Annotated in this window: 48 protein-coding genes and 1 pseudogene (1 of these 49 running past the window's edge); 14 read left to right on the forward strand and 35 right to left on the reverse strand. The window is 48.7% G+C overall.

What is annotated here, in order from left to right; genetic code table 11:
• Window positions 1-309: 309 nt before the first annotated feature.
• The 14 genes from FJM74_RS19165 to murI form a co-directional block, all read right to left on the reverse strand.
• Window positions 310-1,737: a CCA tRNA nucleotidyltransferase gene (locus FJM74_RS19165; protein WP_187264251.1), complete on the reverse strand. Its 1,428-nt coding sequence runs from the start codon at window positions 1,735-1,737 to the stop codon at window positions 310-312.
• Window positions 1,738-1,829: 92 nt separating this feature from the next.
• Entirely contained in the window at window positions 1,830-2,405 is a 576-nt protein-coding gene (locus FJM74_RS19170; protein ID WP_241739255.1) for an L-threonylcarbamoyladenylate synthase, read from the reverse strand.
• 345 nt (window positions 2,406-2,750) lie between these two features.
• Entirely contained in the window at window positions 2,751-3,902 is a 1,152-nt protein-coding gene (locus tag FJM74_RS19175) for a glycosyltransferase (RefSeq protein ID WP_187264252.1), read from the reverse strand.
• Window positions 3,899-4,804, reverse strand: coding sequence for a glycosyltransferase family 2 protein (locus FJM74_RS19180; protein ID WP_187264312.1), 906 nt, complete (start codon window positions 4,802-4,804; stop codon window positions 3,899-3,901). The genes FJM74_RS19175 and FJM74_RS19180 overlap by 4 nt, the downstream gene beginning before the upstream one ends.
• A gap of 373 nt (window positions 4,805-5,177) precedes the next feature.
• A complete protein-coding gene (locus FJM74_RS19185; protein WP_187264253.1) occupies window positions 5,178-6,188 on the reverse strand; it encodes a glycosyltransferase family 2 protein in 1,011 nt (336 codons plus the stop codon).
• A gap of 7 nt (window positions 6,189-6,195) precedes the next feature.
• Window positions 6,196-7,161, reverse strand: coding sequence for a glycosyltransferase family 2 protein (locus FJM74_RS19190; RefSeq protein ID WP_187264254.1), 966 nt, complete (start codon window positions 7,159-7,161; stop codon window positions 6,196-6,198).
• 9 nt (window positions 7,162-7,170) lie between these two features.
• Entirely contained in the window at window positions 7,171-8,184 is a 1,014-nt protein-coding gene (locus tag FJM74_RS19195; protein ID WP_187264255.1) for a polysaccharide deacetylase family protein, read from the reverse strand.
• Between the two features lie 4 nt (window positions 8,185-8,188).
• Entirely contained in the window at window positions 8,189-9,832 is a 1,644-nt protein-coding gene (locus tag FJM74_RS19200) for a glycosyltransferase (protein WP_187264256.1), read from the reverse strand.
• A gap of 14 nt (window positions 9,833-9,846) precedes the next feature.
• Complete coding sequence (locus FJM74_RS19205; protein WP_187264257.1) at window positions 9,847-11,151, reverse strand: glycosyltransferase family 2 protein; 1,305 nt, start codon at window positions 11,149-11,151, stop codon at window positions 9,847-9,849.
• A gap of 20 nt (window positions 11,152-11,171) precedes the next feature.
• Window positions 11,172-12,449, reverse strand: a complete 1,278-nt coding sequence (locus tag FJM74_RS19210) for an ABC transporter ATP-binding protein (RefSeq protein WP_187264258.1) — start codon at window positions 12,447-12,449, stop codon at window positions 11,172-11,174.
• An 11-nt stretch (window positions 12,450-12,460) separates the two neighbouring features.
• Window positions 12,461-13,369 carry an ABC transporter permease gene (locus tag FJM74_RS19215; RefSeq protein ID WP_187264259.1) on the reverse strand — a complete coding sequence of 303 codons (909 nt, stop codon included), beginning with the start codon at window positions 13,367-13,369 and terminating at the stop codon, window positions 12,461-12,463.
• A 597-nt stretch (window positions 13,370-13,966) separates the two neighbouring features.
• Entirely contained in the window at window positions 13,967-15,154 is a 1,188-nt protein-coding gene (locus FJM74_RS19220; RefSeq protein WP_187264260.1) for a glutathionylspermidine synthase family protein, read from the reverse strand.
• 289 nt (window positions 15,155-15,443) lie between these two features.
• Window positions 15,444-15,998 (reverse strand): hypothetical protein, encoded by a 555-nt coding sequence (locus tag FJM74_RS19225; RefSeq protein WP_187264261.1) that lies wholly within the window; start codon window positions 15,996-15,998, stop codon window positions 15,444-15,446.
• A gap of 377 nt (window positions 15,999-16,375) precedes the next feature.
• On the reverse strand, window positions 16,376-17,179 hold the full coding sequence (gene murI, locus FJM74_RS19230) for a glutamate racemase (RefSeq protein ID WP_187264262.1): 804 nt from the start codon (window positions 17,177-17,179) through the stop codon (window positions 16,376-16,378).
• 338 nt (window positions 17,180-17,517) lie between these two features.
• Between murI and FJM74_RS19235 the strand changes: the two genes are divergently transcribed.
• From FJM74_RS19235 to FJM74_RS19245, 3 genes are all read left to right on the forward strand, one after another.
• Window positions 17,518-18,081 carry an RDD family protein gene (locus FJM74_RS19235; protein ID WP_187264263.1) on the forward strand — a complete coding sequence of 188 codons (564 nt, stop codon included), beginning with the start codon at window positions 17,518-17,520 and terminating at the stop codon, window positions 18,079-18,081.
• A gap of 43 nt (window positions 18,082-18,124) precedes the next feature.
• The gene (locus FJM74_RS19240) at window positions 18,125-18,514 is read left to right on the forward strand and encodes an SPW repeat protein (protein ID WP_187264264.1); all 390 of its coding nucleotides are present in this window, start codon (window positions 18,125-18,127) and stop codon (window positions 18,512-18,514) included.
• Window positions 18,515-18,620: 106 nt separating this feature from the next.
• Window positions 18,621-20,498, forward strand: a complete 1,878-nt coding sequence (locus FJM74_RS19245) for an ABC-F family ATP-binding cassette domain-containing protein (protein WP_187264265.1) — start codon at window positions 18,621-18,623, stop codon at window positions 20,496-20,498.
• Between the two features lie 243 nt (window positions 20,499-20,741).
• Here FJM74_RS19245 and FJM74_RS19250 read toward each other — a convergent pair whose 3' ends face one another.
• The 4 genes from FJM74_RS19250 to FJM74_RS19265 form a co-directional block, all read right to left on the reverse strand.
• Complete coding sequence (locus FJM74_RS19250; protein WP_194350030.1) at window positions 20,742-21,866, reverse strand: CotH family protein; 1,125 nt, start codon at window positions 21,864-21,866, stop codon at window positions 20,742-20,744.
• A 194-nt stretch (window positions 21,867-22,060) separates the two neighbouring features.
• Window positions 22,061-23,188 (reverse strand): sulfatase-like hydrolase/transferase, encoded by a 1,128-nt coding sequence (locus tag FJM74_RS19255; protein ID WP_187264266.1) that lies wholly within the window; start codon window positions 23,186-23,188, stop codon window positions 22,061-22,063.
• A 338-nt stretch (window positions 23,189-23,526) separates the two neighbouring features.
• Complete coding sequence (locus FJM74_RS19260) at window positions 23,527-24,201, reverse strand: hypothetical protein (protein ID WP_187264267.1); 675 nt, start codon at window positions 24,199-24,201, stop codon at window positions 23,527-23,529.
• 263 nt (window positions 24,202-24,464) lie between these two features.
• Window positions 24,465-25,214, reverse strand: a complete 750-nt coding sequence (locus FJM74_RS19265) for a YebC/PmpR family DNA-binding transcriptional regulator (protein WP_187264268.1) — start codon at window positions 25,212-25,214, stop codon at window positions 24,465-24,467.
• A gap of 620 nt (window positions 25,215-25,834) precedes the next feature.
• On the opposite strand from FJM74_RS19265, the gene FJM74_RS19270 reads away from it, so the two are divergent.
• From FJM74_RS19270 to pncA, 3 genes and pseudogenes are all read left to right on the forward strand, one after another.
• Entirely contained in the window at window positions 25,835-27,304 is a 1,470-nt protein-coding gene (locus FJM74_RS19270; protein ID WP_394353901.1) for a DEAD/DEAH box helicase, read from the forward strand.
• 941 nt (window positions 27,305-28,245) lie between these two features.
• Window positions 28,246-30,653, forward strand: a pseudogene (locus FJM74_RS22765) (TonB-dependent receptor domain-containing protein).
• Window positions 30,654-30,756: 103 nt separating this feature from the next.
• Window positions 30,757-31,365 carry a bifunctional nicotinamidase/pyrazinamidase gene (gene pncA, locus FJM74_RS19280; protein ID WP_187264270.1) on the forward strand — a complete coding sequence of 203 codons (609 nt, stop codon included), beginning with the start codon at window positions 30,757-30,759 and terminating at the stop codon, window positions 31,363-31,365.
• Between the two features lie 218 nt (window positions 31,366-31,583).
• On the opposite strand, the gene mce is transcribed toward pncA, so the two are convergent.
• Entirely contained in the window at window positions 31,584-31,997 is a 414-nt protein-coding gene (gene mce, locus FJM74_RS19285; RefSeq protein ID WP_187264271.1) for a methylmalonyl-CoA epimerase, read from the reverse strand.
• 119 nt (window positions 31,998-32,116) lie between these two features.
• On the opposite strand from mce, the gene FJM74_RS19290 reads away from it, so the two are divergent.
• From FJM74_RS19290 to FJM74_RS19305, 4 genes are all read left to right on the forward strand, one after another.
• Window positions 32,117-33,331 carry an IscS subfamily cysteine desulfurase gene (locus tag FJM74_RS19290; protein WP_187264272.1) on the forward strand — a complete coding sequence of 405 codons (1,215 nt, stop codon included), beginning with the start codon at window positions 32,117-32,119 and terminating at the stop codon, window positions 33,329-33,331.
• A 164-nt stretch (window positions 33,332-33,495) separates the two neighbouring features.
• Window positions 33,496-33,909, forward strand: coding sequence for a Fe-S cluster assembly scaffold IscU (iscU, locus tag FJM74_RS19295; RefSeq protein WP_187264273.1), 414 nt, complete (start codon window positions 33,496-33,498; stop codon window positions 33,907-33,909).
• A gap of 87 nt (window positions 33,910-33,996) precedes the next feature.
• A complete protein-coding gene (locus FJM74_RS19300; RefSeq protein WP_241739256.1) occupies window positions 33,997-34,335 on the forward strand; it encodes a hypothetical protein in 339 nt (112 codons plus the stop codon).
• 14 nt (window positions 34,336-34,349) lie between these two features.
• On the forward strand, window positions 34,350-34,676 hold the full coding sequence (locus FJM74_RS19305; RefSeq protein ID WP_187264275.1) for a HesB/IscA family protein: 327 nt from the start codon (window positions 34,350-34,352) through the stop codon (window positions 34,674-34,676).
• A gap of 727 nt (window positions 34,677-35,403) precedes the next feature.
• On the opposite strand, the gene FJM74_RS19310 is transcribed toward FJM74_RS19305, so the two are convergent.
• The 15 genes from FJM74_RS19310 to FJM74_RS19380 form a co-directional block, all read right to left on the reverse strand.
• Window positions 35,404-37,296 (reverse strand): amidophosphoribosyltransferase, encoded by a 1,893-nt coding sequence (locus tag FJM74_RS19310; RefSeq protein WP_187264276.1) that lies wholly within the window; start codon window positions 37,294-37,296, stop codon window positions 35,404-35,406.
• Window positions 37,297-37,303: 7 nt separating this feature from the next.
• Window positions 37,304-38,824 (reverse strand): NADH-quinone oxidoreductase subunit N, encoded by a 1,521-nt coding sequence (locus FJM74_RS19315; protein WP_317175589.1) that lies wholly within the window; start codon window positions 38,822-38,824, stop codon window positions 37,304-37,306.
• A gap of 1 nt (window position 38,825) precedes the next feature.
• Window positions 38,826-40,568, reverse strand: a complete 1,743-nt coding sequence (locus FJM74_RS19320) for a complex I subunit 4 family protein (RefSeq protein ID WP_187264277.1) — start codon at window positions 40,566-40,568, stop codon at window positions 38,826-38,828.
• A gap of 189 nt (window positions 40,569-40,757) precedes the next feature.
• On the reverse strand, window positions 40,758-42,944 hold the full coding sequence (gene nuoL, locus FJM74_RS19325) for an NADH-quinone oxidoreductase subunit L (protein WP_241739257.1): 2,187 nt from the start codon (window positions 42,942-42,944) through the stop codon (window positions 40,758-40,760).
• 561 nt (window positions 42,945-43,505) lie between these two features.
• A complete protein-coding gene (nuoK, locus tag FJM74_RS19330) occupies window positions 43,506-43,814 on the reverse strand; it encodes an NADH-quinone oxidoreductase subunit NuoK (protein WP_187264278.1) in 309 nt (102 codons plus the stop codon).
• Between the two features lies 1 nt (window position 43,815).
• Window positions 43,816-44,331, reverse strand: coding sequence for an NADH-quinone oxidoreductase subunit J family protein (locus FJM74_RS19335; protein ID WP_187264279.1), 516 nt, complete (start codon window positions 44,329-44,331; stop codon window positions 43,816-43,818).
• A gap of 174 nt (window positions 44,332-44,505) precedes the next feature.
• Window positions 44,506-45,114 (reverse strand): 4Fe-4S binding protein, encoded by a 609-nt coding sequence (locus tag FJM74_RS19340; protein WP_187264280.1) that lies wholly within the window; start codon window positions 45,112-45,114, stop codon window positions 44,506-44,508.
• Window positions 45,115-45,199: 85 nt separating this feature from the next.
• Window positions 45,200-46,309 carry a complex I subunit 1/NuoH family protein gene (locus FJM74_RS19345; protein ID WP_187264281.1) on the reverse strand — a complete coding sequence of 370 codons (1,110 nt, stop codon included), beginning with the start codon at window positions 46,307-46,309 and terminating at the stop codon, window positions 45,200-45,202.
• 295 nt (window positions 46,310-46,604) lie between these two features.
• A complete protein-coding gene (locus tag FJM74_RS19350) occupies window positions 46,605-46,985 on the reverse strand; it encodes a hypothetical protein (RefSeq protein ID WP_187264282.1) in 381 nt (126 codons plus the stop codon).
• 74 nt (window positions 46,986-47,059) lie between these two features.
• Window positions 47,060-47,605: an REP-associated tyrosine transposase gene (locus tag FJM74_RS19355; RefSeq protein ID WP_187264283.1), complete on the reverse strand. Its 546-nt coding sequence runs from the start codon at window positions 47,603-47,605 to the stop codon at window positions 47,060-47,062.
• A gap of 278 nt (window positions 47,606-47,883) precedes the next feature.
• On the reverse strand, window positions 47,884-48,816 hold the full coding sequence (locus tag FJM74_RS19360; protein WP_241739258.1) for a 1,4-dihydroxy-2-naphthoate polyprenyltransferase: 933 nt from the start codon (window positions 48,814-48,816) through the stop codon (window positions 47,884-47,886).
• Between the two features lie 145 nt (window positions 48,817-48,961).
• Entirely contained in the window at window positions 48,962-49,768 is an 807-nt protein-coding gene (locus FJM74_RS19365; protein ID WP_187264284.1) for a class I SAM-dependent methyltransferase, read from the reverse strand.
• Between the two features lie 149 nt (window positions 49,769-49,917).
• Window positions 49,918-50,514 carry a glutathione peroxidase gene (locus FJM74_RS19370; protein ID WP_187264285.1) on the reverse strand — a complete coding sequence of 199 codons (597 nt, stop codon included), beginning with the start codon at window positions 50,512-50,514 and terminating at the stop codon, window positions 49,918-49,920.
• Between the two features lie 129 nt (window positions 50,515-50,643).
• Entirely contained in the window at window positions 50,644-52,434 is a 1,791-nt protein-coding gene (gene argS, locus FJM74_RS19375; protein WP_187264286.1) for an arginine--tRNA ligase, read from the reverse strand.
• Window positions 52,435-52,570: 136 nt separating this feature from the next.
• Window positions 52,571-53,539 carry an arginase gene (locus FJM74_RS19380; protein ID WP_187264287.1) on the reverse strand — a complete coding sequence of 323 codons (969 nt, stop codon included), beginning with the start codon at window positions 53,537-53,539 and terminating at the stop codon, window positions 52,571-52,573.
• Window positions 53,540-53,617: 78 nt separating this feature from the next.
• Between FJM74_RS19380 and FJM74_RS19385 the strand changes: the two genes are divergently transcribed.
• Window positions 53,618-55,012 (forward strand): type III PLP-dependent enzyme domain-containing protein, encoded by a 1,395-nt coding sequence (locus tag FJM74_RS19385; RefSeq protein WP_187264288.1) that lies wholly within the window; start codon window positions 53,618-53,620, stop codon window positions 55,010-55,012.
• A gap of 89 nt (window positions 55,013-55,101) precedes the next feature.
• On the forward strand, window positions 55,102-55,272 hold the full coding sequence (locus tag FJM74_RS19390) for a hypothetical protein (RefSeq protein WP_187264289.1): 171 nt from the start codon (window positions 55,102-55,104) through the stop codon (window positions 55,270-55,272).
• Between the two features lie 45 nt (window positions 55,273-55,317).
• Here FJM74_RS19390 and FJM74_RS19395 read toward each other — a convergent pair whose 3' ends face one another.
• Window positions 55,318-55,851 carry a D-glycero-alpha-D-manno-heptose-1,7-bisphosphate 7-phosphatase gene (locus FJM74_RS19395; protein ID WP_187264290.1) on the reverse strand — a complete coding sequence of 178 codons (534 nt, stop codon included), beginning with the start codon at window positions 55,849-55,851 and terminating at the stop codon, window positions 55,318-55,320.
• Between the two features lie 442 nt (window positions 55,852-56,293).
• Here FJM74_RS19395 and FJM74_RS19400 point away from each other — a divergent pair, with 442 nt between their 5' ends.
• Window positions 56,294-57,028 carry a polyprenol monophosphomannose synthase gene (locus FJM74_RS19400; RefSeq protein ID WP_187264291.1) on the forward strand — a complete coding sequence of 245 codons (735 nt, stop codon included), beginning with the start codon at window positions 56,294-56,296 and terminating at the stop codon, window positions 57,026-57,028.
• Window positions 57,029-57,161: 133 nt separating this feature from the next.
• On the forward strand, window positions 57,162-57,671 hold the 5' portion of the coding sequence (locus FJM74_RS19405; RefSeq protein ID WP_187264292.1) for a TerC family protein. The gene runs 438 nt beyond the window's last position; 510 of the gene's 948 nt are visible here — the first part of the coding sequence; the start codon lies at window positions 57,162-57,164; the stop codon falls past the right edge of the window.

Consider the following 57,671-nt stretch of genomic DNA (forward strand, 5'->3'; position numbering starts at 1 on the left):
CTTTAAAGAAAGTCTTGTGTCTTTTTAAGCAGCACCAGAAGCAGAAGAGCCTCCGGAGGGCTCATTTCATTAGAATAATTTGGTTGCAAGGGTAAAAATTGCCTCTTGTAAGTGCTGCCTACGCTTGTAGTTAAAAGATTGTTTGCAAAGTAATTGTCGTTTAAAACCTGTAGAAGATCATTTATATCCGATAGCTGTTCGATTCTCTATCCCCCTACCATTGGTACAAAATAAAACTTAACGGTAGTATATAGTCTAAGTATATATTACCGTTATAAAGACAGAGTAAGTTTAAAAGTGTAGTATAGTTTAGTTGTTTGATGAGTGAACCTGGTGAAGCCCCATTTCCTTTCCTTTCTCCAGAAGGAAGGCGAAAGCTTCCTCAGGTTCATTTTTCACAGTTCCTTCCAGAATCGCTTCCGTCAAAATCTCTTTCAACTCCCCAACTGTTTTAGAGGGCTTCAGTCCAAAGGTCTCCATTATTATTTCGCCCGTGATCACCGGCTGGAAGTTCCGTAGCTTGTCGCTCTCCTCCACCTCAATCAACCGCCTTTCTACCTTATCGAAGTTCTGCAGGTAGCGTTTTACCTTGGTGTCGTTCTTAGAGGTGATGTCGGCGCGGCAAAGCTTCATGAGGGCATCTATATCGTCGCCACTCTCGAACAGGAGCCGCCGGAGCGCCGAATCGGTCACAGTGTCTTTTACAAGCGCGATCGGCCTGAGATGTAGCCGCACCAGCTTCTGCACAAAACGCATGTGCTCGTTCAGGGGCAGCTTCAGGTCCTTAAACAGTTTAGGTACCATGCGCGCGCCCCGCTCCTCGTGGCCATGGAAGGTCCAGCCAACTTTAGGAGAATACCGCTTGGTGTCGGGCTTGGCGATGTCGTGCAGAATGGCGGCCCAGCGCAGCCATAAGTCATCCGACACCTCGGCCACATTGTCGAGCACCTGCAGGGTGTGGTAAAAATTGTCTTTGTGCGAGTTGCCCTTTATGGTCTCTACCCCCTGCAGCTCGGCCATTTTAGGGAAAATGAGCGGCAGCAGCCCGGAGGCTAACAACAGTTTAAAGCCATAAGAAGGCACCGGCGAGAGCACTATTTTGTTCAGCTCATCCGTTATCCGCTCCTGCGACACAATCCGGATGCGCTCTTTGTTGTCGATAATGGCATCGAAGGTTTCGGGAGAGATGTCGAAATTGAGCTGGCTGGCGAACCGGATGGCACGCATCATCCGGAGCGGATCGTCGGAGAAGGTGATGTTCGGCTCCAGCGGGGTCCGGATCAGTTTTTTGCGCATATCTACTTGCCCATCGAACCGGTCTATCAACTCGCCGTAATTTTTCTTATTCAGGCTGATGCCAAGCGCATTTATCGTAAAATCGCGCCTTTTCAGGTCATCTTCCAGGGTTCCGGTTTCTACTTCCGGCTTGCGCGAATGCTCCCGGTACGACTCCTTGCGAGCCCCTACAAACTCTATTTCCCACTCCCCGTCGCGGAGCATGGCCGTACCAAAATGTTTGAACACGGCCACTTTTGGCCGGTGCGGCAACATTTTCGATACCTTCTCAGCCAGTGCTATGCCATTGCCTACACACACTACATCTATATCCTTCGATGGCCGCTTCAGGACGAGGTCGCGTACAAACCCTCCTATCACGTAAGCTTCTACGTTGAGTTCGGCGGCTGCGGCAGCCACAACTTCAAAAATGGGATGTGGTGGTAATTGTATCAAGTTCATTGCAAAAATTAAAGCCTCAAGCCGCTGTCATGCTGCCTGAGGCACAAAATTAATCGAATAAACCGAAACCGCTACTCTCTGGCCGTGAGCCGCTACTCCCGAAGCACCTTTGTGTCGCCATTAGGCTCGATTTTAATTATTCGCGAAGGTTTTTCGGGCGCGGTCTCGTCCTGCTTTATCCGGACAATAAAATCGACCTGTTTTTTTATATCGTCATGGATGTCGGCAAAGGTACGGGGAGTAGGCTCACCGCTCCTATTTGCCGATGTGGAGACAACTGGGCGCCTGAACTGCATGAGCAACCGATGGCAAAAATCATCCTTCGGTATCCTTACAGCGATACTACCGTCTGTGGAGATAAGTTCTGGCGGAAAGTTTTTGGCTCCTGAAAACACAAACGTGGTGGGGCGCTCCTGGCTCTGGAGCAGTTCCTCAAAGTTTTCCGGCACCTCCTGCACATACCGCTCCAGCATGTCGATGTTTGCCATGAGCACAATCATGGCCTTCGACTCGTCACGCCCTTTTATTTTGTAAATCTTTTGCACAGCCTCGGCATTCATGGCATCGCAGCCTATACCCCACACGGTATCTGTAGGGTAAAGCACTGCGTTGCCTAGCAAAAGCTCATCTTCTGTTAACTGTACTTCCTTCAGGAGTTGATTCATCATATTTTCTGCTTTGGGTTATGCTATTCTTTTACGTAAGATTTAGCAAAAGCAAAGGTATATATGCCAGGTTAAGGTAGTGTTAATACCAGCATGTTAAAAAGTCTTTTCTGCAGGCTCGAATGCTACAATATACTGTTACCTCTATATCACACAGCAAAGCGGCTACAACCTAGTAGCTGAGCAGCAGCAGCAAAGAACGACAAAAGTTGAAACTGATCAGACTTCTTTTATTCCGCAGGTGCACGTAAGTTTTACTGAGTGGAGGAGCAATTATTCTAATGAAAAATGCCCTCCCGGCATCTCTGCTGCTTTAGGTGCATCAAACGGGAAGACCTGCCGTATTACCTAAACTGCCTCTGCTTTCCGGTAATGTTTTCTCAGAAAGGTCGAAACAGTCATTTTTTCAATTTTATGATAATTCCCCGAGTTCTCCGGCTTTTGATCTTCAGGGTGCTGCGAAAGTTTTTTTCCGTACACTGCTGCAGACAGGTTTGACCGTTCGCTGGCGAATTGCTTTAAGTGCAGAAAGTTTTTCCTGATAGTCAGATATTTCCTGTATCCCATCAGGCGGGTCCGAACGGCGACCTGGTTTAAAAAGTTGACTTTACCTTCATCTGATGCCGGGTCTAAACTGATCCTCTTCAAAGATAAGAGAAGATACTGCTTGGTATAGTATAAGATACTCCTGAGACTCCTGAAATTAAAAGACAGCTCAGATCGGCTACCTTGGGTGACAAAAATATTATAGGCATCCAGCACCTCAAAACAAGCGGTGCTCTCTCTCAGGTAACGAAGATAATAATCCCATGACTGCCGCTCCTTTACCATAAAATGCTTAAAAGTAAGGCGCTCGTCATACCAAATATCATACCCGATCATGGCCAGGGCATAGCACATCTCGTAATCGCCTCCGGAACTAAGGGCGGAAGCCACTCTGTCTGTGAGCAAGGGCTTAAAGCCTATCTCATACAATTGGTCGTAGGCCGATTTCCGCAGCACACACCCTGCCCCATATACAGTGTTCTGGGCAACTTTGCCAGAAGCGGGTGCCTGATGCCCGTTGGCAAACAATCGCAGCTGGGTTGCGAAATAAGGGGGCTCTTCCTCGTACACCAACTCACCCTGCCCTCCTAAGGCTCCAATGGATGGATGCTGCTCCATCAGGTCGAAAGCCAGGTTCACATAACCCGGATTGAGCCAGTTGTCATCGTCGCAAAGAAGAATATAGTTGAACTGGGCATGCGCATACCCTAGCTCCCGGGCATATGTGAGGCCTGATTTAGGCTGGTGCAGGAGCGAGAACTTAACCTTGCAATTATATTGTTGCCATTCTTCCTCCACTACCTTAGCTGTATGATCGGTGGAGGCGTTATCGACAATTATAATTTCCCAGAGCACATCCGGCCTAACACACATCTGAGCCAGGTGCCTTAATGTTTCCGGAAGGAGTTTTGCACCATTATAGGTGCAGATAATAATGGATACACCCGGTGTCATAAGATGTTGAATTTCATTTTGAGCCGTACTTTCGCAATTTTCCAGAGTAGCTTAAAGTCCAGGTGCATCTGCAGCGCATGCCGGATTTGTGCCTTCGCCCCCTCTTTATTCTGAACAGAATGCCACACCAGGTCTGCCACCCCAACCCCATAATGGGCATAAAACTTTTTAGATTTGTTTAGTACAGACTTCCTGTAAGCTATAGGCAAATATCCCTGAATGACCTCCATCACCTGCAGCATATCTTTGGTGTTCTGGCCAGTCAGGAATTTCGTGCTGGAGATGGAGCTGGCATGCTTCCGATACTCGGCCAGAAATTCAGGAGTATAGGCAACGGGGTAATGTTTTGCAATCCGGACCCACATCTCCCAGTCTTCGCCATAGGTTACACCATAAAACCCGCCTAATTTCTCATATACTTCGCGCCGCACCACAGTAGCCACATATTGCGAGAGGTTCCGAACAGCGACCCGGAGCAGCCAGTTCTCCAGGATGCCTTCTTCCTGCATCTGCATTGTCTGCTCATAAAGTCTTCGACCGGCTTCATTCACGTACCTGAAGCGGCAAAGGGCAGCGCCAGCCTCCGGAAACCGGCTAAAAAGATGGCCCATTTTTTCATAAAATTCAGGATAAACCCGGTCATCTCCATGCAGTAAATGCACCAGCTCGCCTTTTGAGCGGTTAATGCAGGTTTCAAAATTACGGAGGCTACCCACGTTTTCTGGCTGGCGGAAGTATTTTATTCTGCCTTTGCCGATTCGCATTACCATTGCTTCTACATCTGCATCGGTACTGGTATCATCAACCACCTCTATTTGCATATCCTGCTCCGGCAGTTGCTGTTCAAGTACACTTTGTAAAGTTTCGGGCAGAAAATCAGCACAGTTATAAACAGGAATCATCACGGACCATAAGGGCCGAGATCTGTCTTTTGCTAAAGGCGCTATTGCCGGAGGAGTTAATGGTACTCTATTCACAAAATTTTATGCTTTACACGCAGATAGTAGTTAAGTTCTTCTACATTATACACCAAGAATGATAATCGGAGTTCAGTGTTTAATAAATGGTGGTGCACACCTTCTTAATTTGTAATGCCCACCATGTTTGCGGGACCAGGGAGGGCCTCAAATCTCCCCATATCATCAACACGACATCTGCTCTGGAGGGCCCTTTTCATTCAAATAATTACACTATCACTCTGGAATATGCTTTAGGTTCCTTTCCGTACTACATTAAGCCATTACAAGCGCTACCCTTTATACCAGCTTGGCTCATTTAAGTCTTAGCCAGGCTCCTCCATTTGGTTTTGATGAGGTACGAAAGATACTGAATATTAAAATCGCGAAGAAGTAAATATACCACCTTTGGCTTAGAAAAATGCTGCAAAAAATACTCCAGGATGTATTTCCTCTTATAAAACGCAGCTTTTTTTATAGCCTTATCGCTCTTATTTATGTTGTTCTTTGCCAGGATCCCTTTGGTTAACAAATCCAACTGATGCAAACATTTTAGTACACTTGTCGCACTCGATTCCTCTAGAAGAGGTTTAAAATTGTGTTGTAAACATTCCAAGTGACTATCTGGCATGGTAAAATCACTGCCTGCGTAGTAGCGGAAGTTTCTGAGCAGCTGCTCATGCTGCGCCTTTTCGTACTCTTGCTTTTTCAGCACCTGGTGTAAACTCTGCCCTGATATGCGGTAGTGCAGTAAAATTTCCGGCAGGTTATAAATCTTGTGACTCCTCGATAGCTGCCAGAATAGCTCAAAATCTTCCGCGTAGGGTACCGAATACATGCCAACTTCTTTTACAGCATCTTTCCTATACATTACGGTAGGATGGTATATCCAGCAAATAAAGGTAAGATTATAGTAAAAATACTCGCTCTTAAAACTATCTACCCTGACTAATTTCCCTTCTTCTGTTATTACCTTAACCAACGACGAAACCATGGCACAATCGGGGTGCGCCTGCATGTAATCATATTGTTTCTGCAGACGCTGCGGAAGGCTTATGTCATCCGCATCCATGCGGGCAATAAGCGGGGCTATTGCAAGCTCAATACCGTTGTTCAATGTTGCAGAAATCCCTAGATTTCTTTCATTTTGAACAAACTTTATCCGGCAGTCGTCAAATCCGGTAACGATCGCTGCGGTTTGGTCTGTGGAGCCATCATCAATAATCAGAAATTCGAAATCCTGAAATGTCTGTTGCAGGATGCTTTCAATCGCTTCTGCCACAAATCGCTCAGCATTGTACACAGGCATCAAAACAGTTAACGCGGCCATACTTTACCTATTTAATCTGATGCAGTCGTTTTTTAATAAATTGCTTGGCAAAGACAGGCACCGCTTTTTTGGTTAGCTGCACAACCTGGTGTGGCAATGTATGAGTAAAGAAAAAAAGTTTCGGATGATGGTAAGGGAATAAGGCTTTTTGAAGCAGTTCATCTAATGCTTTTTCCCTGAACCCTTTCTCCTCAATATAGACTGATAACCACTCCAAGAAATAATGCCTTACTACATGGTACTGCCCTTTTTGCTTTACCTGGTACATGGTGGAGTCGGGGCGCTGCCGGTAAAGATTATGGCAGGAAAAACTGATATAGACATGGCAATTGAGGTATATCTTGCTCAAGAATGCCTGGTCTTCGTACAACTGATATTGTTTAACGAAAGACTCTTCGAAACCTCCCACCTTAACGACAGCAGACTTCTTTAACATTAGCGCACTAGGGCCTGGGGTGTTGCCTTGGCATAATGGATAGAGCTGTAGCATTAGTTGTCCGGGCGCATAAACTTTCCGCGCCTCTGCCCCAATGCGGATTACGACGTTTTTTTTATCAGGATTACACCAGCTATACCAGTGCAGAGAGGCTTCTGCCACCATCTCAACAACAGGATGGTCTCTAAAAATAGCCACCTGGCTCGACAACTTTTGAGGCAACCACACATCGTCTGCATCGAGGAGAGCTATCAGGGCACCTTTGGATTTTAAGACGCCAACATTCCGGCTAACCGTTGCCCCTCTGTTTGCATGCCCTTCGTGCTCATGATAAAAAATCTTGTCGGGATACGCAGCGGCAAATCTTTTAGCGATTTCGGTACTTGCATTTGTTGATCCATCATCCACCAGCAGCAATTCCCAATGTGAGTAATCTTGCTCCAGCACGCTTTTAATCGTTTCTTCCAAAAATTGCTCCTCATTCATGAACGGTAGAACTACGGACACAAGCGGCATATTTTGGTTAACCTCAGACATATTCTAAAATTAATGGCTCCATTGCTTCAGCTTACCAGCGAAAACTTCTTGTGGCCAGTCTGCCACCTGAAACCTACCTAGCCGATAAACAGGGGAGCGTTTTGAAATGGCATGCTCTTCGGTGGTTAAAGCAGCAAAAAGCCCTATCTCCTCCGCCACTCGTTCGGTTTGGTAGTTGTAGTTTCCATACGGGTAAGCCAACAGTTGTATTTCACGTCCTGTATAGGTCCTCAACTCAGCTATATTTTGAGAAATCTCCTGCTTTTGCACCTCCATGGAATGATAAGCCAATGCTGGATGCGACACAGTGTGAGCCCCAATTTCGAAGCGAGGGTTTTGGGCTAATGCGCTAAGCTGGCTCACAGACATACTAATGATATCTGCACGTGCGCTAGCAGATGCTCCTGCCCAAGTCCTGATCTCCTGCATACACTGCAGCTGGCTGGCTACAGGCAGAGGTTTTATAGCCTGCCAAAGTTCCAAGAAAAGCATGCATCGTTCTGTAACTGGAGTCTCCAGGCACGCATTCCACAACTGGTGCTTTTGAACCAGTCCGTCATGTAGCCGCGCCTCTTCTCCTAACCCACGTTTTATCGTCTGACCGCAAAAATTAAAATCGGCTAAAGCTGGCAATAGTGTACCATACAGGATTAACTCTTCCAGTTCATCCCACCAGAATTCTTTTGCTTTACCAATGTTACCTGTAGCTACAAAAAAGGTGGCGGGGAGGCTGTATTGCTCAAGCAGTGGCTTTGCAACCAAAAAGTTATCTGCATAGCCATCATCAAATGTTATGGCTATGCTGCCATGGCGAAGTTTGCCGCTTTTGGCCCCCGAAATCAGTTCAGGCAGTGGCATAACTTTTCCAAGCTTTTTTAGCCATTGCAAGTGGGCCTCAAAGTTGGCTGTGCTAACAGCTATATCCCACACATCTGATGAAGGCTCGGCAATGCGGTGATACATCAATACCAATGCCCTAGCTTCAAAAAACTGCCTGTATATGTGCCGTAGCTGAGCTTTCAAAGTATTATAATTTAATGGCCTTTACCGTATTAATGACCTGGTATTGCGGATCGTAATGATCGAGTTCTTTCTGAGAGATTTCAGTGCGCCCCATGCCGTACAAAAATGCCGACGCTACCAGCACATTGCCAAAAGATCCCACTTCTGCCTTTCCTCCCGGAAAAGTCTCTGCCATTAGCAAGCGAAGCACTTTGTCTGTAAAAGACCAATACCAGGTAGCCCCCCATTCATCTTTAGCGATAGAAGTAATATAAGGCACAGTAAGCAAAAGTGCACCTCCTGGTTTCAAAATGCGGTGGCAGGTGGCTAAAGCACCTTTAAAGTCGTAAATCAGATGCAGTGTCTGGGTGAGTATGATACAATCAAAAGTATTATCAGGAATTTGAGGAGCATTACTTATATCCCCAATTAAGGTGGCCTGAGGATTTTCATCATTCACATGAAAAATATCACTCTTAGAGACCTTTCCTCCACCAAACTTCATGGTATATTCATTATCACCTATTTCGAGAACCCTACCTTTTATACAAGTGGCTTCGCCCTGCAAGAAATTCTCGATGTAGTAGCGGTCTATAGCCCCTCCCCTATCATAGCCAAAATCTCTGCTGAAAGGGGTCAGGCGGTCAAAGTCTCTTGGGGTTACGCTCCCAACTTTCGGTGTATATTTCTTAGTAAGCCCCATCCTGTGCAACCATTTTAAACCAAAGTTGGGAGCATTCTTTTTAATGATAGATTTAATCATTTTTAATTTAAAAAACAAAGATGGCTTATAGCGAAAAAATTGCAAAAAGGCATTAAATGAGAGGGGTTCTTTGCCATTTGCTATCTTTTTATATAGCTCTCTGCAATAATATTCCTTCCATATTTGCTTCCCCTTCACTAAGGCATGACGTTCAGATACTAATACAAGTTGGTCCTGCTGTCTATCGAGCACTAAAAGAACAGAGGCAAGCATTCTGGGTATATTTCCCGACATATTAGTATCGTGCAACCTGTAAGCAGCAATTTTTTGAACATGGTGCTTAACTGGGTGTTTTCTAGCAATTTTCAGGTAGAGGTCATAGTCTTCACAACTCCGCAACCCAACATCAAACTCAACCTCTTGGAATACCCACCTGCGGTACATGACGGCAGCATGCATACCTATATAATTGCCTTGCAGCAATTGTTCAAAATGGTTAGCATGTATATCCCACTTTTCCTCTTTGATCAAACCAGCCCCCACATAAACTTTAACATGCGCACCAGAGACAAAGGCTAGTTGCTTATCTTTTAACAGGTAAGTTGCATTAATTTCTATTGCTTTTGGCAGCAACCAATCATCTGCATCCAGAAAAACAAAGAACTCTCCTTTAGCGTGCTTTACCCCCAGGTTCCTGGCAGCAGAAAGGCCCTGGTTTTCCTGATACACGTAGGTTACACCATCCAGATTGGCAGCTACTACCCGTGTATTATCAATTGAACCATCATCTACCACAATTATTTCGATGTTTGGATACTGTTGTTGCCAGATGCTGTTGATGGCATACCTTAAGTATTTACCATGATTATAACATGGTACTATTACAGAAACCAAAGGCAAATCAACTGGTTGCTGCTGCTTGTTGAGCTGTTTATCGTCAAGTGTAGGTTCTATGGATTGTAGCATATTGCTCGTATTAATTATGCCAGGTTGAGCTTTTTACTTTTCTGGCTATTCCTATACCCAACCACGGATGACTTCTTATTATTTCTGAGGTAAAATAAGTACCCAGATAAAATTCCCTTTATCTCTGCCCACAGCGTACGGTTGCGGGACCTATACCTTGGGAACCCTCTGATAATAAGCTGGCAATAATGCTTTGGCAAATAGCGGAACAACCTTTTTTTATAATTAGCCTCCTTCAATTGCTTTTGCTGTAACAAAGCAGCAGTGGTAAAGCCCCTCATATAAAAGAAAATTTGCTTCCTTAAGTTCTTTAATTCGTTCCTATGTTCATGAAACACCACAGCTCTCGGGTTGTAGTGAATCTTATACCCATTGGCCAGAATTCTATACCACATCTCAGAATCCCCGTTACAACCAGCGGCCCCTACATCCAGAATTTCATCGAATTTTCCGACCTCTTCAAACACAGCTTTTCGGAAAGCCATGTTGGCGCCTGCGCCAATTCGCCAGACAGGCGGGCCATGATGAAGATGTTTGTTAAAAAACGATGAGCCGTAAACGACATCGGTATACCCTCTGTTAAAACTCCAGAATTTTTCGAAAATATACTGCGCCTCTGTTTCTAGTTCCGATGCTATCACCAGGCCAGTCATAGCTGCGGTCTCAGGGTCATCAAAGGTTTTCCAGACATGGTACACCCATAGTGGGTCCACCTGCACATCATCGTCTACAAAAGCTACAATTGGAAAACTTGCCGCATCAACACCCGTATTCCGGGCAATGTCGAGTCCTATGCGTGGCTCCCTTACGTATGTTACCGTACTAAATTGACCAGTAACTTCCTGCGTGTCATCATCTATAGGCGCATTATCAATAACGATGATCTCAGAGGGCAGACAGGTTAACTTCTGCAACATAAGAAGGCATTGGTGCAGTTGCCTCGCCCGGTTGCGGGTACAGATCACTACGGACACCGGAACCCGGGCAGGAACAGCAACAGCTGTATATTCCTTAAAAACCTGCTCCATAAAAGTTCTCCAGGCCGGGAAGTCTTGCATCTGCAGATACAACTGCCAGGTCTCTGATCCACCTTTTTCTGATTGGTAAAACTCCAAGCAGGGCTTTAATGCTTCTACTACTCTCCTAAAATAGTGCTCCTCCACCATTATTTCTTCCAGTTCCACAAACAAATGCCCTAAAGCCATTGACCGCCACCAAAACACCAGGTAGTACCGCTTATCTTTAAAGTCAAGCGCAGGAAATGCAATTGTCTCATGCAGTTGTAGATGGATGATCTGATATGGAAGATGCTTCTTCATGAACTATATTTTTTGTTCTGCTAAACCAGCTCCATTTCAGCCTGCACCAACCTAAACGGCAATTGCGGTCTTACAGCACCCCACCATTTGCCAAACCACTGAATGTCTCCTCTGTAATCTTCTAACTCAAAAGACAGGCATTCTTCTAGTTTACATAACTCTGTGGTCGTATCCTTTACCACATACAAGGATATGTAATAAGATCCGTCGTTCAGGAAATTTCCAGGAATGTCACATTCTCCTTCTATAAGGCCCTTCTGTGACAAAACTGTGGGAGAAGGAGCATCGAAAATGCAATCGCCGCTATAGGAGAACAATAATAAGTTAGTGCTTATTTTAACTTCATCCTGCATGTTCCAGAACTGAAACCTGATTTTTAAAGAGGTCCGAATATCTAATGGCGCATTCGGGTACTCTAATTGAGGGATTAGTTCTATTTTCTTAAATCGGATCAAATTATTACCGGGCCCTGTCTCCGGGCTGGTCCACTCCTGAACCAGTTTATTTTTTTGAATCTGGGTAATATATTTGTTAACTACAGCAGACACCTCTCCAATATCCTGTATCCTACCCTTATTTAACCACAGCGCCTTGCTGCACAGGTTGTTGACTGCCTGCATGGAGTGGCTCACAAACAACACGGTTCTGCCATCGCTGTGCGACACCTCCCGCATCTTGCCCAGGCATTTTTTCTGAAAATCAGCATCCCCAACGGCCAGCACTTCATCTACAATAAGGATGTCAGGCTCCAGGTGTGCAGCCACGGCAAACGCCAGGCGCACGTACATGCCGGAAGAATAGCGCTTTACTGGTGTATCGATAAACTGTTCGATGCCGGAGAAAGCCACAATTTCATCGAACTTGCTCCTGATCTCCTGCCTGGTCATGCCCAGGATGTAGCCACTGATGTAGATATTCTCCCGACCCGTAAGCTCCTGGTGAAAACCTGTGCCAACCTCCAGCAGACTGCTTACTTTGCCATTCCCCCTCACGGTGCCATGGGTAGGGCGCACAATGCGTGAAATAATCTTGAGAAGCGTGGACTTGCCCGACCCGTTGCTGCCTATGATCCCGAGCGCTTCGCCGTGCTTCACTTCAAAATTTATATCGCGCAGCGCCCACAAAAACTGGGTGCTTTCTTTCTGGTCATTTTCATCCAGATCAAAGAAGGGGTCCTTCTTCTTTAAGACGGCAGCATTCCACCACCGCTGCATATCCTGCCGCAAGGAACCAGTACCGATGGTCCCTAATTTATAGAGCTTCGACAGCCCCTCAACCGTTATGATGGTATCAGTCATTCCTGTGCCTCTTATACAATGTCAATTAATTTATCACCTTGCTTGTTAAACAGCAGGGTGGAACCCAGCAGGGCCAGCGCCGCAAAGCTAACGCTGTAAATAAGCCCGTACCCTGTTACATGTCCTTCGCCAAGTAGGGTAAAGCGAAACAACTCGAACAAGGGTGTCAGCGGATTTAACTCCACCATCCAGCGCACATTTTCCGGCACAGTGCTTACAGGATATATCACAGGCGTAACAAACATAAACAGCCGTACCCCCAGACTCACCACATTCATCAGGTCGCGGTATTTGGCTGTAACCACAGAAAAGAAAAGACCGAGCGACAAGCCGATAACCCCAACCAGAAAGATGATGACAGGTACGGCAAACATCCCAAACGAAAACAGCAGCCCCGAGTCCAGAAACAACCAGTAGTACACCATGAGCAGCACCAACAGCACTAACTGCATCAGAAAACGCAGAAAATGCGTGCTGATAACGGAGAGCGGCATTACGATGCGCGGAAAATACACTTTGCTGAAAATATGCGCGTTCTCTTTAAAGGTGAAGGAGGTTCCGGTAAAACTATCGTTAAAGAAATTCCAGAGCACAATACCCGAAAAGTAAAACAAGACGGGAGGTATGCTTCCGGTACCGATACCGACCATTTTCCCGAACACGATCACATAGGTTACAAGCGTCATTATGGGCTGTATCAATATCCAGATCGGGCCAAGCACAGTCTGTTGGTAGTTCAGGAGGAAATCCCGTCTTACCAGGCTCCTTAACAGGTGTCTGTAACCCCACAATTCCTTTAAATTCCATCCCCAATAACTGGTCTTGCCACTTATTTCCCACTTATTTTCCGATACTGCTGACATATATGAAATAACTACCTTAATTTTTTTACTCACCGCAAAGTTTCCCGTCTCTGCCATCAGCCACCTCCTGCGGCGTCTCCACCAGAAAAGGGTATGGTCGGAAAAACCTGTTTTGACTTAAGCGCCTTATCAAAGCCTGAAGTTAAACCATATTTTATATAAAAATACTATAACAATATAAAAAAACAAAAATATATTCTGTAAAAAGCCACAAAAACAGCCAAACTTTCTCAAAATGACACGTACAAAACCATGCCTGTAATACGCCACCTAGTCAAAATTTTTATTTAATAAGTAATATTTATTGCTTATAGAAAGAGTACTTCCTAACCTCATTACTTGCTTACTCATAATCAGTGAGTTATGGCATAAAACTCTGAAGTACTTTGAAAATTATCTCCGATTCCTGAAATGGAATTGGAGGAGAATGCAGAAAAATCGGCGATTAATTCTCATTTTGAACCTATCAATCCCAAATTGGCACTTTTGCATAGCAAGAATTGAACGCAGCAGGAATAAAATATGAATGCGGCAGTTGCCCTTAGGAAATCATCCCGGGCAACTGCCGCATTCATTAATTTGATGTTATTTAAAGCTGCCTATTAGTATAGCCGCCCGATGGCTCAGGCAAGCCGGAAAAGCAGGGAACTGCATCTACTCCCCCACCAAGTGGGGCACAAACTGCGATAAATTAGTAATAATACCTTTCTCACGGCGAAAACCAATGGCACAGCCTTCGCCAGCCCAGAACACGCCCGCCTGGTACTGGTTGCCATTGGTATCCTGTGGCAGGTCGCACCAGCGCTGGTACACCTGCTGCTGGTTCCCGTATTCACCTGCGGTTTTGGTGACACGGCCATGATCTACTATTTCCAAGCTTTGCCCTTCACGGCCAAAATAAGGTTTGCGAATGTACTTCCCGGTCAGCGGCTCCAGGTCTGCCTCGAGCAGAAGCGGGTGGTAGAGATACGCTTTCCAGAGCCAGGCCAGCATGCCTTTGCTCTGAAACAGCAGGGTGTAAGCCGGGTTTGCAATAAGTACAGTTCTGGTGCGCGACAGTTGGGTAAGGCTTTCGAGCAGTTCGGGCTCTTCCCAGGCGATCTGCTCCCAGGGCAGGAGTTTGAACAGGAACGGAAACTGCTGCCATTGCTCTGCCCCCACCTGCGCCCAAACGCCTTTGTCTACCCCCTCGGTGGAGACAGACACATTCTCTATCGGGCAGAGATGGGCATCAAAGCCGGCTTCTGTGGCTGCCTGCGCCAGCACGGCGCAGTTTGCTTCGTCTTCTGCACTCTGGCCCAGGTAAGTCAGCAGCAGGGCTGGGGGCAGGTCGTTGTTAAGCATGCGCCAAGACTTAAACTGCTCTACCAGCGCCTCGTATAGCCCGGAATATTGCTGGGCATCGTTTTTGCCTGCAGCCGCCAGGCTGGCCCACTGCACTACGGCTGTTTCAGGGATGGAGGTGGCAGTGTCCGCGTTAAATTCCAGCAGCTTTGGCCCCTCCGGCGTCTGCACCAGGTCGAACCTGCCGTACAGGTGCCAGTTCCTGTCGTCGTTCCAAGACTGGCGCACCAGCCTCCAGAGGTTTTCAGGTATGCCGAGCACTTTCAGAAATGCATCAGGCAGGTCGTCGGGAATTGCCTCTGTCATCATGTTATACAGGCTGTTGGCGGCCTCCAACAGGTAGTCGGCTTCAGCCTCGGCAACCACCACCGCCTCGCCAGGCACATAGTTGGCACAGCCGTCTTCTACGCACCACTCCCAACCCAGGCCACGCACAGCCTTATCCACATCACCCTGGTGAGACTCCAGCCGGATGCTCATCCTGTTGCTATTAAGCATATTTATATTTTTGGTTACTCAACATTAAGATTCAGGCTGCTGCTGCTCCGCCAGCCCGGATGGCACCACTCCTTAAGGCTCCGCAGGCAGTAGCAGCAGAGCCTCCGGAGGGGCCTTTTCATTAGAATAATCTGACAAAGGCACTAACTGATAAGGCTGCCCTGTCTGCCTAAGCACTAGTACTTCCCCTATTTGGTCTTCAGAAAGGTTTCATGCTTGTATAGCTGCCAGAAAGCACATCTGCCAACGTTTGTAATTTTGAATTTCTAACTTATATTTTGGAGGAGCACTAAGAGCCTGCACCGCTGCCGCGCCCCTGGAAGTAGCCGCTTCTGCCAGAAGCTGGCGCACCAGTGCGCTGCTGGTAGGTCTGCACATTCTGACGCCACGCCTCGGTACGGTTCATCACGCCCGGATTGGCATAATATCCTGCCCTGGGGGCCATCATGCGGCCGGCCATCATGCCCATACCGCTCCACCAAAGCACACTGCCCAGGCCAAAGCCTCCCGACTGGTAGGTACCCTGGTTGCTGGCCACTTCTTTCATACGGTTTTGCAGCTCTAGCCCCTGCAGCGTATCCACCCGTCCGTCCTGGTACTTCAGGATGGCCATGCTATTGTCTGGGCTTGTGGTGCGCTCATCGGTAATTTTCCATTTGTCCGGGGCCTCCTCCGTAAGTTCGGTTATAATGCCATCCGGCACGGCCACTTCTTCTCCACTGCCCCAGTCGTTGTTACTACTGCTGGTTTTAGATTCGCAGCTGGTCAGGCCCATGCAGGCGGCGGCGGCTACAATAAAGGCGTTGCGCTTAAAGTCGCCGATGGTTAAATAACGTTTCTTCATTTTTTTACTGTTTTATCTGAACGAGCCGGCTGTGTTACGAAAAGGCCAGCTTTACTGGTAATACGAAGGATCTGCATATGCCTGCACGTGCTGCGCTGGCGACCTTTACTTATAACGTACTACCAGGAGCAATTATTCTAATGAAATGGCCCCTCCGGAGGCTCTGCTGCTGCTTTCACAGCGCTCCGTAAGTTCAGCAATTTTACATCAGGCAACAATACGTGTACGAATGACTGTTGTTCAGCAGCAAGCCCTCTCCTGAATGGTCTTTCCCAACTAAGCTCAAACAGTTTCTTACTTTATTCGCTTTCTGGTTCTAAAATACGCTTTAATCCTGATATTCCTGCTTCCTCAGCAGCAGTTTTCCGGCTTTGGTGCTATTCCCATAGCGGAAAGTGCTCCAGGTGCACCTGCCGTTTAAAGAATATGCGCGTCGATTCTTCGAAGGAGCGTGTAAAGTCCGATACATAGAACTTATGGTCTCCGGCCCGTTGCTCTGCCGCCAGCCCCTGCTGGTCCAGGAAATTTTTGACGTGGCCGGCCACTATCTGGCTGGCATCCAGCACATCTACCCTGCCTTCGAAATAAAGCTCAATCTGTTTTTTGATAAGCGGATAATGCGTACAGGCCAGTATAAGCGCCTCGATGCCCTGCAGCTCCGGGTCCGACAGGTAAGCGTTTATCACACTTTCTGAAATGGAGTCGTTAAAAAAGCCTTCTTCTATCATAGCGGCCAGCAAAGGAGTGGCTACCGATCTCAGCACGACACCTTTGTTGAGCTCGTCCAGTTTGCGCCGATATACATCAGAATTAACTGTTTGCTTTGTGCCGATAAGGCCCACCGTGCGGCCAGGGTACTGCTCTCCTACAAAGGCAATAGTGGGCTCTATAACATTGAGCACCTTGGCCTTGCTGCCTACGTACTCTTTCACGAGCTCATAAGCGGCGGCTGAAGCAGAGTTGCAGGCGATCAGAATGACTTTACACCGCTGCCTGATCAGCAGGTCGCAGATCTTTACGGCGTAGGCCTGGATGGCGGCCGTAGACTTATCTCCGTACGGCAGGTGGGCAGTATCGCCAAAATAAACGATCTGCTCCAGGGGGAGCACTTTGGTAATGGCCTGTGCCACAGTAAGTCCGCCAATGCCACTATCAAAAATCCCGACAGGTTGATCTTTCATGTTCTGTTTTGTGAAAAGCGAAGTTAGGTAAAATCAGATAAACACTCCGTTCACACCTCAATTTTATCTATTAACTAAAAAAAGGAATAATATGAATTTAATTTAAATTAAATGGGGTTTGAGTTAAATATTACAAATTAACTTCGTATGTTGCAATAAACAAATTAACCGTTGCCACCCCATTCCTTTCCAGCGTTTCCCAGCGGCCTGTAGCACCGGTCTGCCCGATATATCTTAGAAGAGCAGAGCATTGCAGCAGATTCCTGTGAACAGAGAGGCCCCAGCGTTTATATGAATATGAAGCAGTATTAACTGACCCAGTACAAACTAAATCTTTTATGTTGCCAGTCCAGCCAAAGTCCACAGCAGTAATCACCAGATCGTCTCTGTACGGAGATGCGACCACCCGCTTTGTGGCTTTTCTTATCGACTCTACGCTGTTGGTGTTTTTTTTCTCCATTAGCTTTTATTCGGCAGACGATCATCCGGAGCTTATGTTTACCTGGAACAAGCACTTAGTTCAGAGTAACCTGTCGCCGGCAATAGCTGCGTCAATCCTGAAGTCGGTTTTCCTGAACCCTTACTTCCTGGTGATGCACTGGCTCTACTACACCTTGCTGGAGGCCTCGCCGCGGCAGGCAACCATCGGTAAATTTGTGCTGGGCCTGCAGGTATCAGACCTGCGCGGCAAAAAAATGAACCTGCTTAAATCCAATTACCGCTATATAGTCAAGCTACTTCTTTCTGCCCCTCTTTTCCTGGGCTTTTTGCTCGTTATAAACAAACGTCGCAAGCAAACCCTTTACGATTTCATAGCCAGAACCGTCGTGACAACAAGCCAGACATCAGGGAAAAGCACAAATACAACCCTAAACCACCTGAAATTTATCTCGTATAACTAAGCTTGAAATTAAATTGAAAGGAGGGATTGAAAGGAGGGAAATTATGAGATTTATTCCAACCCGTTTTCATGGGATTTTAGATTACATAGTTGGTCTTTTACTTATTGCCTCCCCATGGCTGTTTAACTTTGCTGCTGGTGGCGCAGAAACCTGGGTACCTGTTATAATTGGTATCGTGGTGCTGCTGCAGACAATCATGACCGACTTTGAAGTAGGTGTCATCAGAAAAATACCGATGCAGACACACCTGATGATGGACTTTGGCATTGGCGTGATTCTGGCCATTTCGCCTTGGCTGTTCGGCTTTGCCGATGTAGTGTATACGCCTCACCTGATTTTTGGTATCTTCTCTATTCTGGCATCGCTCACCACGCACCGGGTGCCGAGCGCCGCTTACCGGACTAACCATGTGCAGGACAACCCTCTCAGGTAGCAAAACAAGCTGATTGTTAAACGAATTACCGGAAGCAGGCTGATTTCTACATCAGCCTGCTTTTATTTTACCCTCCCCTAAGCGCAGAATTCACTAAATTTACACCATGAATTATTTATCTGCAGAAAACCTCTCCAAAAGCTTTGGCGACCGTTGGTTGTTCAGGAACCAGAACTTTGGTATAAACCAGGGGCAGCGCATTGCCCTGGTGGGCGTAAACGGCTCCGGCAAAACCACCCTTTTGAACATTCTGGCCGGTAAGCTGCCGCCCGATGAAGGAAATGTGAGCACCCGCAAAGGCATTACCGTGAGCTACCTCGGCCAGAACCCCGAGTTTAACGAGGAGCTGACCGTGCAGCAAAGCATTTTTTCAGGGCAGAGCGATGTGTTGGATGTCATAAGAGATTATGAGGCGGCCATTGCCAACCCCAATACCAGCGGCGACGCCATGCAAAAGCTCATGGAGCGCATGGACGAGCTGCAGGCCTGGGACTTTGAGGTTCGGGTAAAGCAGATTCTGTCGAAGCTGGGCATCAACAACCTGGACCAATATATTAAGTCGCTTTCGGGTGGCCAGCGCAAGCGCGTGGCCATGGCGCGGGTACTCATAGAGGAGCCCGACCTGCTCATCCTCGACGAACCTACCAACCACCTGGACCTTGATACGATAGAGTGGCTCGAGAACCTGCTCTCCACCCAGAACACTACTCTGCTCATGGTGACGCACGATCGCTACTTCCTCGACAAAGTAGCCAACGAAGTGGCAGAGCTTGATGGCGGTAACCTCTACAGCTACAAGGGCAACTACAGCTATTTTGTGGAGAAAAAGGCTGAGCGCGAAGAGGCTTCGGTGGCCGAAACAGAGAAGGCCCGCAACCTGATGCGAAAGGAGCTCGACTGGATCAGGCGCCAGCCAAAAGCCCGGGGCACCAAAGCAAAATACCGGGTAGATGCCTTTGAGGAACTGAAAGAAAAGGCAGCTAAGAAAATAGCGGGCCCGCAACTGGAGCTATCCGTAAAAACGACGCGCCAGGGCGGCAAGATCATAGAAGTAGACCACATCTCGAAAAGCTTTGGCGACAAGGTGATTGTGGATGACTTCTCTTACGTTTTTAAAAAGAAAGACCGCATCGGAGTGGTAGGCCCCAACGGGGCCGGTAAATCGACCTTCCTGAACATGCTCACCGGAAAGCTCGCCCCCGACAGCGGTACCGTAGATGCCGGCCAGACCACTGTGTTTGGCTACTATACCCAAAACGAACTCACGTTTAAAGAAGATCAGCGGGTAATCGACATTGTAAAAGACATTGCGGAGGTAGTGGAGATGGCCAACGGCGAGGTAATTACCGCAAGTCAGTTTTTGCAGCACTTCCAGTTTGCACCGCCCCAGCAGTACACCTTTGTGAGCAAGCTGAGCGGTGGCGAAAAAAGAAGACTCCAGCTGCTGCGCGTGCTCATCCAAAACCCGAACTTCCTGATTCTCGATGAGCCGACCAACGACCTGGACATTATTACGCTCAATATTCTAGAGGATTTTCTGCTGAACTTTGGCGGCTGCCTGCTCATCGTGTCGCACGACAGGTATTTTATGGACAGGCTGGTGGAACACCTGTTCGTGTTTGAGGGCGAAGGCAAAATACGCAACTTCCCTGGCAACTACACCGATTACCGCGAATGGCTGAAGGAACAGGAAAGCCAGGAACCAGCGCCAAAGCCTGCTGCTGCCTCGCCGGCCGAACCAGCAAAAGAGCAGCCAACACCTAACAAGCGCAAAGCCACCTACAACGAAAAGAAGGAGTACGAGCAGCTGGAGAAAGAAATTGCCCAACTGGAGGCCCGCAGAGCAGAGATCATCGAAACCATGAACGCCGGCACCACCACCGACCATGAGCAGCTCACTTCCTGGGCCACCGAAATCGAAAGCATTAACGAGCAGCTCGAGGAGAAAGAGCTCCGGTGGCTGGAACTGTCGGAGCTGATATAGATAAGACTACACTTTTACAGTAAAAAGCGGCAGTTCAGGTTGGAGGCGTTAAAATGCTACTCCGGCCTGACCTGCCGTTTTACCTACATTCAGATTATTTGAATGAAAAATGCCTTCCAGAGGACCTCAGGGTTTTTGCCCTAGCCTTTACCCGTCAGAATCCACTTAATGTACTTAGTAGCAATTCAACAGCGCATGTTGTAAAGCAAAAAATTCACAGGAGATATGCAATTATTTTGCAGGTTATTTTAACCCTTTAACCACTACATAGCTCTTCCGGTTTTGCTGCGCTACACGAACAATCTTAGTATTAAAGTCCTTTTGATCATTAACTGTTTCATAAAAATTGTCAAAAAAGCCGAGCGCCTGCCTGCGGTAATTATTATCTAAAGGCTCACAATTAAGGTAGAGTTTATAAACTTCCGCTTTATGCTTGTTAAACGCACGAATTACTTCCGAATAAATCTCGTCGCTATAAGGGTAGCCTCTAAATAACCTCTGACGCACCGATGTAATACCTAGCTCAGGGGGTGGTACAGCATAGGGAGGCGCTACAATACCTGAGTAATCAAAATCATACGGCACAGGAGTAGGTGCCTTTAAAGAATCTCTGGAAATAAGTTTGATGTTATGCCGGTAAGACACCGACCAATCTGTGTTACCGATCATGTATTGAAAGAATGCCACCCTTGCCATAGCTCGGGTGTCTGTACTTTCCATGCCTACCCATTTTTCTTTTGGCACGATGGTCCCCTTATTTCTCCTGGCCATCTCGTTATCATCTTCAATCAGGAAGGCATATTTTCTCTCAGTTTTTCTCTTGCCATTTACGTCAACATACTCAACCCGGCAGAGCCTGACCCTGAAGCTTTCGCCGGTTATGATGTTGTAGACTTTGTAGGCCAAATACTCCCGCAATACATAGTCATCTCCAAGGCAGTGGGTAACCAATTTTAGCTTGTTGGCATGTCCAAATACATTGCTCTGTGCCGTTTTCCTGGAGAAGTTAAGCATTATGGGAGGAAACCTGCAGATGGAGGGGTCGCGGCGGTGGCTTCCTCTAGCCATTACTTTTAGCTCTATTGCCACTTCGGAGCCGGCAGTATCTTTGTAGGTAAGCGTTGCTTTATGGTACTCCCGCTCCAGGCCCCGATCTTTGAGAAGTTTCTCATAGTCCACAGTGAGCCTAAACTCCAGTATTTCTTCGGTGGCGAAAAGAGGGTTACTTTCGCTTTGCTGCTGAAAAAAGGGAAAAAGATTAACAGCATAATGCGTATCAGGGGGTATACTATCTTGAGCATGTTGCTTAAGTGGCAGGCAACAAATCAGAAATATATTGATGAGGAAAAATAGGAGATACTTTCTCATGGCTGCTACTGCTTATCATTTTGCACCCGCCAGGCTTTTGTGTTAGATGGGATAGGAATGAGGTTGAAAAAGATATGTAACATAAGAACGACTGCCACCTTAAATGCGACTTATAGCCTTAAGCTGTTGGCACCGGTACCTGTAACTTTCTACCAGAATAGTTGAACGAATGCCTGGAGCAGTTCACTTATTCTTTACTTAGCTACATAATTCAGCTTTGTGTCTATAAATAACTCTCTGATCGGATGGCCTTGTAATACAGTGGTGTCCAGAACAATGGCTACCTGAACAGAATCTGTTTTTACCGCGAGTCCTACTGGTTCCTTCTGAGATGCAACTACTATTGTATCCAGCCTTGGCACTATTACTACTGAATCTATCTCAAACTTAAGCAAACGGGCAACCGTCGGGGCTATGTCTTTTAAGGTGTATCGGGCTTCTACCTCCTTCCCTTTCTTAAAATCGGGGCCCAGCGCCAACAAACTGATGTGTTCGCACCCCTCACAGTTGTCGCCATGGTCTACCCAGCCTCCGTTTATTTCATTTAAATGCCGGCCATGATCGTTTGTAACAATGAGTGCAGTACTGTTTCTGTAAAATGAATCTCCCTGAAGAAAACCCCAAAGCTCTTTTACAAACCTGTCAGAGCGTCCAATGCCTCTTAAATAATAATCCCAGTTACCCGCATGGGCAAAACCGTCTGGCTCCATAAAATTTATTAGCACGAGGCTGGGTTTGTGCGTTGTTAAAATCTGCTTCGCTTGCAGCATCGTGAGTGAATCTGCCCGGTAGCCAGTGCCTGGCCCAGCTATGCCACAATCTATGGAAGGTATAAATTTGCCGTTCCATTCCGGATCTGATGTATTAGCCAATATATGGAGCTTATCCTTACTGGAAATAATCCAGGCTGCTGTAGTTGGCTTACCTGTATTTTTCAGCCAATATTGAAATATGGAGGGGTTTGCAGGTAACTCATCTCCGTAATTATCAATTGGCTGGTTTACGCCGGTGGTGATCACCGCATGACCGGAACTAGTGTAGGTATAGCCATCATTGTAAAAGTGATTCAGAAAAACGCCGTCCTGCTTCATTTTACCAGACATATTTGGAATAAGTCCGGGTATGTTTGCCCAAGTCTCTGAATACCTGGGTCCGTCAATAACGATAATAACAACATTTTCAGTTTGCAAAGAATCGGTTTCAGACATGGGGGAAGTACAGGCATGTATAAAAGCACCAACTAAGACCAAACCAATTCCATTTAACAAGCAGGCCAGGTTGTTAAATCTTATATTTTTGAGTTGAGATACTAAAGACCTCATGAGGGAAGTATTAAGAAAATAGTCAGCTTTTATATAAATATTATACGGAAGTGGCAAAACTAAAGCCACAGAAAGCAAAGCGGCTATCTTAAAATTTTAAGGATGGGAAAACGCGCACTTAGCAGCTGTCTACTGCTATAAGTCTTCTTACCTTAGCCGATAAGGCTAAGGTAAGGCACCAAACCTTCTATTTTTGCAAGAGCAATTTCGAATAAGAAGACAACCTTACAGCGTCTCTGGCGTGTGGGGCAACACCGCTATTGAATAGAAGATGGAAGTTTGGAACAAGTTGGCTCCGTGGTCTTACACAGAGCCCACTCTAAAGTTATGGAATTCTGTTACTGCGTCAACTCGTGGTTCATGATAAAGCCTACTTTGCTGGTGCGCGAGAGGTGCAGGTTCTCCAGTTTGTGCTTGTAGGTTATCTTTTCGATGTCGCTTACAGGTTGCCCCATCAGGTCGTTGTTGATGGAGGCAATAATGGCGCTCTCCACCAAAATGCGAAGGACTTTATCGGTTATGCGGTTTTTGGAGATGCGGTCGTAGGAAAGCTCCATTTGCTTCACGCCTTCTATGCAGAAATGGTTTTCTATGTTCACGAGCATGCGCCCGATCAGGTAGCCCGTATCGTCGAGCCGGTTGTATTTAATGGTGTCGGCCATAAAGTTGTAGGCCATAATGTGGCCGAAGAACCTGCGCTTAAAGTCTTTTTCCACATAACTGTTACGCATGATCTCGTAGTCGTCCGGGAAGGTGATAATGTTGGAGTGCATCACAAACACAAGCAGGTCGCCGGAGAACTTGATATGAAACTCATGTGCACTTATTTCTTTATATTCAATGATAACCTCAGCATTTTGCCGGGTTATTCTGTCTGTCAGCTCCTCCACTACATCCATCGAAATCATTTTCATCCGTTCAAATGCTTCTCTGGTGTTGCGGTAGATGGCTTGTTTGGTAATTGATTTTTGCTCTAGCCCATTTATAATATCACTTAATCTGTCTACTTCCATAGTTTTTTGTTGTAACCGGATTTAAGAATACTGTTTTTACCGTTATCCTATACAAATGGTTGTTCCAAAATCCTTTATCAGCCCAGGCCGGTTTTGCGCCTTACCGCCTTCAGTTTCCCTTCGGTGTTCAGTGGTGAGAGCGGCTATTATGCTAATAAAAAGCGCCCTCCGGAGGTCATGCACACTGCTGCTGCTCCTGCCCCGAAGAACTTAAACAACTGTTATTCTTTCTGTTACCAGCGCCAACACTGCTCACCCTCCAGCTACCCCAGTTCTGCCATCAGTTCCTCATTCAGCTCCAGGTTGTGGTAAACCTTTTGCACATCGTCGTCATCTTCCAGGGCATCTATAAACTTTAGTATTTTGCGGAGCGCCTCCAGGTCGTGCACCTCCACGGTGGTGTTGGGTATGCGCTGCAGTTCTGCTGTTTCCACCTCCAGGGGCAGCTCCTCTACTTTCTTCTGCAGAGAGCCAAAGTCCTCCATGGCGCCGTAAATGGTGATGTAATCCTCCTCAAACTCCACTTCGTCGGCACCGGCATCAATCAACTCCAGGGTCAGTTCTTCCTCGTCTGCAGGTTGTTCCCCTCTCCGGATCACGAACACGCTCTTTCTGTCGAATATAAACTCCAGGGAGCCGTTTGTACTCAGGCTACCATGGTTTTTATTGAAAATGGTGCGCACATTCTGCACCGTTCGGTTTATGTTGTCTGTGAGGCACTCTACATACACAGCCACCCCGTGGGTGGCATAGCCTTCGTAGGTTACCTCCTGGTAGTTGCCTTCTCCGCCCTCTCCTTTTTTAATAGCTCTTTCAATATTGTCTTTCGGCATGTTGGCCGCCTTGCTTGTCTGGATGGCCAGGCGCAGGCGCGGATTGCCATCGGGGTCAGGGCCGCCTTCTTTTACGGCTACCGTTATCTCCTTTATCAGCCGGGTAAAAATTTTAGAGCGTTTGGCGTCTGTGGCCCCTTTCTGTCGTTTTATCTTCGACCATTTGCTGTGTCCTGCCATATAACTTCTTTCTTTATTCCAGATGTCTGGCTTTTGATATGTTCGGGCAAAATAACTAAATTTTTGGCTACTAAAGCAAAAGGGCAGCCGCGCATATAGCGTGGCTGCCCTTTAAGACTGCATCCGGGTAAGTGGATTTTATAGCACAAACATGAAGATCGCGTTGATGATGTTAACGCCGATCAACAAGGACAAATTCGGTGATTCCTGTATAAATCTTTTCATGACTTCATTTTAATAATTACATCTTGCTAAAATCGGCTCCTGCCAACTTCTGTAAACATTACGCCCCACAAAAAAAGATGTTACAACGTAATTGAACTTTTTCAACAGCACCGAAAAACCACTATATAGTAAAAACCTAATTTTTAAGCGAAAATGTGGCTAACCAAGCACAAAGCTGACAGCTGAACCCTTGTTTAAATTGCATTTAAGCATTCAGAAAATAAATTAAACAAGCCTACTGCAACTATATCCGGCAATTTTTGCTTATTATAAAACAAAGACTTCCAGAGGCTTTTCCGTTACTGCGAAATCAGTAAAGTAATTTTCGTATATTTACATACCATTAACATGCTGCAGAAGCAGCACGCATACAGATCATTAAAATTATTTATATTTTGGACTTTCGTTCTTTTAACTTACACGACGACGTACTGACAGGTATTGAATCGATGGGGTACAATAACCCCACTCCTGTGCAGCAGCAGGCCATACCGCTTATACTCGAGCGCAAAGATATGATTGCCTGCGCCCAGACAGGCACCGGCAAAACCGCCGCTTACCTGCTCCCCCTGATAGACCGTATTTCGCATGCCAACTATGCCTACACCAGCACCCTGATTCTGGTGCCGACCCGTGAGCTGGCCAAGCAGATAGATGAGCAGGTAGAAGGCCTGGGTTACTATGCCCCGGTTAGTTCCATTGCTATCTACGGCGGCAACAAAGGCGATGAGTGGGAACAGCAGAAACGCGCGCTAACAGGTGGTGCCGATATTATTATTGCCACGCCCGGTCGCCTGATGTCACACATGGCCCTTGGGTACGTGCGGCTCGACCAGCTGGAGTACCTGGTACTCGACGAGGCTGATAAAATGCTGGACATGGGCTTTATGGATGATATCCTGAAAATTGTGCGCCAGCTGCCGGAAAACCGCCAGACGCTGCTCTTTTCGGCTACCATGCCACGCAAAATCCGCGATCTGGCCAAGCAAATCCTCAAAGATCCGGCTGAAATAAACCTGGCTATTGCCAAACCAGCCGAAGGCATAGACCAGCGCCTGTACCTGACCTACGACAACCAGAAGCTGCCCCTGCTGGAGCACCTGCTCAACGACCTGGAAGTGCAGAGCATGATCATCTTCACATCCCGTAAATCGAATGTGAGCCAGATCGTGCGCTCGCTCGAGAAAATGGGTTTTGATGCAGCCGGCATCCAATCGGACCTGGAGCAGGACGAGCGGGAAAAGGTGCTGCAACGCTTCAAGAACCGCCAGCTCCGCATTATCGTGGCCACCGATATCCTGTCGCGCGGCATCGATATCGACAGCCTGAGCCATGTTCTGAACTTCGACATGCCGCAGGATGCGGAAGACTACGTGCACCGCGTTGGCCGCACAGCCCGTGCTGCCTCTACAGGCATGGCGATAACCTTTGTGAACGAAAACGACATGTACCGCGTGCGCAAGGTAGAGCAACTGATTGAGCGCGAGCTGCCAAAGCTGCCATTGCCCGAAGCAATTGGCAAAGGCCCTGCTTTTGACCCAACCCGCCGATTCGACAACAAAGGCAGAGGCGGCAGCAGCAGCCCGGGCCGCAACAACAGCCGCGGCGGAAAGCCAGCCAGATCGGGCGGCAGACCACCGCACAAGGCAGGCGACCACAAACCCGGCGCTAAGCCTGCTCCACTCGCAACAGCCGAGCAACAGCCACGAGCCGAGCGTCCGCCTCGTGCCGAGGGGCAGCCGGCAGGAGAAAACCCGAACCGCAACCGGAACCGCAATAAGAACCGCAACAAAAACAGAAACCGGAACACCTCCCCTGAGCAGAAGCCGCAAGGCAGCCAGCAGGTACCGCAAAACAACAGCTAACATAAAAAGAGCCGCTCCGGGAGCGGCTCTTTTTATGTTAGCTTAAGTGAGCAGGCCTTTGTGCAGGGTCAGGTAAAGCAGCCTCTGGAAGGCCTTTTTCATTCGAATAATTAAGTGCCACCAGCTATTGTCCCGACCTGCGTTGTAAACCAGTAAATCCATTTTTGTGAGGTTGTTTGCCGTAGGTCATTCACCCTCTTGCCTATAAGCCATAGCCGACAGGCTATGGCTTATAGGCACGGGTACAATGCAATAAATGTAAAATGGCCAGGTGAGACCAAGTGATAAAAAAGGCAGAATGCCTCTGGAAGGTTATTTCTATTAGAATAATTCATTTCTAGCCCCGACATACAGTCCTTCAAAATAAACCAAGTGCATTCGAGTAAACCTCCTTGCATGGAAGCTAAATTATTTGAATGAAAAAGGCTTTCCAAAGGCTGCTAATCTATCTTTCCCAGCCCTTCAACTGTTAAGATCTACTTAGATGAACTTAATTAAATCGCATACCATATTTACAGATGCCCGGCTACACTGCCTCATTCCTTGTAACATCACTACATAACTAAATAACTAAAGTGGCCAGCTTTTCCATTGCAGCGTAAGTTTCACTTTTCGAATGACCCACTCCTAGTCGGCAATTTTACTACAAATTATCATCCTTCCCGAATAATCACCGCTACAGAAGCACAGGATCAATAACGATTTATACAAATTTCATAAAATTATAAGTACTCAACAGCAATTTTATATATTTTTAGAAGTTAATATAAATATTCGACTACACACAACACCGGTAGCACTGCCCTTAGGCTTCATTTTCAGAAGGCAAAAACAGGTTCTACACTAAAATTACCTGAAACCACTAATCCATATCTACTGATTTTCAGCAGGTTTAGAACATCTAAATACAAAAACAGATATTCGTTTCTAAATTGTATGTCATGAAAAATGCCTTACTGCTGGTACTGCTCTGCATTTTTTGTTTTACAAGCGCGTCGGCTCAAACGCCTGCTGCCAATGCCTCTGTAAAGGGCATACTGCTTGATTCTGCCAAAAAGGAAGCCCTGCCTTACGTGACGGTGCTGCTGCGTGAGCCCGGGAAGGACCAACCTCTCAAAAGCACCTTCTCCACCGACAACGGCTCATTCGAATTCACAGGCCTGGCTTTGGGCACCTATGAAATTCTGCTCACCTCGGTTGGGTTCAAAAACAAGACTATTGCTGTACCGGAACTCACCAGCACCCATCCTACCGCCAACCTTGGGAAGATATTTATTGTATCGTCGGCAAACCACCTGAAAGAGGTGCAGGTAACGGCCGACAAACTGCTGATTGTGCAGGACATTGATAAGCTGACCTACAATGTGGAGGCAGACCCGGAGAACCAGACCATGACGGCGCTGGACATGCTCCGGAAAGTGCCCATGCTCACCGTAGATGCCGAAGACAACATTCAGCTGAACGGCAGCAGCAGCTATAGGATTTTAGTCAATGGCAAAAACTCCTCATTGTTTGTCCGGAACCCGAAGGATGTGTTTAAGAGCATGCCCGCCAACTCCATTAAAAGCATAGAGGTTATCACCAACCCGCCTGCCAAATACGAAGCAGAGGGAGTGGGTGGCATTATCAACATCATTACGCATAAAAAGGGCCTGAACGGCTATAACGGCTCCATTAACGGCGGTGTTGGCCACCCGCAAACAGCCAGTGCCAGTGGTTATCTTACAGCGAAGCATAACAAGTTTGGCATCTCCTCTTACTACGGCAATCAATTCTACAATAACCCCACCAACAGGAGCTACAGCCTGCGAAGAGAGCCCTCTGCCGCACAGCTGGAACAGATAGGCACCAGCAACAACGAGGGGCATTTCCAATACTTCAGCACCGAGCTGAGCTTTGAGCCGGACTCCCTGAACCTGATCACGGCCAACTACAGTTTTAACCGCAGCCAGGGCGAGGGCATTTCTATGCTGAACGTGGAGCGGCTAAGCGGCAGCCATGTGCTGGAGCAGGCCTATACCCGCCTGAACTCCAATAACTTCAACTGGAGCGGCAGCGATCTGGGGCTCGACTACCAGCATACGTTTAAACGCAACAAGGAACAGCTGCTGACGCTCTCGTACAGGTTAAATCAAAGTGGCGATGGCAACCTGGCGGGCATCGATAACGAGGCAATCTTTAACTACACCAGCATTTTCAGCACCACCGACAATGTAGGCAAATCGAAGGAGCAAACCATTCAGGCTGATTATGTGCACCCTATTAAAAAACAAACGCTGGAATTCGGTATCAAAACCATTTTACGAGACAACAGCAGCGACTACTATTACCGCATACGGCAGGAGCAGGGGGAGTACCTGGAAGTGCCCGAACTCAGCAACAGCTTCGAGTACTCGCAGGATATTTATGCGGCCTACACGTCGGTGAGCCTCCGCAAAGACAAGTGGGGCCTGAAACTCGGCGCACGTCTGGAAGAAACCAGAGTAGCGGCGAACTTCGAGACATCACGCTCTCGCGCAAGCTTAAAGATATGGCCTCGGTCAAAATTTCGTACACACAGCGCATCGAGCGGCCAGGCCTCTGGTACATCAACCCGTATATCAACGTCATCGATTCTACCAACATCAGCTATGGCAACCCTAACCTGCAGCCTGCCACCAACAATGTGTTTACACTAGCCTACAGTACCTTCGTAAAGGGCTCCTCCATCAATGTCAGCCTGAACCACTATTTCACGAACAACTCCATTCAGCAGTTCACCACCCTGGGCGAAGATCGCATTGCGCGCACCACCTTTGGCAATATTGGCAAAAACAGCACGAGCGGCCTTAACATAAGCGGCAACTCCACTTTCTTCAAAAAACTGAGCGTGAACATGAACGGCACCCTGAATTATGTGCAACTGGAAAGTACGCTGGCCGGCAGACCGGTCCGTAACGAAGGGCTTACCGCCAACATATACAGCAACGTGAGCTACAAGTTTGAGAAGAACTGGCGCCTGAGCGGCAATGTAGGGCTAAATTCACCGCGTATAATGCTGCAGGGCAGGTCCGGGGGCTACGCCTACCATAGCATCTCGCTGAACAAACAGTTCCTGAAAGACAACAAGGTCACCATCAGCGGCTCCATATCCAGCCCCTTCCAGAAAAACCGCCGCTGGTTCTCAGAGATCAATGACCCGGCCTTTTACCAGGTTACTGAAAGTTTTTACCTGATGCGGCGGTTTAACATCTCCTTTAACTACCGCTTCGGACAATTAAAAGGTGGCATTGCCCGCAAGAAGCGCGGCATCAGCAACGACGACCAGTCGGGCGGTGGTAAAGGCGGACAGCCTTCGGGCGGCAACTAATCAGGTACACCAGGTGACAAAGCGGCGGAATTATCGTATTTTTGTACGCTACACCTATGCAGGACTTGTTACCTGTTTTGCCTGAACCCCTAAAGCAGCACACATGAAAGCATTACTCCTAATCGACATCCAGAACGACTTTTTGCCAGGCGGTGCCCTGGCTGTACCGGAAGGCGACCAGGTAATACCGATAGCCAACCGCCTGCAGCCGCACTTCGACCTGGTAGTGGCCACGCAGGATTGGCATCCGGCCAACCACAAGAGCTTTGCCTCGCAGCACGAAGGCAAAAGCACGTTTGAGGTGGTGGAGCTACAGGGGCTGGAGCAGGTGCTCTGGCCAGACCATTGTATACAGGGCACAGCCGGAGCAGCTTTTTCGGAAGCGCTGAACATGCAACAGGTGGAAGCCATCTTCCAGAAAGGCATGGAGCCAAACGTAGACAGCTACAGCGGGTTCTACGACAACGGCCACCTGAAAAGCACCGGCCTCGCCGACTACCTGCGCGGTAAACAGGTGCAGGAGGTGTATGTGGCAGGCCTTGCCGGCGACTTTTGTGTATATTTCACGGCTAAGGATGCACTGCAGGAAGGTTTCAGCACCTACCTGATCGAGGATGCCTGCCGCCCTATTTCACCGGAAAACTTTGAAAAGGCAAAAGCAGATGTCGTAGCAAAAGGTGGAAAGGTTGTACACAGCAGCAAATTATTCTAATGAAAATGGCCCTCTAGAGGACGCCGGTCGCCAATTGTGCAGAGACTTAACTGTGTATCAACTTGCTCGCTTTGTTTAGCTGGCCGTCCCTGAAAAAGGGGTTCACGGAGCAGTAGTTTAAAGGAGAGGTCTGGCTATTATTGGAACAGCAACAGTACCCTCCGGAAGGCCATTTTCATTCAAATAATTCAGTTGGGGAGAAGTGTCCGCACAATCCATCACTCCTCCACTTCCTTAATCTCCTGTGTCAGTTCCACCAGCACGCCATTGGCACTTTTCGGGTGCACAAAGCAAACCAGTTTGTTGTCGGCCCCTTTCTTCGGGGCATCGCTCAACAGCACGAAGCCCTCCTGCTTGAGCCGCTCCATTTCTGCCACGATATCGTCCACCTCAAAGGCAATATGATGAATGCCTTCTCCTTTTTTCTCTATAAATCTGGCGATGGCGCTATCCTCGGAAGTGGCCTCCAGCAGCTCGATTTTGGAGCCGCCGACCCTGAAAAAGGAAGTGTTCACACCTTCCGATTCTACTGACTCTGTTTTATATGGCCCCGCTCCAAGTAGTTTACTGTACAGTTTGTTAGCCTCACTAAAATTCCGAACGGCTATACCAATATGCTCCACCTGTTTCATTTTAATTTAGAATTAGTCTTATTACCCTTTTTTTACTAAATTTGCCCTAAATCTAAAACTAATATTTTCTTTCCGCTGTTATTTTAACAAGTACAGAAAAAAAGAACAAAACCAGTGCTATGCTAACACTTCCTATATACCTCGATAACAACGCCACTACACCACTCGATCCGCGTGTACTGGATGCCATGCTGCCGTACATGACTAAAATGTTCGGAAATGCGGCCTCCCGTAACCACGCCTTTGGCTGGCAAGCCGAAGAGGCCGTTGACTATGCCCGTGATCAAATTGCCGCGCTTATCAACTGCTCTCCAAAGGAAATTATCTTTACTTCCGGAGCCACTGAGTCAGACAACCTGGCTATTAAAGGCGTGTTTGAGATGTACGCTTCTAAGGGCAACCATATTATTACAGCTACCACAGAGCATAAAGCGGTGCTGGACACCTGCAAGCACATCGAGAAGCAGGGCGGAAAAGTTACCTACCTTCAGGTAGATAGCGAAGGCCTTATCGATCTGCAGCAGCTAGAGGATGCCATTACCGACAAAACGATCCTGATTTCCCTGATGTATGCCAACAACGAAGTAGGTGTTATTCAGCCGGTTCGCGAAATATCCAGGATCGCCAAGAAGCACGGTATCCTTTTCTTTACAGACGCCACGCAGGCAGTTGGTAAAATACCTGTAGATGTTGAATCGGATGGCATTGACCTGATGGCTTTCTCTGCCCACAAAATGTACGGACCTAAAGGCGTTGGTGCCCTGTATGTGCGCCGTAAAAACCCACGGGTTAAAGTAACCGCCCAGATGGACGGTGGTGGCCACGAGCGCGGCATGCGTTCCGGCACGCTGAACGTTCCCGGCATAGTTGGCCTGGGCAAAGCCTGCGAACTGGCCAGGCAGGACATGGCTTCCGACACAGCCCGTATCTCAGCCATGCGCGATCGCCTGGAAAAAGAGCTGCTCACCATTGAGGAGTCTTATGTAAACGGCTCGCGTGAGCACCGTCTGCCACACGTAAGCAATATCTCTTTCAAATATGTAGAAGGCGAAGGCCTGATGATGGGTGTAAAAGACCTAGCTGTTTCTTCCGGATCGGCCTGTACATCGGCTTCATTGGAACCTTCTTATGTGTTAAAAGCATTAGGATTAAGCGACGACCTGGCACACTCTTCGCTACGATTCGGCCTGAGCCGCTTCACTACCGACGAAGAGATAGACTTTGCCATTAACCACGTAAAAGAGGCTGTTGCAAAACTGCGTGATATGTCTCCGCTGTGGGAAATGTTTAAAGAAGGAATCGACCTTAACTCTATTGAGTGGGCGGAACACTAGGATTTAATTCAAAATTAAAAATTAGAAATTATGGTAAGGGTTCTTTAGAACCATCATCTATAATAATTCAATTCTGGTTTTTAATTTTGAACTTTAAGAAAAGATCTACATTAGATTAATTTCTAATTTTGAATTTATAATTTTTAATTAAAAAAAACAGAGCTATGGCTTATTCAGATAAAGTAATCGATCATTACAGCAACCCACGTAACGTAGGTACGCTGGACAAAGCAAAAGCAAACGTTGGAACCGGTTTAGTAGGTGCCCCTGAGTGCGGCGACGTAATGCGCCTTCAGATTGAAGTAGACGAGAACCAGATCATCACAGACGCGAAGTTCAAAACCTTTGGTTGTGGTTCTGCCATCGCCTCTTCTTCGCTGGCAACCGAGTGGCTGAAAGGCAAATCAGTAGATGAGGCCATGACCATCGATAACATGGCCATTGTGGAAGAACTGGCCTTACCGCCTGTAAAAATTCACTGCTCTGTTCTGGCCGAAGACGCGATCAAATCTGCGATCAACGATTACCGTGTAAAAAATGGTCTTCCGGCGTTAGAGCTGGCTGGTTCACATCACTAATAGCACAGCAACTCACAGATGGAGTCAACAACTGATGTACATCTAGAGAGTGTGCGCCTTCAAAAGCAGATTGAAAACCACTTAGGAATGAGTGGTGGCAATCTGCTTTTTGAATTCAGGCTGATCGACCATAAAACCCGCTTAGACCTGATCACAGTGAACCCGCGCCACAGCCAATCGTTCCTGCTTCATTCCGAAACAGGCTACGACCGGCTGGATGCGCTGCGCAAAATGCTGGCTTATGTGCAGCGTTACCGCGACCAGGAGAGTTCGTATACGATACAGTGGATGGCCCGAAACGACAAAGAGCTGAACACCTCTTACTTCAGGGCCCGCCACATGTACGAAGCACTCGATAAACTTTATTTTGGCCGAGACATGAACACGATCACGGTTTTCAGCATCGTGCTCAACCCAGTCTCTTAGACGATAAATGTAGTATGATAACAGTATCAGACAAAGCAAAAGAGAAAGTCATAAAGCTGAAGCAGGATGCGCAGCTCGACGACACATTCCGCTTGCGCGCTTCTGTGGCAGGCGGTGGCTGCTCCGGCCTGTCCTATAACCTCGACTTCGATGACGAGGTAAAACCAATGGATCAGGAGTTTGAAGACAAGGGTGTAAAGGTTGTGGTGGACATGAAAAGCTTCCTGTACCTGGCTGGCACAGAACTCGATTTCTCTGACGGCCTGAACGGCAAAGGCTTCTACTTCAACAACCCGAACGCCAGCCGTACCTGCGGCTGCGGCGACAGCTTCTCCGTGTAGCGAAAAACTCCAACTAAATTATTAAAAGCGAGCGGGCACCAGTAACAGGTGCCCGCTCGCTTTTTGTAATAAGTAAGGATGTGCAGCAGCAGCTGCTATAAAGCTACGGGAGGGCCATTTTCATTCAAATAATTCCTGCATGCCGCAAGTTTAGGCGCAGCCGTAACTTGTGGCTTTTCCATGATAGCAAGTTTTCAACTTGCGTAGTCCATCGCTTCTTTCGCTTTTGATAGTATCGTAAATAGGTTATGGTGCTGCTGCATAAATAATTCGTTTTTACCTTTACCTTCCGCTGTAGCCGAATGTTTGCGCAGACAACTGACATGGGAGAGAATATATACACGGTACTTAAATTGCCAATATTATAATTCACGCAATTTAAAAACTTGCCCTAATGGTTACCACAAGTTACGGCTACGCCTAAACTTGCGGCATGGTAGGCAAAACACTCGCAGGAGCTGCGCACACGGCGAGGTTTAATTATTTGAATGATTTTGCCCCTCCGGAGGCTCTGCTACTCCTGCTGCTGTTTCGTTTCATTAATCTTTAAATAAGGCTTAGTTGTGCAGCAGCAGCTAAAAGAACTCCTAAGGGCCATTTCCATTAGAATAATTGGCGCCATCGCCAAATAAAAAGAGGGCACTCTCACGAGCACCCTCTCCTAACATTGTTTTTCTGTGGTTAACTGAGCAAGCTCAAGACAAATCACTCATTCAAGATTCAACACTTAGTAAGCTCTGCCGGCTTTGTTCTCCACAAAGTTCATAAAAGCGCGGTTCACCACTTTAATACCGCCCGGGGTCGGGTAGTTTCCGGTAAAGTACCAGTCGCCGGTATGGTTAGGGCAAGCCTGGTGCAAATCGTCAATTGTCTGATAGATTACCTGAACTTCTGCCTTTACTTCGGCTGCCCTTACAATCTCAGACACTTTTGCCGAGATCTGTTCAGCGGTGAAAGGCTCATAAAGCTCCTGCACAAAATTAGTCTGGCTGAACGCAGGCGTTCCGGCGGCTGCCACACACTTCTGATACACCTCCTTCACTCTGTCCACGCCTGACTCTTTTACAAGCTCCAGCATAGCTCTGAACGCCACAAACTCTTTTACTCTGGACATGTCGATGCCATAGCAATCGGGGTAGCGGATTTGCGGGGCGCACGACACGATAATGATCTTTTTGGGCTCCAGCTTGTCGAGCATCCGGATGATACTTTTCTCCAGCGTGGTTCCGCGCACAATCGAGTCGTCGAGCACCACAATGGTATCAATCCCTTTCTTCACTACCTCGTACGTCGTGTCGTACACGTGCGTCACCAGGTCGTCACGGCTGTCGTTGTCGCTGATAAAGGTGCGCAGCTTGGCATCCTTAATCACCAGTTTCTCGGCGCGGGGCTTAAACTGCAGAATCTCGTCTAGCTGTTCTTCCGTCAGCTTCTGGTTCAGAATAGCCTTCTTACGATAATCGCGCAAGTAGCTTTCAATGCCCTTCATCATGCCGATCCACGAAGTTTCGGCTGTGTTTGGGATATACGAGAACACCGTATTTTTGAGGTCGTAATTGATTGCTTCCAGAATCTGAGGGCAAAGCAGTTTACCCATATTCTTGCGTTCCGTGTAAATCTCAGGGTCATTGCCTCTGGAGAAGTAGATGCGCTCAAAGCTGCAGGAAGTCTTTTCGAGCTGTGGCAGAATTTCTTTTAGGCCCACTTCTCCGGATTTGTCGATGATAAGGGCAGAACCGGGAGTAATTTCCTTTATTTCGCTGTAATCAATATCGAAAGCAGTTTTAATGGCTGGCTTTTCCGAGGCTACCACCACCACTTCATCATCCATATAATAATAGGCAGGGCGGATACCGTGTGGATCGCGCACTACAAAAGAGGCGCCGTAGCCAGTCAGGCCAGCCATGGCATAGCCGCCGTCGAAGTCGCGGCAGGAGCGCTTGAGCACACGCTGCATGTCCAGATGCTGCTCTATGAGCTGGGTAATCTCCTGGTTTGTATGATCCTTAGCTTTGTGCATGTCGAACTGCCGCTGGTTTTCCTCATCCAGGAAATGGCCGATCTTCTCGAGCACTGTAATGGTGTCTGATTTGTGTTTCGGGTGCTGGCCAAGGTCGATCAGCTTCTGGAACTGCTCATCCACGTTGGTCATATTGAAATTGCCGGCCACGGCCAGGCTTCGGCTGCGCCAGTTGTTCTCGCGCACCATCGGGTGGCAGCTGTCCACGTTGTTGATGCCATGCGTGCCGTAGCGCAGGTGGCCCAGGTACACATCGCCCAGGAAAGGCATATTCTCCCACACCCAGCTCACATCTTTCACACGGTCCGGCTGTTTCTCCTCCAGCTCCGAGTATTCCTGCCCAATCTTCTTAAAGATATTGTCGATGGCACGGGTCTTAACAGAACGGAAACGGCTGATGTACTCAATGCCAGGCATTGCGTTAATTTTGATACTGGCAACTCCTGCACCATCCTGCCCCCGGTTATGCTGCTTCTGCATGAGCAGGTACAACTTGTTTATGCCGTACAGGGGCGTCCCATACTTTTCGGCGTAATATTCAATTGGTTTTCTGAGCCTGATTAGGGCAATACCACACTCGTGCTTAATAGAATCGCTCATATTATCTTTAACGTACTGTTGTCAGCAGTTTCTCAATCCAGTTCAGCAGCAGGTCCGGCTTAAAAAAGAAAACCAGCAGTGGCAAAGCAAAGAGAGCCAGCAGCAACTTATCCGACAGTGAAATAACTAAATTTTTGTGCGTATAATTCCCTTTGAAGAAAAGGTAAAAAGGTATCTTGATATAATAGAATAATGCCACCCCTGTAAGTAAGATACCCACCACCAGCAAGGCCAGCAAAAGCTTGTCCTGGCTTAGACTATAACTCTCCCAGAGATTGGAGAAAACGAGTAATTTCCCCATAAAACCTGCCAATGGCGGCAACCCTGTGAGCGAAAGAAAATAAAGCAAGGCCATTACCCCCAGGTAAGGGTATGCCCGGCCCAGCCCTGCGAAGTCTGCCATCCGCTCCATCCTAAAGTCGTCTTCAGCCATCTGCAGAAACAGGAATACGCCAAAGTTCATAAACAGCAGCACCGTGAGGTAAAACAGAATACTGTTGGTGTAGCCGGTCCCGAAAGCCAGCAAGCCCGCCAGCAGGAAACCAGCGTGCGAGATAGAGGAATAGGCCATCAGCCGGCGCGGGGTCCTTTGCCAGATCGCCGTAAAATTGCCTATGGCCAGCGTTGTCAATGCCGCCAGCCCCAGAAACAACTGCACATCAGCCACTGACACTGAGATACCCGGATCCGAAAAAGCAGCCACAAAGCGCAGGATGACCACAATACCTGCCATTTTAGGCCCGGTTGAGAACAGCGCCACCACAGGCATGGGCGCACCCTGGTATACATCTGGGGTCCAGAAATGGAAAGGAGCAGCCGAAATTTTAAAGAAGAAACCCGCGAACAGCAGCACCGCCGCCACCGTCACCATCAGAGGGTTGGCCTGCAGCAGCGTAAACCAGAAATCGCCGGAGGTATAGTCGAGGGAACCGGTAAGGCCATAGAAGAACGACATACCGTACAGCATCACCCCTGCCGAAAGGGTACCGTACAGAATGTACTTCAGGCCTGCCTCTATGGCGCGCCCTTTCTCTTTCAGCGTGAGCGTGAGTATGTAGGAAGCGATAGAAACAAGTTCAATGGCCAGGAACACCATGAGCAGGTTGATGGACTTGGCCATCAGGTTCAGCCCCAGCACCAGCATCAGTAAAAAAGCGTAATACTCCCCCTGCCCCTGCTGCCTGTTTTCAAGCTGCCGGTTCTGGAGCGAGAGCAGAATCGTAAAAATGCCGGCCGCACTAAACAGAATGCCGGCATAGCGCGCCAGCCCATCGGAGCGCAGCAGGTTCAGGAACTGCACACTTGTGGTGGTGTAGCCACCCAGTACTTGCGTAAGCAGCGAAGCGAAGAAGGCCGTGAGCGCCAGCCAGGGCAGCAGCCTCTTAATGGCAGGCGACTTGAACAGATCGAGAGTAACGAGCAGCAGGAAGAAGAACGCCAGCATCAGTTCGGGCAGCAAAGAACCTGCTCCCTCTAATATGGCATTAATAGATTCTGTTAAGAATACTCCCTGCTCCTCCACGTACACGTTAAAAAATCGATGATGAAATAATGTTCAGTTGCTCCTGCCCGTTTTGCAGCACCAGTTCCGTAAATCCGGCTACCGCCATGCCAATTTTGTCGAGCAGCAGGTGCGGGAAAATACCGAAAAGCAGCGCCAGCAGCGCCAGCGGCACCAGCATCAGGTATTCTCTGGAGTTCAGGTCCGTTATGACAGCCTTCGGGCGCAGATCCGGAAAAATCCAGAACTTGCCAAAGAACATACGCTGCAGTGCCCACAGGTAATAAGCTGCCGCCAGCAACAAGCCAAAAACGGCCACTACGGTGAGCCAACGTGGCAACAGGCCGGTGGCCTCGGGGGCACTGAAACCACCCACCAGCACCAGTAGTTCCGCAATAAAACCCGAGAACCCAGGCAAACCTAACGAAGCAAAGAAAGCGATAACCACAAACGTGGTATAAGCCGGCATTTTGTTGGCAATTCCTCTGAAATTCTGAATCATCCGGTTATGCACCCGATCGTAGATCACCCCCACCACCAGGAAGAGCATGGCGGAGATAAGGCCGTGGCTGAACATCATGTAAATGGCACCGTTCACGCCTTCGGTCGTGAGCGAGGCCAGCCCCAGCAGCACAAAACCCATATGCGACACCGATGAATAAGCGATCAGCTTTTTCAGGTCGTTCATGGCAAGCGCACACAGGGCACCATAAATAATAGAGAACACACCCAGGCCGCCCACCAGCACCGAGAAATAGGCTGCGCCATCCGGGAAAATGGGATACACAATCCGGATAAGTCCGTAGCCGCCCACTTTTAGCAATATGGCAGCCAGCAGCACAGAAATTGGCGTTGGAGCCTCTACGTGGGCATCGGGTAGCCAGGTATGCACCGGCACCACCGGCACCTTAATGGCAAAGCCCGCAAAAAGCAGCAGGAAGGCGATAAAGCGGAGCGGCAGGTTCCAGAGCTGATAATCGGAAAGCGAATGCAGCAAACTGTCGGGCACAAAGTTGGCGGCATTCATCATGGCCGGGATGCTAAACGTGCGCACCATGTCGGAGGCATGAAGGGCGTTGTCCTGCAGCATTTGCTGTACCCTTGCTATAACTTCTTCGCCGGCTGGCAGGCCGTCCTGCACCAGCTTTAGTTGCCAGGCCGTTGCCTGCGGATCGATAACTGAAGTATACAGCCCGATCATTACGATCAGGATGAACAGCGACCCGACCAGCGTATAGATAAAGAACTTGATGGCAGCATATTCGCGCTTGGGTCCGCCCCAGATCCCGATCAGGAAGTACATGGGCAGCAGCATAAACTCGAAGAACAGGTAGAATAGGAAGAAATCCAGGGCCAGGAAACAGCCCATCACGCTGGTGAGCAGCAGCAGGTAAAGCAGAAAATAGCCTTTTACATTTTTTTCGATAGTCCAGGAAGAGATCACACCGATTACCCCGACAATGCCCGTAAGCAGCACCATGCCCACACTAATGCCATCTACCCCCACGAAATACTCAATTTGAAAGCGCCCCAGGTTGCCGAGCGAGAATCCAATCCAGCGGAGCTTCTCCACAAACTGGTAGCCGGTCTGCCCGTTTGCAAAGGCACCGCCATCAAAGCGCAGGTAAAGCCACACTGCCAGCCCCAGTTGCACCAGGGAGCCCAGCAGCGCCACCGCCTTAATTGGCTTTTGCTGGCGCACCGGCAGCATCAACACGACCAGCGCCGCCAGAAGAGGGGTAAAAATTAAGCTAGTTAAAATCAGATTCATCCAGTAGGTGAATTGTTAACAGATTCTTGTTGATTGCTTGGAAGACCCAAAACTTTGTTATACTGGTTGTCCAGATTCAGATTATTTGAATGAAATTGCCCTACCAGCGGGTAATCGGCACACATGCCCTTTGGCCCCGCTCCTATCCTTGTTCGCTTCACCCCGTTTTTCAAGCCGCAAAATTAGCTATCATTTCAGGACAATGTATAGTATTATCAAAATAAATCCGAAAAGAGAATAAGCGAAGTACGATTGCACCTTGCCGTTCTGCAGGTTCCTCCCGAAACTACCCGTCAACCGCGACAGTGCCCCGACCAGCCACACCATGCCATCCACTGCCAGCCGATCGAACCAAGCTATCATTTTGGCCAGTACCACCAGAATAATGCTTCCATTGTTCAGCAGGTAATCAATTACCCGCTTATCGGTTCGGTACAGGCCGCGTGCAAGTACTGTGGCAGGTTTCACAAAGGCCTTGTAGTACAGCTGGTCCAGGTAAAAATGATGGTAGGAGAGTTTGCCAAAGGTGCTCTGCGGCTGCTCCTGCAGCAGCATCTCCCTGGTTTTGTTGCGGTACTTGATCATGGCATAGCCACCTCCTGACACTCCAAGCGCCACCGCCAGCACGGCAAACAGCACATGTGCCACGTGGTTGGCTTTGTCCTGCTCCACCACTGCCTGCAAAAGGCCATCGGCCAGCGGCCGGGCATCAGCGGCAAGCAAGTGCAGGTTCAGCCCCTGCAGCAGCCAGCTTCCGGCAAAATCCAAGGGGTTAAGCGAAAAGAACACTCCCAGCGACAGCACCGCCAGCAGCACCACCGGTACCAGCATCACCAGCTCTACCTCTCTGCCAGCCGAAAAACGGATCGACTTCACCTCAAACGGCAGCCGGAAATCCCCAAAGAACATCAGCCACAGGTGCCGCCCCATGTAGTAAGCCGTGAGCAACACCACCGCAAACCCGATGGCCGGCACCAGGAAATAAAGTGCGTTGCCGTTGGCACTCATGGTTTGCGCCCAAGCCCAGCTTCCTGCCAGAATCGCATCTTTCGACAAGAATCCGGAGAACAAGGGGAGGCCAACCAAGGCTGCCGCAGCTACTAAATAAGCATAAAAAGTGAAGGGCATGACTTTGCGCAAACCGCCCATGTTGCGAATATCCTGCGGATCTGGATGCTCCGGCAGGTGTGCATGGTGCAAGCCACGGTGCATGGCATGTATAATAATTCCAGCATTCAGGAAAAGGGCTGCTTTAAAGAAGGCGTGGGTGGCCAGGTGGAAAAGCGAGGCATCGTGTGCCCCAGTGCCCATGCCCATCACCATATAGCCGAGCTGCGAAATGGTAGAAAAGGCCAGCACAGCTTTGATATCGTTTTGTGTAAGGGCGGCAATGGCACCCAACAGCGCCGTGATGGCCCCTACAACCGCGATGACAGTCAGGGCATCTACGGTGTAGAAGGCGTAGCACCTGGCCAGCAGGTAAACACCCGCGGCCACCATGGTTGCCGCGTGTATCAGCGACGACACGGGCGTAGGCCCCTGCATGGCATCGGGAAGCCAGACCTGCAGCGGGAACTGCGCCGACTTGCCCACACACCCCATGAACAGGCCTAAACCTGCCAGCGTGAGCCAAAGTGGGTTCAGTTCCAGGTCCCAGGGCTGTCCGTTCAGCGAAAATGAAGAAATAAAATTTCCATTGATCCAGTTGCCTTCGTGAATGAGCGCACGAAGCGCCTCCAGGTCGAAGGTGCGGAAGCAGGTGTAGAAAAAGAACAGCCCGAGCAGCAAACCAATATCGCCGACCCTGTTTACCAGGAACGCCTTTTTGTTGGCTGCCACGGCCGCAGGCCTTTCGAACCAGAAGCCAATGAGCAGGTAAGATGAAAAGCCTACCAGTTCCCAGAACATGAACAGCAGCAACAGGTTGTCTACGAGCACAATGCCGAGCATACTGAACGTAAACAGCCCCAGAAAAGCGTAATAGCGGCTATAGCCTGGGTCGCCGTGCATGTACCCTACCGAAAAAAGCTGTACCAGGGCAGAAATGAAGGTGACGATGACGAGCATCAGCACCGTGAGGTTATCGAGCAGAATGCCTGCCGTGAAATCGGAGAGGGTGCCGCTGCCGGTCGGGAGGCTAAACCAAACCCATCGGCTGTGGAACGTGGCATTGTTCCAGGTGGTGGTAAAGAGCCACACCGACAGGCCAAGAGCGAGTGCTGTACAGGCTATTCCGAGCCAGTCGCCCTGCCGGGGGAGTCGCTTGCCGAAAAAGAAAAGGCCCAGAAACGCAAGCAGGGGCAGCAACAATACTGCCAGCGCAAGCTTTGTTTCGGGAGTGCCAGCCAGGGGCGCTATAAGCGTGGAAAGCTCCAAGTTCTAGTTCGACAGGTTAACGATTTCAGTCTTTGCAGCGCAAAAAAGATGTATGACTCACTTATTGCCTGCAACGAAGGGGCAAAGGTAAGGATATTGCGCTTTTAATAACACATTTTTAAGATGTTCTGCCGAAGGCGGAGAGAAATACGAGGGCACAAACTCGGGAAGATATTAACTGAGGCTGAGTTTACGGAAAAACAGGGGCAGCCGTGCCGCCGGAAGCTCATCTTGTAGGCATAAATTCAAGACATAATGCGGCGCATTGTTCACTGGTGCGAGCTGGTAGCTCGTACTTTCATCATACTTGAACATTCGAATTGGGCAACATCAGGTTATGAAGTGTTGATGCTTTACATGCTGTTGCCTAAAATAAGAAAACGTACGAGCTACCAGCTCGCACCAGCGGCGGAAGAGAATGCGTAACCTGCAGCCTTAGCTTTAAAGAGTTTTCACCTTATCCGGAAAATTGTCGTACCCTTGAGCCAAAACCAAGCTAAAAAGCTTTGGAAGGCCAATTTCATTAGAATAATCCGACAGCAGGTTGTTATAGTTCCCCCTCTACTCCTCCCCTATTACCTGGTTCAGGTTGGCTGTCTTGAAATGCTGATAGACCCGAAGCACAATAGCCAGCGCCACTGCAGACTCCGCCGCTGCTACTACAATTACAAAAAGAGAGAACAGCTGCCCCTGCATCAGTTCAGGGTCGTAGCGACTGAAGGCTACCAGGTTCAGGTTAGCTGCATTAAAGATCAGTTCGATGCCCATGAGCACCACCACGGCATGGCGCTTGGTAATAACGGCCAGAATGCCCAGGCTGAAAAGCACTGCACTCAACAGCAGGATGTGCTCTAATGGTATCTGCTCCATATTACAGTTTCGTTGGTTTGTCGGTGGCGATGTAGGCTGAGCCCATCAGGGCGATCAGCAACAGCAGCGAAGCTAATTCAAATGGCAGCACCACGTCTGTCATCAGCTTAATGCCTATGGCCTGCACCGTGCTTTTCTGGGCTCCCAGCAGATCGGTGTCAGCGGCCTCTATCCAAGGGAGGCTGACATAGTTTGTCTGCAAGATGGTGTAACTAAGGCCAAGCAGCAGCAAGCCAGCCACTGCTATTCCCCAACCGGTATTCACATTCTCCGACAGAACTGATTTGTCTTTCACGCGGCTGCTGAGCATGATACCAAACAAGATCAGCACCAGTACCCCACCCACATATACCATGAGCTGAATAACAGCCAGAAAGTCGGCGAACAGCAGTACGAAAATGCCGGCCACACTCAGCAATGTCAGCAGCAGCGCGAAAGCAGCATACAGTAGATTGCGCGTCAGCACCATGTAAGCGCCGGAAATAGTGGCCAGTGCGGCAAAAAGGTAAAAAAGCATTTCTTATTTTTTTAAGACACAAGTAGCAGGACTCAAGATTCATTTCTTGTTGATGCCCTTTCTGCTTATGGGTTAAAACCAGTTACTCATTTCTGTATATTCACTTTCATCAATCTAATATAAGGATAAAGTCTTGTGTCTTGTGTCTTATGTCCTGATACCTGGGTCCGAAACCTACCCCTGCTGCTTTCTGGCCGCCAGTGCAGCAGCCTTGGCCGCTGCCATTTCCTCCTGCTGCTTCTCCAGGAGTTGCTTCTTTTCGTCTGCCTGCTCCGGTGTAAGGTCGGTAAAGTGGTAGACCATGTTTTTGATATCTACTTCCGGGAAGTCGTACACAGGAGTCATGGTGAGGCAATCGGTGGGGCAAACGGTGGTGCAGAGGCCGCAGTAGCAGCACTTGGCCATGTCGATATCGAAGGTTGGGGCGTAGAGGCGCTTTTTGGTACCGTCTGAGGTTACTCCAATGTCTTCCGTGGCTTTCACCGATTCGATGGTGATGCAGTTGACAGGGCAGATTTTGGCGCAGAGGTCACAGACAATGCAGTCGTCGATCTCGTTGTGCAGGCGGTAGCGGCCTTTATCAGGCACAGGGAGGGCCTCGTAGGGGTATGTGAGCGTTACCAGCCCCTCCTGCTGCTCAAAGTAGTTTTCGTCGCTGATATACATCGGCTTGCGGCGTTTGTCGGCATGCAGAAAATGCTGCAAGGTAAGCTTTGCCCCACTCACCAGCGACTTCACTACATCCCAGAAACCGACTTTATGTTTCACAACAGATTTATCCATAATTATATGTGCGCCAAACTAAGATCTTACTATTGCTTCTATTGTTTCCTTCCCAAAGCATAGGTCTTTGATCTTGTGTCTAAAATTAAACCATCAGCAAACGCCAGATACCGGCCAGCAGCACAAGGCCAATGGCAATAGGCGTGAGCACTTTCCAGCAGAGGTGCATGAGCTGGTCTACGCGCAGGCGCGGATAGGTCCAGCGGGCCCAGAGCTGCACAAACAGCAGCACCAGCGTTTTAGAGATCAGCCAGAAACCACCCCACAGCACACTGGCCATGCCGCCCGGTGTTCCGGTGGTCCAGTTGGCCAGGGCGAGCGGGCCAAAGTTCGGCAGGGGCGTGTTCCAGCTTCCCAGAAACAAAATTACGGCTACCAGGCATACCAACACCATCATGGCGTATTCGGCCAGAAAGAACGTGGCAAACCGGAACCCTGAATATTCTACGTGAAAACCTGCCACCAGCTCCGACTCTGCCTCCGGAATATCGAATGGTGCGCGGTTACACTCAGCCAGCGAGGCGATAAAGTAAATGACAAAGGCCACCAGCAAGATGGGTGCCCGGAAGATATTCCAGGTCGTGAGGCCGCCGACCGTGGTGGTTTCGAAGCCCAGCGCCTTCAGGCCAAAGAGCCAGTTCTGCTCCTGCTCCAGCCCCGGAAATAGGTTCATGAGCACGCCCTGCTGGTAACTGATCTCCTGAAAATCGAGCGACTGGCAGATCATCACCACCGACAGCAAGGCCAGACCAGCCGGAATCTCATACGAAACGATCTGCGCCACCGAGCGCATGGCACCCAGCATGGCATATTTGTTATTAGAGCCCCAGCCTGCCATCAGCAGCCCAATCACATCTAAAGAGATAATGGCCAGCAGGTAAAAAACGCCAATGCCAACACCCGCCGGCACCAGCGATGGCGACAGCGGAATAACAGCAAACCCGGCAAACACAGCCGCAAAAATAAGGATAGGCGCTACAGCAAACATTTTTTTGTCGGCGGCGGCCGGAATGATGTCTTCTTTCTGCAACAGCTTGAGCACATCGAGCAAAGGCTGTAGCGTGCCATAAGGCCCCGCCTCTGTTGGCCCCAGTCGGTCCTGCATAAAGGCCGCCACTTTGCGCTCGGCATACACCACCACTATTACAATAAGCAGCATAAGCGAAATGGTGAGCACAAAAGCTAATAAGGCCATGTTGAGGTCAGCGTTTGGTTGTAAGAACAAAGGTAGTTTGTAATGCGCTAAAGTGCTAATTCTTTGCTACTGCATTGATGTGCAGCGGCAGGAGCTAATAGCTTTGGAAGGCTGTTTTTATTGGAATAAATTGATTAAGTGATGGTATTCTAAAGTTTAGGCAAAGGTCCTAAACTTTAGAATACTTCTTTGGGCTGTTGATAGTAAGGTGTAGTTGAAAACTACACCTAGAGAGGGAAAACGAGAGAATCTTATTCTAAGCAGTTAGTAAGTTGTGTAATTGTAAGCTGCTTATCTAGAGAGGCAGCTTCTTCCAGCCATCTGGCGGAGCAACCTTTATAGTATCCGGAACAGGTTTGTCTTGCAATATTCTAGCAACTTCAGGATCTACTTCACTGAACCACACAAAATATCTGGCTGGCACCTGAGTTTTATCCTCATAGTGATTTGAACCAGTATAAATTTTGCCTCCAACTTTATATTTATAGCGAAGTTTTTTACCAGAGGCTGAAGTCCAATACGTTTCAGTTGTAGTACCTATTGTATAACGGGGATATTCTTCTAAAAGATTATTCCTCCTCCATGCAATATAACCTACCACTATAAGAGTACCAAAGAATATAATACCTGGTATGAGCTTATTTAGTATCCACTTCTTCTGTTTACTACTCAACATGTTTCAAGTATATTGATTTGTTTGCAAGGTAATAAACCAGTCTTGCTCTTTCTAGGTGTAGTTTTCAACTACACCTAAATATCATCTACTTCGATTAAGCCCGCTAAACCAGCGTAGTTTCTCGCACTGCTGTACAAATAATCTTCCGCTTTTTCCACCAGGCCAGCCCGCACCGGGTTCTGATGAATATATTGAATCCGACTATCGATCATAGTATTGCTACTAAGTTCCACTGCGTGATTTTCGTGCGTCCAGAACTGAATTTCTCCTGCTCGCTTATTATACTTGGCATGATAGGCAAAAACCACCTTCATCCAATCCCTCCTACTCTCCTGGCTGCTGGTTAATGCTAATCCTAGTATTTTCTTGGCTGTAAACTTTTTGAGGTCGCGGATTGTGTCGGACAAATTACCTGTTTTGCTCCTCACCACCACATGCACATGGTTGCTCATGATCACGTAAGCAAATAGTTCCAGCTCTTTTTGCTCCCGGCACCAGCTAAAGCTCTGCAAGATAATGTCACGGTATTCTTTCCTTGTGAATATATCCACCCAGCCTACTACCTGAAAGGTGCAGAAATACACCGCTTCCTGATTTTGTATCTGATAGGCTGATCCCATAGTGGAAGATAGGAATATTTAGAAATTTTGTAAATCTTAAAAAGATATTAATACTTAGGTGTAGTTGAAAACTACACCTAGAAAAGGTTCTTGCTAGTATTGAAAAACTTCACCAAGATATTTTCCACAATTTAATTTTACTACCCTCTCTAGGTGTAGTTTTCAACTACACCTGAATATAATTTAAATCAAGAAGTTCAAAATACATTAAGTTTCAACTTTGCACCGCCAAAACACTCACAGGTCTTGTAGACGCTGTGAGGTTTGTGCTTCTCCTCCTACACCACCTGCCCCAGCCCAAACAGCAGCACAAACGCCAGCGTGGCCATAGCCATTTGCTTCAGGTAAGGGTCTAATGCAGCGGAAGTTTGCTTGCGCCACACATTTACACCATTTACCAACACCAGCGGCAGGGCCAGCACAAACAGGAATTGCCACGCAGAATAGAAATTCAGCGCCACATATAGTACAGCACTTGCCACGCCAGCAGCTAATAAAATGATATGGTAAATGCGGGCACGTTTCGGGCCGAGGCGAACGGGAACAGAGAACTTGCCTGCCAGTTTATCGGAATTGATGTCGCGGATGTTGTTGACGTTAAGTACCGCTGTAGAGAAGAAGCCGCAAACCAGGGCAGGCAACAACACCAGCGGGTTAAATTCCTGCGCCTGCAGAAAGTAAGTGCCCAGCACCCCCACCAGCCCGAAGAACACGAAAACGGAGATGTCGCCGAGGCCGGCATAGCCGTAGGGTTTTGCGCCTGCCGTGTAATTAATAGCCGCCCAGATAGCAGCCAAACCCAGCACCAGGAACAGCAGCGCCAGCAGCAGCCCGTCCGTACCAAAGGCCACCCACAGCAGCAGCAAACCCGACAGCAGCGAGAGCAGGCTAAACACCAGCATGCCTTTTTTCATGTGCTCGGCCGTAATATGGCCCGCCTGTACCGCCCGCTTAGGACCTTCACGGTGCACGCTGTCTGCCCCGTGCTTAGAGTCGCCGTAGTCGTTGGCGAGGTTCGAAAGGATCTGCAGGAACAGCGTGGTGAGCACGCATAGCGCAATAATAGTACCGTCAAAAACGCCGTTAGCCGCAGCCATAAAACTGCCCATCCCGATGCAGGACAGCGCCAGGGGTAGCGTTCGAGGCCTAAAAGCCGAAATCCAGGCCTTCAGCAGACCTGGATTCTGGGTTGTTTGATGTGTATTGTTCAACTTATTAATTTTGAATGAGTGATTGAGTAGTTGAGTGAATGTTTCGGTAAACTATCTTATTAAACTCTCCTCAACTAATTATTCTAATCGTTTTGCCCCTCCGGACCTGCTGCTCTTGCTGCTGAAGAATTGGATGCTCGCATTTTTATAAGCTTTCCTTCTTTGTGGCTGCCAGCGCATACACCATCGGGATTCTATTTCCGAGGTGCCTGACACGAAATTTCTTCTGCTCAAACGCTTCGGTGTGGCTAAAGCAGTTGTAGGGCGAATAGTCGTATTCTTCAAAAGCGTTAATCTCGAGTCCATTCCGGATCAGGCTGCCCAATACGTCGCTGATGCTGTGGTTCCACGACACTGACTCCTGCGTAATAGGCGCGTTCCTGTCGGCATAGGTGCCGGTTTCTGTTTCCACGATGGCACCGGTGTTAAAGTAGCTGTAGCCGATTTTACTGAAATCATTGTCGAACATCCACACCACCGGATGAAACTCTGCCATCACCAACCTGCCGTTTGGCTTCAGAAAGGTTGAAACTACCTTTGCCCACTTAGCCAGGTCAGGGAGCCAGCCGATGGTGCCGTAACTGGTAAAGACAATATCAAACTGCCTGTGGAGGTGCTGTGGCAGCTCGTAAATGTCGCAGCAAACAAACTCGGCTGCTACGCCAGTCTGGGCAGCAAGTTCTCTGGCTTTTTCTATTGCTCTGTCAGACAAGTCTACGCCGGTTACAGCTGCACCTAATCTTCCCAACGATAGCGTATCCTGCCCGAAGTGGCACTGCAGGTGCAGCACCGATTTCCCGGTCAGGTCGCCCAGCAGGTTCAACTCTATATCATTCAAAGAGCTTTTCCCTTTCAGAAATCCTTCCAGGTCATAGAATTCCGACTGCACATGATAATCGGTTCTGCTATTCCAGAACTGCCTGTTTACCTCGATGTAGCTCAGGTCATCCATATTTGATGGAGGACACAGTACGTAAGACTTTTTTGGTCATTCCGGGCTTGTCGAGGAAACTATCTCGTACCAAAAGTAAGAACCCGAACAGTAAGAAATAGATTTCTCGACAGGTGCAGAATGAGTCAAACTATGTTCCGTCTTGTGTCTTACTTTTTAATCGCAGCCAGCACCACTTCGTCGGTTGGTTTTACTTTAGATGGATAGAAGGCCACTATTTTTCCGTTTTCGTCTACCAGGTACTTACAGAAGTTCCAGGTTGGTTTTTCCTGGCCCGGGGAGTTTTGCTCCAGCCAGGCATATAGCGGATGTTGATCTTCACCAACTACTGAAATCTTTTCGAACATCCGGAAATTAACACCATAGTTCTTCTCGCAGAAAGAAGCTATCTCTTCGTTAGAGCCGGGCTCCTGGCCGCCAAAGTTATTGGCCGGAAAGCCCAGGATCACCACGTCCTCGCCGTGCTGCTCGTGCAGTTGCTGCAGGTCGGCGTACTGCTTGGTGTAGCCGCACTCGGATGCTGTGTTCACCAGCATCACCTTTTTGCCTTTGTACTCCGAAAAATCAACCTCTTTGCCGTCGAGGGTGGTCATGGTGAAGCCATAAAAGCCGTCCTGCTTTTGCGCTTCTGTTTGTGCTGTTGCTTCCATATCTTGCTTCTTATCAGGAGATTTAGTTGAAGGTGTGCAGGCAACGCCAAAAAAGGCAATTGCCAGCCATACGATTGAAAAAAGTTTCTTTCTCATCTGAATATTTAGTTAGGTCTTACCTGTACTTCAAACCTGATTCCGGTAAAAATGTTTTCTCCCATACACTCGCAGGAGCCCTCGACATACTACGTGATAGGTGTGTGCACGCTGCGAAGTCAGTTGGTGCTACATGCGCTCCGGTACTTCTATGCCCAGCAGGTTCATGCTTTCACGTACAAACCTAGCCACCATGGCCGAAAGTGCGATCCGGAAGCTACGAGCCTGCGCATCGGTCTCGTTAAAGATAGAAATTTCCTGGTAGAAACGGTTATAGGCTTTGGCCAGGTCGTAGGCGTATTGCGCGATAATGGAAGGGGCATATAAGTTACCTGCCTCCTGCACAACGCCCGGATAGTTTACCAACAGCGTAATCACCTCCTGCTCCGCTTCGTGCAGTTCGGTCAGGTCGGCAAAAGAGGTCGCATCTACGGTAATGCCCAGCTCGGCGGCTTTGCGCAAAATGGCCGAGATACGCGCGTGGGTGTATTGAATGAACGGCCCGGTGTGCCCCCGGAAATCGATAGACTCCTGCGGGTTAAAGAGCATGCGTTTCTTCGGGTCTACCTTCAGCAGGAAGTACTTGAGCGCGCCCATGGCCAGGGTGTGGTAGAGTTGCTGCGCCTCCTCCGGCGTGAAGCCTTCTATCTTGCCGAGTTCCTCGGTCTGCTGGCGGGCGGTGTCCACCATTTCGGCTACCAGTTCGTCGGCGTCTACCACCGTTCCTTCGCGCGATTTCATTTTTCCGGACGGCAGATCGACCATGCCATACGAGAGGTGGTAAATGCCTTCGGCATAAGGCTTGCCCAGCTTCCGGAGCACCGACTTCAGCACCTGGAAATGATAGTTCTGTTCATCGGCCACCACGTACAGCGACTGGTCGTAGGGGAAGTCGTTGTATTTTAGCTCGGCAGTTCCCATGTCCTGGGTAATGTAGACAGAGGTGCCGTCGGAGCGGAGCAGCAGCTTCTGGTCCAGTCCATCGTCCGTCAGGTCTACCCACACGGAGCCGTCTTCCTTTTTAAAGAAAACTTCCTTCTGCAGCCCTTCCTCTACCCGCTCCTTGCCCAGCGTGTAGGTCTCGGACTCATAATAGTATTTATCGAAATCGACGCCGATGTTGCGGTAAGTCTCGTCGAAGCCGGCGTATACCCAGGTATTCATCTGTTTCCAGAGCGACACGGTTTCTTCATCGCCCTGCTCCCACTTCTGCAGCATGGCCTGCGCCTCCAGTATAAGCGGCGCCTTTTTCTTGGCTTCTTCTTTGTCGGTGCCCTGAGCCACCAGTTCGTCTATCTGCTCTTTGTAGGCTTTGTCGAACAGCACGTAATATTTACCCACCAGGTGGTCGCCTTTCAGGCCGCTGCTCTCCGGTGTTTCGCCGTTGCCGAAGTACTGGTAGGCCAGCATCGACTTGCAGATGTGGATGCCACGGTCGTTTACCAGGTTGGCCTTGAGCACCTCGTGGCCATTCGCCTTCAGAATCTCAGACACTGCATAGCCCAGGAAGTTGTTGCGCAGGTGGCCCAGGTGCAGCGGCTTGTTCGTGTTAGGCGACGAATATTCTACCATCACGTTTTTGCCCGATGCTGCGGCTTTGCCAAAACCCGGCTCCTGCATGATCTGCCGCAGAATTTGCAGCCACACCTTGTCCTGCACTTCCAGGTTCAGGAAACCCTTTACCACGTTGAAGTCTTTGATTTCGGCAGCATTTTCTTTCAGGTACGTGCCAAGGGCCTCCCCTATCTGCTCCGGCCCCTTGCCTGCTTTTTTGGTGTAGGGAAAAGTAACAAAAGTGTAGGTGCCGGCAAATTCCTTGCGGGTAGGCTGCAGGCTTATCTCAGAGGCGTCAACGGGAATCTGGAACAGCGCCAGGAGCGCCTCGCTTATTCGTTGGCTGATGGTGTGTTGTAATTGCATGAATATGTTTCTATCTCAATTATCGGCTCAAGCTGCAAATTTAGCGCTTATTCTCAAAAGCCTGCTATAATATATGGACCAGCAGGAGCAGCAGCAAAACAATCAGCCCCCGGAGGGCTTTTTTGATTCGAATAATTCAGGCTGCCCCACTCCTTGACTCACGGTCCAGAATGGCGGCCGTAGTAGCTTCCAGGATGTCGAAGGCATTTTCTGCCATGGTGTTTTCGGTATCGAGCGTAGGGTTAATCTCTACCATTTCGTAGCAGCACACGCGCGGGTCGTGCACCAGGTGGCAACACAGCTCTCTTGCCTCGTCTACTCTTAGCCCCACCTCCACGGGCGTGCCGGTTCCTTGCGAGAATTTGGGGTCCATGCTGTCTACATCAAACGACACGTAAATCAGGTCGCAATCCCGCAGCAATTCCAGAGCCTCCCTGGCCACCTGTTCCGCTCCTTTGTTCTTAAACTCTTTGTAGCCGAAATCCTTTATGCCGTATTTTTGCATCAGGTAATCTTCCTCTTCTTCGGTGTCGCGCACCACTATATACACCAGGTGCTCCGGCTTTAGCTTCGGCCCATCTATACCGACTCTTTTCAGCGACTCCCAGAAAAAGATGGTCTCCGGCGCCGGGTCATTTTTTTTGGATGCCAGGTTGTCTTCGTTCAGGGCGATGGCCAGGGCCATGCCGTGCACGTTGCCGGAGGGGGTGGTGTAGGGCGAGTGGATGTCGGCGTGGGCATCGACCCAGATCACGCCCAGGGTTTTGTCGGGGTAAGTTTTTTTGATGCCGGCTATGGTGCCGGCCGCATTGGAGTGGTCGCCGGCCAGCACGAGCGGGAACATGCCGAACTCCAGTGTCTGCGCCACAGTGTTGCTCACGCTTTTCAAAATAGATAGGATGCTGTCGATGTGGTGGGCGGTCGGGAAAACATCTTTATCGAACAGCGTATAGTTCAGGTCGGGAACGGCAATTGAGTTGAAGCGTTTAAAGAAGTCTGATTGCTTGTCGAGGCAGGCCACTTTCAGGGCGTCTATGCCCATGCCTGCCCCCCGGGTGCCGGCCCCAAGTTCTGATCTCACTTCTATCAGCTTCACTTTTTTCATTTAATTTGAACAAAGTTTTTGCAATAATTGTAAAATACAGTCAATATTGCATGTTTACATAAAGTCTATAACACCTTAATGGATAAATATACCGACCTTATTCATCAAACGTTTGATTTTCCGACAGATGAATTCAAAGTAGAGAATAACGAGTTGCATTTTAATGGTATCCCGCTGATGGATATTATCCATAAATACGGCACTCCTCTTAAATTAACATACTTGCCTAAAATAAGTTCTCAGATTCAGAAGGCAAAACTGCTTTTTAAAGAGTCGATGGAGAAACTCGATTACAGGGGCAGCTACACCTACTGCTACTGCACCAAGTCGTCGCACTTTTCTTTCGTGCTCGACGAGGCCCTGAAGAACGACATCCACATCGAAACCTCCTCGGGCTACGACATGCAGATTGTGCGGGCACTGTACAAGAGAGGCAAGATCAGCAAAGACACCTACATTGTGTGCAACGGCTTTAAGCGCGAGCGTTACAAACACTGGCTGTCGGAGCTGGTAAACGAGGGCTTCCGGAACTGCATGCCTATCCTGGACAACCTCGACGAGATAGAGTATTACAAGGAGCACATAACGGAGAAGTGCAAAGTGGGCATGCGCCTGGCATCGGACGAGGAGCCGAAGTTCGAGTTTTATACCTCCCGCCTCGGCATCCGCTACAACGATGTAATTGAGCTGTACCAGACCAAGATCAAAGACGATCCGAAGTTTGAGCTCAAGATGCTGCACTACTTCATCAACACCGGCATAAAAGACACCTCGTACTATTGGTCGGAGCTTAGCCGCTTTGTGCACAAGTACTGCGAGCTGAAAAAGGTGTGCCCCGAACTCGACACCATCGATATTGGCGGCGGCTTCCCGATCAAGACCTCCATCCAGGCAGACTACAACTACCGCTACATGGTAGAGGAAATTCTGCGCACCATTAAGCGCATCTGCAAGGAGGAAGGCGTGGAAGAACCGAATATATTTACAGAGTTCGGCATATTTACCGTTGGCGAAAGCGGCGCTAACATCTACTCCATCCTGGACCACAAACTTCAGAACGACAAAGAGTTATGGTACATGATAGATGGTTCCTTCATCACCAACCTGCCCGATGCCTGGGCCCTGAACCAGCGCTGGCCGCTGCTCTCGGTGAATCATTGGAACAAAGAATACCGTAAGATCCAATTAGGCGGCATTACCTGCGACAGCCAGGATTATTACAACTCCGAGATGCACTCGTTTCAGGTGTTTTTACCGAAAATTCCGAAGGACCAGCCACTATACATTGGCTTCTTCCATACGGGTGCTTACCAGGAGTCGCTCAGCGGTTACGGCGGCATCAAGCATTGCCTCATACCGGCTCCGCAGCACGTGATCATAGACCGTGATGAGAACGGGGAACTGGTAGACTGGCAATTTGCGCCTGAGCAGACCAGTGAGGCCATGCTGAAGATTTTGGGCTACGAGGCCTAAAGCTTTTGGCTTAAAGAGGTAATAGTTTTGTAGTTGCAGGGAAAAAGCTTATTTTTGAAAAAGCCTTTGTCTTTAAACTTTTAACTGAAATGAAAAAATTGGTACTTTACGGCACCTTGTGCCTGGCCATGGGTATGGCTTCCTGCAAAACATACTGCCCTGCTTACGGCAGCGCACAGCCAGACACGAACGCAGCTCCTGAAACAGTTATAGTATCTGCGACTGCCCCGGCATCAGCTTCGGACGACATAAACGGTTAACCGACAGAACAGGTTAAACGTTTGTATATAACAGAAGAAACCGGCTTATTGGGCCGGTTTCTTTGTTTTTTCCAGAATGATAGCGGCGGCGGCCAGCAAGTCTCTGGCCTGCAAAGGGTGTTCGCCGGGTGGCAGGTGCTCGCCTACCAGTATAGTTTTTACGCCTGCCTTTTCGCCTGCCACCATGTCGCGGGGGGTGTCGCCCACCATCCACGACTGGGCCGCATTTATATTGTACTTTGCCATGGCGCGCTCCAGCATCAGGCTATCCGGCTTCCGCGACAGCGAGGCTGATACGGTCTGGTGCCCCGGCGCAAAATAAATGGCATCGATGATGGCGTTGCAGCTCTCCTGCAATTTCTGGTGGCAACCCAGCACCTCGTGCCGCGTGTACAGGCCCTTGGCGATCCCGGCCTGGTTGGTAACCACTATCAGCAGGAAGCCCGCTTTTTTCAGCAGCTCGAGCGCCTCCGGCACACCCGGCAGCACCTCAAAAGCATCCAGTTGATACGTATAGTCTCCCATCTCCCGGTTCAGTACCCCATCGCGGTCCAGAAACACACACTTTTGTTTTTGCATAGTACGCTTTACAGTTTAAGGCACAAAAATAGCCTTTCCACTTAAAACTTGTCGCCGCCGGTTTTATTATTTATATGCGAGCCACAGGCCAGTGCCACCTCAAAACGCTCCGGAAGGGCTTTTTCATTAGAATAATTACTGGTTGCCGGTTGTTGATTATTGAATGGCTAAATTGTTAAATGGTTGGTTGGGAAATGAGAAGATCTGGAGATGAATGACCGGAGCAGGCTTTGAAAGGATTCAGCTTTTCACAATAACCTCACAATTTTTCACTATCCATTTTTATAGAAGGTCCTGCGTCTTATGTCCTGCGTCCTGTGTCTTCTTTGCCGCTGGAAGGCTGTTTTCATTCAAATAATCCAGCCTGAGGATTAGTACCGGAACCAAATAAAATTGGGGGTGGTGCTGGCACCAAATAATTAATTAGCTATATATTTGAAGCATGAAAGACTCCCTGGTGATAATTCCAACCTACAACGAGCGCGAGAACATTGAGGCGATGGTCAGGAAGGTGATGTCACTCAGGCACCCGTTTGAGCTGCTCATCATCGACGATGACTCCCCCGACGGCACGGCAGACATTGTGCGGGCCCTGCAGCAGGAGTACCCCGAGCGCCTGCACCTGGAAACCCGCCAGGGAAAACTTGGCCTGGGCACCGCCTACATACACGGGTTTAAGTATGCCCTGCGCCACGGCTACGAATACATTTTTGAGATGGACGCCGACTTCTCCCACAACCCCGAAGACCTGATCCGCCTCTACGAAGCATGCGCCGTAGAAGGCTACGACGTAGCCATAGGCAGCCGCTACAGCCAGGGCGTAAACGTGATCAACTGGCCCATGAGCCGGGTGCTGATGTCTTACTTTGCCAGTTCATACGTGCGGCTCATAACCGGCATGCCCATTGCCGACACCACAGCCGGCTTTAAGTGCTACCGCCGCAAGGTGCTCGAAACCATACGACTGAACAAGATACGCTTTGTGGGCTATGCCTTCCAGATAGAGATGAAGTTCCTGGCTTATAAGTATGGGTTCAGGATAAAGGAGGTTTCCATTATTTTTACAGACCGCACCAAAGGCGAATCCAAGATGACGAAGGGCATTTTTAAGGAGGCGGTGCTGGGTGTTCTGAAAATGAAGATCAGGAGCTTTTTCCGCCATTTCGACCGTTACTGAACCTGTGCCCGCCAGCCGCGCCACAATTTTTGCCGCACCCGAAATTTTATCGCTTCTACCTGTACAACTACGCTAATTATTCCGGTATCTTTACTTTTTGCTTTAAATAAAAAATAAGTAGTTCGACTCGATTATGGATAATTCGATTCTCTTTTGGGTTCTTTTCAATGCCTTTGTGCTTTTGCTTCTGGGGCTCGACCTGTTCGTTTTTCACAGAAAGGCACATGAGGTAAAAATCAAGGAGGCGCTGCTCTGGAGCCTTTTCTGGATACTGCTTTCGCTTGGCTTCAATGCTGTTATTTACTTCTGGAAAGGGCCTGCCCCGGCCCTGGAGTTCCTGACCGCCTACCTGATCGAGAAATCGCTGAGCGTCGACAACTTATTTGTATTTATCCTGATATTCAACTACTTCAAGGTGCCGCTCATGTACCAGCACAAAGTACTGTTCTGGGGAATTATCGGAGCCCTGGTATTACGGGCCTTGTTTATACTGGTAGGTGTGGCGCTGATCGCGAAGTTCCACTTCATCATTTATATATTAGGGGCCTTTCTGGTGTACACCGGCATTAAGATGGCCTTCAGCCACGACGACAATGAGCTGCACCCGGAGCAGAACTCGCTTATTGTCTGGATAACCCAGAAG

Origin of the sequence: Pontibacter beigongshangensis (genome assembly GCF_014332515.1) — a bacterium.
Taxonomy (GTDB): Bacteria; Bacteroidota; Bacteroidia; order Cytophagales; family Hymenobacteraceae; genus Pontibacter; species Pontibacter beigongshangensis.

Bases quoted from the DNA above. Each gene is read 5' to 3' on its own strand.
- murI (WP_187264262.1), bottom strand. From the start codon at position 17,179: ATGAAAGATCAACCTGTCGGGATTTTTGATAGTGGCATTGGCGGACTT.
- FJM74_RS19175 (WP_187264252.1), bottom strand. From the start codon at position 3,902: ATGACACCGGGTGTATCCATTATTATCTGCACCTATAATGGTGCAAAA.
- FJM74_RS19320 (WP_187264277.1), bottom strand. From the start codon at position 40,568: ATGAATCTGATTTTAACTAGCTTAATTTTTACCCCTCTTCTGGCGGCG.
- FJM74_RS19400 (WP_187264291.1), top strand. From the start codon at position 56,294: ATGAAAGACTCCCTGGTGATAATTCCAACCTACAACGAGCGCGAGAAC.
- FJM74_RS19355 (WP_187264283.1), bottom strand. From the start codon at position 47,605: ATGGGATCAGCCTATCAGATACAAAATCAGGAAGCGGTGTATTTCTGC.
- FJM74_RS19255 (WP_187264266.1), bottom strand. From the start codon at position 23,188: ATGAGGTCTTTAGTATCTCAACTCAAAAATATAAGATTTAACAACCTG.
- FJM74_RS19395 (WP_187264290.1), bottom strand. From the start codon at position 55,851: ATGCAAAAACAAAAGTGTGTGTTTCTGGACCGCGATGGGGTACTGAAC.
- FJM74_RS19245 (WP_187264265.1), top strand. From the start codon at position 18,621: ATGAATTATTTATCTGCAGAAAACCTCTCCAAAAGCTTTGGCGACCGT.
- FJM74_RS19220 (WP_187264260.1), bottom strand. From the start codon at position 15,154: ATGCTTAATAGCAACAGGATGAGCATCCGGCTGGAGTCTCACCAGGGT.
- FJM74_RS19170 (WP_241739255.1), bottom strand. From the start codon at position 2,405: ATGATGAATCAACTCCTGAAGGAAGTACAGTTAACAGAAGATGAGCTT.
- FJM74_RS19190 (WP_187264254.1), bottom strand. From the start codon at position 7,161: ATGTCTGAGGTTAACCAAAATATGCCGCTTGTGTCCGTAGTTCTACCG.
- FJM74_RS19210 (WP_187264258.1), bottom strand. From the start codon at position 12,449: ATGACTGATACCATCATAACGGTTGAGGGGCTGTCGAAGCTCTATAAA.
- FJM74_RS19235 (WP_187264263.1), top strand. From the start codon at position 17,518: ATGTTGCCAGTCCAGCCAAAGTCCACAGCAGTAATCACCAGATCGTCT.
- FJM74_RS19200 (WP_187264256.1), bottom strand. From the start codon at position 9,832: ATGCTACAATCCATAGAACCTACACTTGACGATAAACAGCTCAACAAG.
- FJM74_RS19300 (WP_241739256.1), top strand. From the start codon at position 33,997: ATGAGTGGTGGCAATCTGCTTTTTGAATTCAGGCTGATCGACCATAAA.
- FJM74_RS19340 (WP_187264280.1), bottom strand. From the start codon at position 45,114: ATGGATAAATCTGTTGTGAAACATAAAGTCGGTTTCTGGGATGTAGTG.
- FJM74_RS19345 (WP_187264281.1), bottom strand. From the start codon at position 46,309: ATGGCCTTATTAGCTTTTGTGCTCACCATTTCGCTTATGCTGCTTATT.
- FJM74_RS19305 (WP_187264275.1), top strand. From the start codon at position 34,350: ATGATAACAGTATCAGACAAAGCAAAAGAGAAAGTCATAAAGCTGAAG.
- FJM74_RS19265 (WP_187264268.1), bottom strand. From the start codon at position 25,214: ATGGCAGGACACAGCAAATGGTCGAAGATAAAACGACAGAAAGGGGCC.
- nuoK (WP_187264278.1), bottom strand. From the start codon at position 43,814: ATGGAGCAGATACCATTAGAGCACATCCTGCTGTTGAGTGCAGTGCTT.
- FJM74_RS19225 (WP_187264261.1), bottom strand. From the start codon at position 15,998: ATGAAGAAACGTTATTTAACCATCGGCGACTTTAAGCGCAACGCCTTT.
- FJM74_RS19250 (WP_194350030.1), bottom strand. From the start codon at position 21,866: ATGAGAAAGTATCTCCTATTTTTCCTCATCAATATATTTCTGATTTGT.
- mce (WP_187264271.1), bottom strand. From the start codon at position 31,997: ATGAAACAGGTGGAGCATATTGGTATAGCCGTTCGGAATTTTAGTGAG.
- FJM74_RS19165 (WP_187264251.1), bottom strand. From the start codon at position 1,737: ATGAACTTGATACAATTACCACCACATCCCATTTTTGAAGTTGTGGCT.
- FJM74_RS19335 (WP_187264279.1), bottom strand. From the start codon at position 44,331: ATGCTTTTTTACCTTTTTGCCGCACTGGCCACTATTTCCGGCGCTTAC.
- FJM74_RS19205 (WP_187264257.1), bottom strand. From the start codon at position 11,151: ATGAAGAAGCATCTTCCATATCAGATCATCCATCTACAACTGCATGAG.
- pncA (WP_187264270.1), top strand. From the start codon at position 30,757: ATGAAAGCATTACTCCTAATCGACATCCAGAACGACTTTTTGCCAGGC.
- FJM74_RS19260 (WP_187264267.1), bottom strand. From the start codon at position 24,201: ATGGAAGTAGACAGATTAAGTGATATTATAAATGGGCTAGAGCAAAAA.
- FJM74_RS19240 (WP_187264264.1), top strand. From the start codon at position 18,125: ATGAGATTTATTCCAACCCGTTTTCATGGGATTTTAGATTACATAGTT.
- FJM74_RS19185 (WP_187264253.1), bottom strand. From the start codon at position 6,188: ATGGCCGCGTTAACTGTTTTGATGCCTGTGTACAATGCTGAGCGATTT.
- FJM74_RS19215 (WP_187264259.1), bottom strand. From the start codon at position 13,369: ATGGCAGAGACGGGAAACTTTGCGGTGAGTAAAAAAATTAAGGTAGTT.
- FJM74_RS19290 (WP_187264272.1), top strand. From the start codon at position 32,117: ATGCTAACACTTCCTATATACCTCGATAACAACGCCACTACACCACTC.
- FJM74_RS19350 (WP_187264282.1), bottom strand. From the start codon at position 46,985: ATGTTGAGTAGTAAACAGAAGAAGTGGATACTAAATAAGCTCATACCA.
- FJM74_RS19365 (WP_187264284.1), bottom strand. From the start codon at position 49,768: ATGGATGACCTGAGCTACATCGAGGTAAACAGGCAGTTCTGGAATAGC.
- FJM74_RS19390 (WP_187264289.1), top strand. From the start codon at position 55,102: ATGAAAAAATTGGTACTTTACGGCACCTTGTGCCTGGCCATGGGTATG.
- argS (WP_187264286.1), bottom strand. From the start codon at position 52,434: ATGCAATTACAACACACCATCAGCCAACGAATAAGCGAGGCGCTCCTG.
- FJM74_RS19380 (WP_187264287.1), bottom strand. From the start codon at position 53,539: ATGAAAAAAGTGAAGCTGATAGAAGTGAGATCAGAACTTGGGGCCGGC.
- FJM74_RS19180 (WP_187264312.1), bottom strand. From the start codon at position 4,804: ATGATTCCTGTTTATAACTGTGCTGATTTTCTGCCCGAAACTTTACAA.
- FJM74_RS19370 (WP_187264285.1), bottom strand. From the start codon at position 50,514: ATGAGAAAGAAACTTTTTTCAATCGTATGGCTGGCAATTGCCTTTTTT.
- FJM74_RS19385 (WP_187264288.1), top strand. From the start codon at position 53,618: ATGGATAAATATACCGACCTTATTCATCAAACGTTTGATTTTCCGACA.
- FJM74_RS19310 (WP_187264276.1), bottom strand. From the start codon at position 37,296: ATGAGCGATTCTATTAAGCACGAGTGTGGTATTGCCCTAATCAGGCTC.
- iscU (WP_187264273.1), top strand. From the start codon at position 33,496: ATGGCTTATTCAGATAAAGTAATCGATCATTACAGCAACCCACGTAAC.